Source organism: Caulobacter sp. GW821-FHT09B11, assembly GCF_059418205.1.
Genome location: NZ_JBWKPK010000010.1, coordinates 112785 through 161478 on the forward strand (window position 1 = coordinate 112785; position 48694 = coordinate 161478).

Consider the following 48694-nt stretch of genomic DNA (forward strand, 5'->3'; position numbering starts at 1 on the left):
GAGCGTCCGGGGGCCTCGCCCGGCCCGCTCCCCGGCTAGTCGATCCTCCTTCCACGAGTGAGGACGACATGCGTAGAGCCTGGTTGAGACTGACAACGAGCCTTTTCCTGACCCTGGGCGCTCTGGGCGCGGTTTCGGCGACGGCCGCGACGCCCGCACCAGAGCCGGCGCCGCTGCGCCTGTGGCGGCTGGACTGCGGCCGGATCCAGATGAACGACGCCTCGCCGCTGTCGGACACCGGCGCCTATGCCGGCCAGACCCGCCGGCTCAGCAACGGCTGCTATCTCATCCGGCACGGCGACGACTACCTGCTGTGGGACGCGGGCCTGCCGCGCGCGCTGCTGGGCAAGCCGCTGGACACCCAGCCGATCAGCGCCACCCTCGACCAGGACCTAGAAAGCCAGCTGGCCGCGATCGGCGTGCGCCCCGACCAGATCGGCCGGCTGGCGATCAGCCACTATCATTTCGACCATGTCGGACAGGCGGCCCTGTTCCCGCGCGCCACCCTGCTGATCGGCGCGGCGGATCTGGCCGCCCTGCGCGCAGGATCGCCGCCCTTCGCCGATCCCGGCCTGCTGACGCCCTGGCTGACCGGCGGCGGGGCCGTCGATCCGGTCCAGGGCGACCGCGACGTGTTCGGCGACGGATCGGTCACGATCCTGGCCGCGCCCGGCCACACGCCCGGCGAACAGGCGCTGCTGGTCCGGCTTCCCCGGACCGGGGCGGTGATCCTCAGCGGCGACGTCGCCCACCTGAAAGCCCAGCTGGCGCCGCGCCGCGTGCCGACCTGGAACACCGACCGCGCCGACTCCCTGGCGTCGATCGATCGCCTCGCCCGGCTGGCGACCACCCTGAAGGCGCGGATCACCGTCCAGCACGACCCAGGCGACGTGCGGAAGCTGGCCCGCTTTCCGGAGGCGTCCCGCTAGCTCGTAGGCGAAGCCTAGGCCAGGATATGCGCCGAGATCGCCTCGCGCGCGGCCGCATCCACGCCCAGCACCGCCTCCAGATAGGCCTCGATCGAGCCGTGGGCCGCCTCCATGGCCTCGATCGAGGCCAGGATGTATTCGGCCTCGACGCCCAGGGCCGCGCGGATCGCCGCTTCGGGCGGGACCGAGCCGGTATAGTCGGCGAAGTGGCGGCCGATCTGCTCGCCGATGCGGCCGTAGCGCTCGGGATCGTTGGTGGCCAGGTAGTCCTCGACCAGGTCGTCGCGCGACACGCCCGCCAGGCTGTGGGTCAGGGCGGCCAACAGGCCCGTGCGGTCCTTGCCGGCGGCGCAGTGGATCAGCACCGGCCCCTTCGCCTGCGCCAGGGCCGCGAAGTAGCGCCTGAAGAGATCGACGTGGCGCGGCGTGAACGGCTTCCGGCGATAGGATTCCATCATGTACGCGCGGAAGTCGCCTTCCGAGAAATCCCAGCCGCGCAGGAAGGTCAGCCAGGGATCATCGCCGTGGCCGCCCAGGTCGTTGTCGATCACCTCGGCGGCGAAGCCTGCCCAGCGCCGCGAGGGCTGGTGGCTGCGCTCCTGGCTGCGGCGCAGGTCGACGATGGTGACGATGCCCAGGGCCGCCATGGCCGAGAGGTCCTCGTCGGTGGCGTCGGCCTGGTGGGCGGCGCGGAACAGCAGGCCCTTCTTCAACCGGCCCGCCCCGGCGGCGTAGTCGCCGTAGTCGCGGAAGTTCTCGACGCCTTGCAGGGGAATTTGACGGGTCATGGCCCCGATGTAGCGATCCACGGCGACGAAATCGAGACTCTGGACTGATGGTGCAACTGCGCGGAAGCTGCCCCCATGCTTCCGGTCCAGCGATTCCAGAGCTTCGACGGCGTCTCCATCGCCTACCGCACCCTGGGCGAGGGCTGGCCGACCCTGCTGCTGCACGGTTTCCTGGCCAGCGCCGAGAGCAACTGGTTCCTGCCCGGCATCGCCGCGGCCCTGGCCCAGGCCGGCCGCAAGGTGATCGCCCCCGACCTGCGCGGCCACGGTCGCTCGGACGCCCCCACCGATCCCGCCGCCTGGCCCGCCGACGTGCTGGCCATGGACCAGGAAGCCCTGGTCTCGCACCTGCACCTCACCGACTACGATCTTGTGGGCTATTCGCTGGGCGCGCGCACGGCGGTGCGGATGCTGGTGCGCGGGGCGCGGCCCGAGCGGCTGGTGCTGGCCGGCATGGGCGCTTCGGGCCTGATGGGCGCGGGCGAGCGGGCGGCGATGTTCGAGGACGCCATCCGCAACGGCGAGCAGGCCAAGGACCCCCGCGCGGGCCGCCGCGTGCAGGCCATGATCGCCGCCGGCGGCCTCAAGCCCGAGGCCATGCTGGGGGTGCTGAACGCCTTCGTGCCGACCTCAGCCGAAGACATCGCCCGCATCGACGTGCCGACCCTGGTCATCGCCGGCCAGCGCGACGACGACAACGGCTCGGCCGAGGCCCTGGCCGGCCTGCTGCCCAACGCCCACGCCCGGCGCGTGCCCGGCGACCACATGAGCGCGGTGATGGAGCCGGCCCTGGCGGCGGGGATCGTCGGGTTCCTGGACCGGGTCTCGCGCTAAGCCGCCCCTCCCGTCGCGCGAGCGCGCTTGGCGTAACGCCTTTATGCGCGCATCAATGCGCCATGCACGATCTGCGGTTCCTCGTCTGCGTCGCGCTGCCCCTGCTGATGCTGGCCGTGTCGGTCGCGAGCGCCTTGTGAACACTCCTCGATAACGTCGGTTGACGACTACGATGACAGATGTCAACGTCACATCGTTGACGTTTGTCATCGTAACCAGCGGGGAGCGCCATGAGGATCAGTTCGGCCGAAAGCGTGGTGATGGAGGCGTTGTGGCGATCCAGCCCCTTGACCTCCGAAGCGATCATCGCCGAGGTCGGCGCGCCCAACGACTGGACCGAAGGCACGGTCAAGCAGCTGATCAGCCGCCTGCTGAAGAAGAAGGCCATCGCCGCCAGGCCCGACGGCCGCCGCTATCTCTATACGCCATTGCTGGCCCGCCGCGACTACGTCCAGGCCGAGAGCCAGGGCCTGCTCGACCGGCTGTTCGACGGCCGCCTGGCGCCGCTGGTCACCCAGTTCTCCGAGGGCGGAAAGCTGTCGGACGAGGACGTCGCCGAGTTGAAGGCCCTGGTCGACAGGATCTCCAAATGACCGGTCCCATGATTAGCGCCCTGCTCGAGGCGCTGCTACGCGCCAACCTCGCTTTGTCGGCCGCGATCCTGGCGGTGATGCTGCTGCGCCGGCCGGTGCGGACGCGGTTCGGGCCGCTGGCGGCCTACATGCTGTGGCTGGCCCCGCCGCTGTGCGCCCTGGTCAGTCTGATCCCCATCCCCGCCCCGACCACGCTGATGGCCCCAGCCGTCGAGCTGGCCGCGGCCGCCGGCAAGGCCCTCGCGCCCGTCGCGACAAAGGCCCCGGCCCTGCCGACCGTGCTGCTGGTGATCTGGGAACTGGGCGTGCTGGCGGCCTTCAGCCTGTTCGCCGTGCGCCAGCTGCGGTTCGTGCGCGCCGTCGGGCGCCTCACCCCGCTGGAGAGCCGGCCGGCCGTGCTGCGCGGCGAGCATGTCGAGGCCGGACCGCTGGTCCTGGGCTGGCTGCGCCCCCGCATCGTCGTGCCGGCCGACTTCGCCGACCGCTTCGAAGGCGAGGCCCGCACCCTGGTGCTGGCGCACGAGGACGTCCACCTGCGGCGCGGCGACGCCCGGATCAACGGCCTGGCCGTCGCCCTGCAGTGCCTGTGCTGGTTCAACCCGCTGGTCCACCTGGCGGCCCGGACCTTGCGCATCGACCAGGAGATCGCCTGCGACGCGGCGGTGATCGAGCGTCATCCGCACGCCCGCCGGCTCTACGCCGAAACCCTGCTCGGCTCGGCGCTGGGCGCCCGCCACGCCCCGCTCGGCTGCCATTGGCCGGCGACCGGCCCCCATCCCCTGAAGGAGAGACTGATCATGCTGAACACCGCCTCCGTCACCCCGCTGCGCCGCAAGGCGGGCCTCATCCTCGTGGCCCTGGTCGCCTCGACCGCCGCCGGCGCGGTCTGGGCCGCCAATCCCGCGCCCGCCCCCGAGCCGGCCGTGATCACCCGCCCCGACTGGGTCGAGAAGCCCGACGCCAACGATCTGGCCCGTTACTATCCGGCCGACGCGGCGGCGGCGAAGGCTCCGGGCCGGGCGCTCATCACCTGCCGCGTCGCCCTCGACGGCCGGCTGGAGAACTGCCGGGTCCTCCGCCAGAGCGACGGGCCCTACGCGTTCGGCGACGCGGCCCTGCAACTCAGCCAATTCTTCCGCATGCAGCCCAAGACCATCGACGGCCAGCCCATCGCCGGGGGCCAGGTGACCATCCCGATCGCCTTCAGCGTTCCGCGGTAGGGCGACAGGACTTCAAAGAAAAAGGGGCGGTGGATGACCACCGCCCCTTCGTCGTTTCTACGCGGCCAATTCTTACCGGAAAGGCGGCTCGTCGAAGGCGCGCAGCTTGCGCGAGTGCAGGTTGGGGCCTTCCGCATGCAGCAGCTGGCAGGTCAGAATGCCGATCTGCAGGTGCTGGCTGATCGCCCGCTCGTAGAAGGCGTTGGCCTGGCCCGGCAGCTTGATCTCGCCGTGCAGCGGCTTGTCCGACACGCACAGCAGCGTCCCGTACGGCACCCGGAAGCGGTAGCCCTGGGCGGCGATGGTGGCGCTTTCCATGTCGATGGCGACGGCGCGGCTCTGGTTGAAGCGCAGGGCCGACAGGCTGTGGCGCAGTTCCCAGTTGCGATCGTCGGTGGTGACCACGGTGCCGGTGCGCAGGCGCTTCTTCAGCTCCTGGCCGGTGTCGCCGCTGATCGCCTTGGCCGCGTCGTAGAGGGCGCGCTGCACCTCGGCGATCGACGGCACCGGAATCTCCGGCGGCAGCACCACGTCGAGCACGTGGTCGTCGCGCAGATAGGCATGGGCCAGCACGTAGTCGCCGATGGTCTGGGTGTCGCGCAGGCCGCCGCAGTGGCCGATCATCAGCCAGGCCTGCGGGCGCAGCACCGCCAGGTGGTCGCAGATGGTCTTGGCGTTGGAGGGGCCGACGCCGATGTTGACCAGGCTGACGCCCTGACCGTTCGGGGCGATCAGGTGGTAGGCCGGCATCTGGTGCTTGCGCCACGCCCCGTCGGCGATGGCCTGCTCGGCGTTCGGCGTGTCGGCCGTGACCACCACGCCGCCCGAGCACGACAGCGCCGTGTACGGACTATCGGGCTTCTTCAGCTGCTCGACGCCCCAGCGGACGAACTCGTCGACATAGCGGTGGTAGTTGGTGAACAGGATGAACGGCTGCACGTGCTCGGCCGGCGCGCCGGTGTAGTGGCGCAGGCGGGCCAGCGAGAAGTCGGTGCGCAGGCCGTCGAACAGCGCCAGCGGCCGGGTTTCCTCCAGCGCCGGGTTCCAGACGCCGTCGGCGATCTCATCGCCGATGAAGGCCAGGTCCGTGGTCGGGAAAAAGCGGGCGATGTCCTCGCTGCGCACGTCGGCCTGGTTCAGGTCGATGCTGGCGTCCAGCACGTAGGGATAGGGGATCTCCTGCTCGGAGCGGGCGACCTCGATCTCGACCTCGAAGTCGTCCATCAGCAGCGACAGCTGCTCGACCAGATAGTCCTGGAACTGGGCCGGCTTGGTGATCGTGGTCGAATAGACGCCCGGACGGCTGACCCGGGCGAAGGCGCGCGCCAGTTTCGGCGGCAGGGCCTCGGGATCGTAGGTCAGGCGCAGCTCGGGATAGGTGAACGAGCCGTCGAACCGCATCTGCGGGTCGGGGCGGGTTCCATGTTCGAGATAGGCCCGGAGGGCGGTGCGCAGGGCCTCGACGGCGCGCTGGTATTCGGAGTTGAGCCGCTCGACGACGGCGATCGCTTTTTCTTGGTTTGACATGGGTCTTTATAGCGACATTTCACGACATTGGCGAGACGGGCGGCCCGTCCAGGTGGAAAACTTTCTTACTTAGCGAGGTCGCTCGCCGCCGGGTCAATCCGGGAACGGGCAACGGCCTTTCGTCTCTACAGGTGCGCCTGTTTATCCGGCGTGGCGTGCAGCAAGCCGGCCAAGATCACCTCTAGGGCATGGACGAACCCAGGTTCGTCGGCCACAAGGGCGGAAATGCTCAAATAAGGAGCGAATGGCGGCGCGGACCTTCTCGCGCGTCTTTCCTCCATAATACAGAACACTTCCGTCGACGCCGACGGCGCGCCAGGGGGCCCCGATGAACAAACGCTTCGCCTATCTGATCATCGGCGCGATGGTGCTGGGGGTGCTCGTCGGCTGGGGGTGCAACCAGTTCCTCGACGCCGAAGGGGCCAAGTCGGCGGCTTCGGGCCTGTCTCTGATCACCGACATTTTCCTGCGCCTGATCAAGATGATCATCGCGCCCCTGGTGTTCACCACCCTGGTCGCCGGCATCGCCCACATGGAGGACGCCGCCGCGGTGGGCCGCATCGGGGCCAAGACCCTGGGCTGGTTCATCGGCGCCTCGGCCGTCTCCCTGCTGCTGGGCCTCCTGATGGTTCACCTGCTGCAGCCGGGCCATGGCCTGCATCTGGTGGAGGCCGCGGTTTCCTCCAAGCCCGCCGCCTCGACCGACGCCTTCACGCTGAAGGGCTTCATCACCCACCTGGTGCCGACCTCGATCTTCGACGCCATGGCCAAGAACGAGATCCTGCAGATCGTCGTCTTCTCGCTGTTCGTCGGCACCGCGGTCGCCGCGCTCGACGACAAGGCCCCGCAGGTGCTGCACCTGGTCGAGCAGTGCGCCCAGATCATGCTCAAGGTCACCGGCTTCGTCATGAAGCTGGCCCCGCTGGCGATCTTCGCGGCCCTGGCCTCGACCATCGCCACCCAGGGCCTGGCCATGCTGGGCGCCTACGCCAAGTTCGTGCTGGGCTTCTACGCGACCATGGGCACGCTGTGGGTGCTCCTCTTCGCCGCCGCCTTCGTGGTGCTGGGCAAGCGCGCCATCCCGCTGTTCGGGGTGATCCGCGAACCGGCTCTGCTGGCCTTCTCGACCGCCTCGTCGGAAGCCGCCTACCCCCGCATCCTCGACAGCCTGCCCAAGGTGGGCGTGCGCCGCCGCATCGTCTCGTTCGTCCTGCCGCTGGGCTATTCGTTCAATCTCGACGGCTCGATGCTCTACTGCACCTTCGCCACCATGTTCATCATGCAGGCCCACGGCGTGCACCTGACCATCCAGCAGCAGATCTTCATGCTGCTGCTGCTGATGGTGACCTCCAAGGGCATCGCCGGCGTGCCGCGCGCCTCGCTGGTGGTGATCATGGCCACCCTCACCTATTTCGGCCTGCCCGAGGCCTGGATCGCCCTGGTGCTGGGCGTCGACCACCTGCTCGACATGGGCCGCTCGGCGACCAACGTCGTCGGCAACTCGGTCGCCGCCGCCGTCGTGGCCAAGTGGGAGGGGGAGCTGGAGGATATGCCGGAGGCCGAGGCCGCCAAAGCCTGATCCTTTCTCCGTAAAATCCCCGCGAAAGCGGGGACCCAGGCGTTTTATCGTCGAGCGCCCCGCGTTTCAGAAAAAGCCTGGGCCCCCGCTTTCGCGGGGGTTTTACGGTTTGGGGGTGGGGGGGGTGAGCGATGCCCCCAACAACACCGCCTCCCTCGCCCTCGTGGCGAAGGCCCATGCCGGCCGCTGCTCAGACCCAGACCGCATTCAAAAGGTCTGAGCAGGCTGAACCATGGGTCCTGGGCACAAGGCCCAGGAAAGCGAAGAGGGGATGCGGTCATCGGAAAAGCGGATCGAGCGCGGGAAGCCGCAAAACCTTCCCCCTCCCCGGCCCAAAAATGGGACGCCTTGACCATTGACGGCGGCCTCGTCAGGCCCAATCTTTCGCGCGAGGGACTGTAAGGACAAACGCTATGGTCAAGCTGAAAACCATCGCCCGAGCCACGCTGGTCGGGGCCGGCCTGGCCGGCGCGCTTCTCGCGGCCCCGGCTCTGGCCGACGAAACCGCCGCGCCGCAGAAGGCCCAGCGCCAGTGCTTCCAGCTGTCGGACTGGCAGGGCTGGAGCGCCCCCGACAAGAACACCCTCTACATGAAGGTGCGCAATCGCGACGTCTACAAGGTCGACCTCGCCTGGGGCAGCAACCAGCTAACCTGGCCGGGCAACTTCCTGGTCTCGACCGTCCGCGGCATCGACACCGTCTGCAACCCGATCGACCTGGACCTCAAGGTCTCCGACAGCAGCGGCTTCGCCATGCCGATCCGCGCCAAGACCATCACCAAGCTGACGCCGGAAGAGATCGCCGCCATCCCCAAGAAGGACCGGCCGTAACCGACCGCGCATCCATCGCTGTTTCGTGAAAGGCGCGGATCGCAGGGTCCGCGCCTTTTCTCTTGGCCGCGCGCCGGGTCCGGGCTCTTAATGCCGCAACGTCGGGTCCACGACGGACTGGCGATCGAGCGGAGCGACACCATGGGTCTGCTGGACAATCTGACGGGTCTGCTGGGCGGCCAGGGCGACCTGGCCGAGGCGGTCAAGAGCCTGGGCGTGGCGGGCGGGGTCGGCGGCCTCGTCGACGCCTTCCAGAAGGGCGGCCTGGGCGAAGTCGCACAGTCGTGGGTCGCCAGCGGCCACAACCTGCCGGTCTCGGCCGAACAGATCCAGGCCGTGCTCGGCTCGGGCGCCGTCGGCCAGTTCGCCGAGAAGCTGGGCGTCGATCCGCAGACGGCGGCCGCCAAGCTGTCGGAGATTCTGCCGGGCCTCGTCGACCAGCTGACCCCAGGCGGCAAGCTGCCTGACGAGGGCATCGGCGGCGCGGTCGGCGACCTGCTGGGCGGCTTCCTGAAGAGCTAGGCCGACATCAGGGCGCGAGGCGCGCCAGCCGGCGCGCCTCGGCCAGGAACGGCGCGGAGTCATTGACAAGGAAAGCGTGGGTGATGAGCGGCGGGGGCTCGTCGCGCTCGAACGTGAAGACCAGATAGGTCGCCCGGCTGCTCATCCGTCGCGAGAAGACCACGCCGTCGCAGTTGGCCCCGGCATGGTTCTCGAGGCGTGCGCCCCAGACCGCCGGCCCATCGTTCCAATGCATCAGAGGCTCGGCCGGCGGGGCGTCGGTCACCGTGATGAAAGCGCTGGCTTCGACCCAGTCGACGGGCGCGCGCCCCTTCAACGTCTCCAGGACGTGAACCCTCGCCTCTCCGGCCTGGCAGGCCTCGCTGGCCTGTTCGACCCGCCGCAACTCGGCCTCACGCTCAGCCTTCTTGGCTTTCGAGGCGCGTCGTTCCAACGGCGGAGGACCAAGGTCGTAGAAATCGCAGAACATCGTCCACGCGCCGTCGCCGTGCTTGCCGGCGTCGCTGACCGAAACGATATGGACGCCGTTCGCCCGCGCGAACGCCTGCCCGAAGTCTTCGCGCCAGTCCTGCGTGAGGGCGATCACGCCTGGATTGTGGGCGCGACTGCAAGCCGACGCCTCCGACCAGCACTGCAGGCTCATCAGGGCGACGACGGCGGCGGCGAGAGTCCTCATGGCGCCATGACGCCGCAAACCGTTGGTCATGGCAAGGCTCGCCCCGCCCTACTCCCCCGCCGCCTCCAGCAGGGCGACCACCATGGCGTTGACCGGGGTCGCGATCCCGTGGGCCGCGCCCTTGCGGACGATGACGCCGTTGCGGGCGTCGATCTCCATGGGGCGGCCGGCCAGGCGGTCGGCGTGCAGGGAGTTGACCCCGTCCGGCGGGCTGGCGCGATAGCCCGCCACCACTTCATCCGGCAGCTCCAGCGGCAGGTCAGCGCCTTCCGCGCGGCCCACGGCGACGCACTCGGCCGCCAGGTCGCGCATGATCGCGGCGACGTCGTCGCGGCGGGCGACGCCGGCCGGCTTCAGGGTCAGGGCGCTGACGGCGCCGGCGCAGTTGAGGGCCAGCTTGCGCCAGGCGACGGTCTTGAAGTCGTCGGTGGTCGCCACCTCGATCGGCGTATGGGCCAGGAGGCCGGCGAAGGCCTCGCCCGCCGCCCCGGCCGGAACCTTGATCCAGCCCAGCCGCCGCTGGCGGATCACGCCGGGCGCAGTGCGTTCGGCCGGGATGTCGACCACCGCCGGGACGATGCGCTCGGCCGGCAGGTAGGAGCTGAAGCGCTCGACGTGCTCGACGCCGTTCTGCAGCACCGCCACCCGCGTGTCGGGGCCGACCAGCCCGGCCAGCCAGACCGCGGCGCCGGCGGCGTCATAGGTCTTGGTGGTGACCAGCACCCAGTCGTGGGGCGCAGCCTCCGCCGGATCGGTCAGCACCGTTGGCGTGGCGACCAGCGTCCGCTCCGGCGTCTCGACCTCCAGCCGCGTAAAGGCGGTGCGGGCGCACAGGGTCACCTCGTGGACCTGCGAAAGCCAGGCCGCCAGGGTTCCACCGACCGCGCCGGGACCAATCACCGCGATGCGCATGCATGCTCTCCAGAACGAAAAACGCCGCCCGGCTTAGCGGGCGGCGTCAATCTCGTCACGACGGTTCGGCGACTAGTGGTCGGCCGAAACGATGTCGGTGCGCTTCTGCAGCATGGCCTCGAAGCTCGACCACACGCCGTCGGCGCCGTGCCACTGGCCCTTGGTCGCGGCCTTGGAATATTCCGTGGCGCGGGCCTCGAAGAAGTTGGCGTGCTCGACGCCGCTGAGCAGGGCCTGCAGCCACGGCAGCGGGTTTTCCTTCACGCCGTAGACTTCCGGCAGGTCCAGCTGGCGCAGGCGCCAGTCGGCGACGAAGCGGATGTACTGCTTGATGTCGTCGGGCGTCATGCCCTGGATGTCGCCGGCCTCGAAGGCCAGGTCGATGAAGTTGTCCTCCATGCCGACCACGGTCTTGCAGCAGTCGACGATGTCGTCGGCCACGCTCTTGGTGACCGCGCCGGTCTCCTTGTTGAAGGCGTGGTACAGCTTGATGATGCCGTCGCAGTGCAGGCTCTCGTCGCGGATCGACCACGAGACGATCTGGCCCATGCCCTTCATCTTGTTGAAGCGCGGGAAGTTCATCAGCATCGCGAACGAGGCGAACAGCTGCAGGCCCTCGGTGAAGCCGCCGAACATGGCCAGCGTGCGGGCGATGTCGGCGTGGCTGTCGACGCCGAAGGTCTGCATGTAGTCATGCTTGGCCTTCATGGCCTCGTATTCCATGAACGCCGAGAACTCGGTCTCGGGCATGCCGATGGTCTCGAGGAGCAGGGCGTAGGCCGCGATATGGATCGTCTCCATGTTCGCGAACGAAGCCAGCATCATCTTCACCTCGGTCGGTTTGAACACCCGACCGTAGCGCTCCATGTAGTTGTCCTGCACCTCGACGTCGGACTGGGTGAAGAAGCGGAAGATCTGCGTCAGCAGATTGCGCTCCTTGTCGTTCAGCTTGACGGCCCAGTCCTTGAGGTCCTCGCCCAGCGGCACCTCTTCCGGCATCCAGTGGACCTGCTGCTGCTTCTTCCAGAAGTCATAGGCCCAGGGATAGCGGAAGGGCTTGTAGCCGCCTGAGGGGATCATGAGGCCGGGCGTGGTGATCAGCGAGGCGGACATGGCGGTCTCCAGAGCGGGCGGACGCGAATCGAGCGGACGAGTAGGATCTAGATAGCGCAGGGCGACGGCGCGCATCTAGTGGTCAGATTGTCTCAGCACACAAGATGTTGTGGGCAGAATGGGTAACCAATGATGAATCGAGCTTACACCATCTATGGCGCGCTTGGCTCGGGCTCGGTCCCCGTCGAAGCGACTTTGACCCTATTGGGGCATCCCTACACGGTCATCGAGGCGCCCACCTGGGAGGGCGCGGCCCAACAGGCCAAGGTCGCGGGCGTCAATCCGATGAAGCAGATCCCGGCCCTTGTCACCCCCGACGGCGAGACGATCACCGAGAGCGCGGCGATCCTGATCTGGCTGGCCGACAACCATCCGGAAGCTAGGCTGGGGCCGGCCGTCGGCGATCCGCGCCGGGGCCAGTTCCTGCGCTGGATGACCTTCATCCCGGCCTCGATCTATTCGCTGTTCTGGGTGCGCGACGATCCCTCGCGGCTGGCCGGGCCGGATCCGGAGGCCCAAGCCCGCGTCAAGGCCGCCACCGCCGACCGCATCGCCGACTGCTGGGCGATGATGGACGCCCAGGTCGAGCCCGGCGCCTACATCCTGGGCGACGAGCTGACCGTGCTCGACCTCTATGTCGCCGTCGTCAGCCGCTGGGGCTCGCGCCGGGTGCGGTTCTACGACCGCGCGCCGAAGATGGCCGACGTGGTGCGGCGGGTGGATAGCGATCCGCGGCTGGCGGGGTTCTGGGAGAAGCGCTTCCCGTTCGTGGAGGGGTGGGAGAAGAACGGCGCGCAAACCTGATCCTTCTCCCCTTGCGGGAGAAGGTGGCGGCGAAGCCGACGGATGAGGGGTCTCTCAAACGAAACCCGCCCAACCTAGCCTTGCCGCCGCCGCAGCGGATCGGTCTGAGAGACCCCTCACCCGACCTCCTTCGGAGGCCACCCTCTCCCGCAAGGGGAGAGGGATCGCGCTTTACGCGGCGCCGCTTGCCCGCTATCAACCCGCTCGATGCAATTGGCCGCGACCAAAATTATTACCCGCAAAACGACCCGCTTCGGCGGGGCGGCGGGTATGCGCGCGATCTGACGCAAGCATCCCCAGACCAGCCCCGCACTGCGCGGGGCGGCTCTCTTGATCACGAGACCTGACGGCTCCCCGCGCTCCACATCACTTGGAGACGCACGACCATGAGCCACAAGTTTTCCCTTTCGAACCCGCCGCATGTCGGCGTCGTCGGCGCCACCGGCCTGGTGGGCGGCATGATGCTGAAGCTGCTGGCCGAGCGGGACTTCCCGCTGGCCTCGCTGCGGGTCTTCGCCTCGGCCCGCTCGGCCGGTCAGGCCCTGGCCTGGAAGGACGGGTCGGTGACGGTGGAGGACGCCGCCGGCGCCGACTTCGCCGGCCTCGACATCGTGTTCTTCTCGGCCGGCGGCGACACCTCGCGCGAACTGGCCCCCAAGGCCGCCGCGGCCGGGGCGATCGTCATCGACAACTCCTCGGCCTGGCGCAGCGACCCCGACGTGCCGCTGGTGGTGTCGGAGGTGAACCCCGACGCCCTGGCCGTGATCCCCAAGGGCATCGTCGCCAATCCCAACTGCACCACCATGGCCGCCATGCCGGCCCTGAAGCCGCTGCACGACCGCGCGGGCCTCAAGCGCCTGACCGTCAGCACCTACCAGGCCGCCTCGGGCGGCGGGGTCGAGGGCATCCGGGTGCTGTCCGAGCAGGTGCAGGCCGGCGCGGCCGGCGATCTCGACGGCCTGGCCCTGTCGCCGGACGCCGCCCCCCTGCCCGAGCCGCAGAAGTGGGCCGTGCCCCTGGCCTACAACGTGGTGCCGCTGAACTACGTGCTGGGCGAGGACGGCTATACCGAGGAGGAGCTGAAGCTGCGCGACGAGAGCCGCAAGATTCTGGGCCTGCCCGACCTGCCGGTCACCGGCACCTGCGTGCGGGTGCCGGTGTTCAGCGGCCATGCCCTCTCGATCAACGCCGAGTTCGAGCGGCCGATCTCGGTGGCCGAGGCCCTGGAGCTGCTGGGCGCCGCGCCGGGCGTGGTGCTGGACGATGTGCCCAACCCCTTGGCCGCCACCGGCCAGGATCCGGTGTTCGTCGGCCGCGTGCGTCCCGACCCGACGGTCGAACACGGCCTGGCGCTCTTCGTGGTCGGCGACAACCTGCGCAAGGGCGCGGCGCTGAACGCCGTGCAGGTGGCCGAGGTGCTGGTCGGCGGCTGACGCTGATTGAGGGCGCTTGCCGCACGGCGAGCGCCCTCCCCTCTAGGCGCGACAGCATGCCGCGCAGCCCTGGGGCGAGCGTTCATCCCCTCTTCACCGCGCGGGCGCGATGGCTGTCGGCAGGATGAAGATTTCGCAGCTTTCGACCACCGACACGGGCGCTTTGGCCGCCCCCGTCGCCTATCCCGGGGGGACGGCGGCCGCGACGGCCGCGCTCAACGACACGACGGGATCGGTCGGGCTGGACCAGCAGCTGGGCGCCTATCACGCCCTGGCCGAGCGCTGGGCCGGCGCGGGCCACGGCGAGCGCGCGGGCCTCTCCCAGGCGCTCAACGAGTCGCCCTTCGCCAAGACCGTGCAGTCGGCGCTGAACACCTTCACCAAGGCCGCCTGGGCCGGCTCCGACGCCGCCCAGCCGGTTCCCCAGCAGAAGGCGCTGGACGCCTTCGACGGCCTCTCCGAGACCGACCAGACCATCGTCGCCTCGCTGCAGGTCGGCGTGCCCGGCGCCAAGGGGCCGGCCACCGTCGGCGACTACCGCGCCCGCCTGCAGTCCGACCGCGACGCCGCCCAGCCCTCGGCCACGCCGCGCGACACCGTCACCCTCTCACCCGAAGCCCAGGCCCGCCTGGCCGGCGGAGCCGCGCCCGAGACGGCCGCCGCGCCGGCCGTGGAAGCGACCCCGGAGATGGCGGCGGCGATCAGCGCCTACGGCAAGGCGGCGGGGTAGTCCTTTTATCTCCCGTCATTCCCGCCCTTGTGGCGGGAACCCCTCTGTCAGCCGCAAGGGCGAGAGGGGCGACGTGCTGAGCACGTCGCTTGCATTTCACATGCGGGCGGAAACAGGGTTTCCCGCCACAAGGGCGGGAATGACGGGCTGATTGGGGAAGTGATCGAGCGCCGCCGGTTCGCCCTTGCCCACGGTTACCTCGCCCGCCAGCCAGTCGATGAAGGCCCGCACCCGGGCCGGCAGTTGGCCGCCGTGGCCGACATAGACGGCGTGGATCAGTTCGATGTCGCCGGGATTGAAGGCCTCCAGCACCGGGACCAGGCGCCCCGCGGCGATGTCGGGGCCGACGTGCAGCACCGACAGCCGGGCGATCCCCTGCCCGGCCAGGGCCAGCACGCGGGCGCTCTCGCCGTCGCCGACCTCGGCCCGGCCGTGGACCGGGCGGAAGACGCCCTCGCCGTCGATCAGGAACGGCCAGGAGTCGCAGTGGCGGGCGAAGTTGAAGGTGATCAGTTCGTGACGAGGCAGGTCGTCGGGGTGGGCGGGCGTCCCGGCGCCCGCCAGATAGGCCGGCGAGGCGACCAGCACCATCCGGCTCTGGGCGATCTTGCGGGCCATCAGCTGCGAGGCCCGCATGGGCCCGACGCGGATCGCCACGTCGGCCCGCTCGTCCATCAGGTCGATCACCTGGTCGGTGACGGTGATGTCGAGCTGGATGTCGGGGTGGGCGGCCAGGAACCTCGGGGCCAGGGGCAGCAGGTAGTGCTGGCCGAACGGCACGCTGGAATTGACCCGCACACGGCCGCGCGGGGCGGCGCTGGCAGCCACGGCGCGCTCGGCCTCGTCGAGGTCGGCCAGCACCCGCAGCGAGTGCTCGTGGAAGGTCTGGCCCTCGGCGGTCAGGGTCAGCTTGCGGGTCGAGCGGTTGACCAGCCGCGCGCCGAGCCGCGCCTCCAGCCGGGCCACCAGCTTGCTGACCGCCGACGGCGTCATCCGCAAGCTGCGCGCCGCGGACGAGAAGCCGCCCTGCTCCACCACCCGGACGAAGACCTCCATCTCGGCGGTGCGATTGATTTCCTGCCGCGCCATAGCGCCTTCAATTCACAAGTGATGATCCTTCCGGCAATCTAATTCATCGAACGCGCCAACGCTATCTGACGGTCCGCACATTCACCGGAGCCGGCCGTCATGCCCCTCGCCCTCTATGCCCTGACCGTCGGCGCCTTCGGCATCGGCGTCACCGAGTTCGTCATCATGGGCCTGCTGTTGCAGGTCTCGGCCGATCTCGGCGTCTCGATCCCCACGGCCGGCTGGCTGACCACCGGCTACGCCCTGGGCGTCTTCGTCGGCGCGCCGATCCTGACCCTGGCCACGCGCCGCCTGCCGCCCAAGACCACGCTGCTGGCGCTGATGGCCATCTTCACCCTGGGCAACCTGGCCGCCGCCCTGGCGCCGAACTTCGCCCTGCTGATGGGCGCGCGGATCGTCACGGCCCTGGCCCACGGCACCTTCTTCGGCGTCGGCTCGCTGGTCGCCGTCAGCCTCGTGCCGCCCGAGCGCAAGGCCTCGGCCATCGCCATCATGTTCACCGGCCTGACCCTGGCCACCCTGCTGGGCGTGCCGTTCGGGGCCTGGCTGGGCCTGGCCTTCGGCTGGCGCTCGACCTTCTGGGCGGTGGCCGCCATCGGCGCCCTGGCGCTCGTGATCCTGGCCCTGCTGGTCCCCAAGGGCGACAAGGCCGTCGATCCCGCGCCCCTGAAGGAAGAGTTCGCCGTCCTGGCACGTCCGCAGGTGCAGCTGGGCCTGGTGATGACGGTGCTCGGTTTCGGCGGGGTGTTCGCGGTGTTCACCTACATCCAGCCGATCCTGACGCAGCTGGCCGGCTTCTCGGAGGCCGCCGTCTCGCCGATCCTGCTGGTGTTCGGCGCGGGCCTGGTGGCCGGCAACCTGCTGGGCGGCCGCTGGGCCGACAGGAACCTCAACGCCGCCCTGGCCGGCAGCATCGCCGTCCTGACCGTGGTCATGCTGGCCTCGGGCTGGGCGTTCCACGACAAGATCGGCGCGGTGCTGGCCGCCTTCCTGCTGGGCGCGGCCGCCTTCGCCACCGTCGCCCCGCTGCAGATGCGGGTGCTCAGCCAGGCCGGCGGCGCGGGCAAGGGCCTGGCCTCCAGCCTCAACATCGCCGCCTTCAACCTCGGCAACGCCATCGGCGCGGCCCTGGGCGGCGCGGTGATCGCCCACGGCGCGGGCCTGGCGGCCATCGCCCCGATCGCGGCCCTGGTGCCGATGGCCGCCCTCGCCCTGGCGGCGCTGAGCCTTGGCCTGGAACGCCGCGAGAAACTGGCGGCGGCCTGAGCCGATATCTCCTCCCCCGCTTGCGGGGGAGGGGGACCGCGAAGCGGTGGAGGGGGCGAGTTCAAGCTCGGCGCTCCGTCACTCGCCCCCTCCGTCACGGCGCTGATAGCGCCGCGCCACCTCCCCCGCTTCGCGAGGGAGGAGCTAGCCCCCAGGCCGAAAGTCGGATCGAGCAAGAACCGCTTCTCCGGGAGCGCTATCGCCGACCGGCCGGGATCCCTTCCCCGTCTTCCTCAGGAGACCTCCCATGGAATACCGCACGCTCGGCCGGTCCGGCCTCAAGGTCCCCGCCCTCAGCTTCGGCGCCGGCACGTTCGGCGGCCAGGGGCCGTTGTTCAGCGCCTGGGGCGACACCCGGGTCGAGGAGGCCCGGCGGCTGATCGACATCTGCCTGGAGGCCGGCGTCACCCTGTTCGACACCGCCGACGTCTATTCGAACGGCGCCTCCGAGGAGATCCTCGGCGAGGCCCTGGCCGGCCGCCGCGACGAGGCGCTGATCTCCACCAAGCTCGGCCTGCCGATGGGCGACGGGCCGCTCGAGGCCGGGGCCTCGCGCCTGCGGCTGGTGCGCGGCGTCGAGGCGGCGCTGAAGCGGCTGAAGACCGACCGCATCGACCTCTTGCAACTGCACGCCTTCGACGGGACGACACCGGTGGAGGAGACGCTGTCGGCCCTCGACGACCTCGTGCGCGCCGGCAAGGTGCTCTATGTCGGCGCCTCCAACTTCGCCGGCTGGGAGCTGATGAAGTCGCTGGCCGCCGCCGACCGCCACGGCTGGCCCCGCTATGTCGCCCACCAGGCCTATTACTCGCTGGCCGGCCGCGACTACGAGTGGGAGCTGATGCCGCTGGCCGCCGACCAGGGCGTCGGCGCCATGGTCTGGAGCCCGCTGGGCTGGGGCCGCCTGACGGGCAAGATCCGCCGGGGCCAGCCGCTGCCGGAAACCAGCCGCCTGCACCAGACCGCCGACGCCGGCCCGCCGGTCGACGACGAGCGCCTCTACCGCATCGTCGACGCCCTGGACGCCATCGCCGCCGAGACCGGCAAGACCGTGCCGCAGATCGCCATCAACTGGCTGCTGCGCCGCCCCACCGTTTCCAGCGTCATCGTCGGCGCCCGCACCGAGGAGCAGCTGCGCCAGAACCTCGGCGCCGTCGGCTGGAGCCTGAGCCCCGAACAGGTCGCCGCCCTGGACGCCGCCAGTGCGGTCACCCCGGCCTATCCCTACTACCCCTACTGGCGCGAAGGCGGCTTCCGACAGGTGAACCCGCCGCTGGTGTAGGGCGTCGGAACGCCCTCGGGAAAACTCAGGATCATCGTCCCGTAATTTGCTCGTCATCCCGGAAAGCCCGAAGGGCTTATCCGGGACCCAGGGGCCAAGCGCAGTGCGGCCGCCCCTGGGTCCCGGCTCTGCGGTCCGCTACGCGGCCCTCCGGCCGGGATGACGGCTGAAGGGGCGTCGAGTGCGAAGCCGGGAAATACGGCGGGCGGCTCCCCATGGCCCGTCCGGCCGCCGCCTGCTAAGCCCCCGCCATGCTCACCGATCCCTTCTTCTACGCCGTCGCCGTTCCCGCCGTGATCCTGGTGGGCCTGGCCAAGGGCGGGTTCGCGGGGATCGGGGTGGTGGCCACGCCCCTGCTGGCCCTGGCCGTCGGGCCGGTGAAGGCCGCGGCGATCCTGCTGCCGCTCTTGATCCTGCAGGACGTCGTCGGCGTCTGGTCCTATCGCAAGACCTGGGACAAGGGCCTGCTGATCCTGATGGTCCCGCCGGCCGCGGTCGGCATCTTCCTGGGCTGGGCCCTGGCGGCGCTGGTGTCGTCGTCGGCGGTGGAGCTGGCGGTCGGGCTGGTGTCGGTGCTGTTCGCCGCCCAGCGCCTGTGGGCCGAGCGGGCGGTCAAGGCCGCCGCCGCGATCGAGGCCACGCCCGGCCGGCCGTGGCTGGGCGCCCTGTGCGGCATGGCCTCGGGCTTCACCAGCCAGATCTCCCACGCCGGCGGCCCGCCGTTCCAGATCTACGTCCTGCCCCGCCGCCTGCCGCGCGACGTCTTCGTGGGCACCAGCGCCATCTTCTTCGCCATCGTCAACTGGATGAAGATGCCGGCCTACCTGGCGCTCGGCCAGTTCACGCCTAGCGTGCTGACCGCCGTGGCCGTGCTGACGCCCCTGGCCCTGGCCTCCACCTGGGCTGGCGTCTGGCTGGTGCGGCGCGTGCCGGCCGAGGGCTTCTACAAGGTGATCTACGTCCTGCTGATCCTGGTCGGAACCAAGCTGGCCTGGGACGGATTGATGGGCCTGGCGTGATCATCGGTCACGCTTGCCTTGCGCCCTTTCGGCGCCATGATGATCGACGTTTATACGTCACCCAATTCGACTAGGCTGGGCGGGCCATGACGATCTCAGACTTCACCAAGCATTATCCCACGTCGGGCGCGAAGCTCGCCGACCTGATCGTGCACCTGGCGGGCCTGGCCTGCGCCCTGCTCGGCGGCGGCATCCTGCTGGGCCTGGCCTTCGGCCTGGGCTCGCTGAGCCAGATGGCCGCCATCGGGGTCTATACCCTGGGCATGGTGACCATGCTGTCGCTGTCGACCGCCTACAACTTCTCCAAGGCGCGCTGGCAGCCGCTGCTGCGCCGCTTCGACCATGCCGGCATCTTCATCATGATCGCCGCCTCCTACACGCCCTTCACCACCCAGAACCTGACCGGCTGGTGGGCCATCGGCATGACCGCCGCCGTCTGGGGCATCGCCGGGCTGGGCGTGCTGGCCAAGCTGTTCCTGCCGGGCCTCGACAAGCGCTTCTGGGTCGGCCTCTACATGGCCCTGGGCTGGCTGGTGCTGGTGGCCATCAAGCCGATGATCGAGGGCCTGTCGTGGGTGGCCCTGCTGCTGCTGGCCATCGGCGGCATCGTCTATTCCACCGGCACGATCTTCTACCTGATGCGCCGGCTGAAGTTCCGCCGCGCCATCTGGCACGGCCACGTGATCGGCGGCGCAGTCCTGCACTACGCGGCCGTGCTGGTCGGGGTGGTGCTGGCCGGCGCCCGGGCCTGACGCGCATGGCGCGCGACGGGGCTCACGACCACGGACCCGGCGGCACAGAGACCCGCCTCACCATCCAGGGCCTGCTGCGCGACTGGCGCGGACCCGATCCCCTGCGCGGCAAGCGCCTGCCCGCCCCGCTGGCCGGCGCCCACGCCGAGGCGGTCGGCTTTCCCGGCGTGCGCCTGTCGATCGAACAGGCCGAGGACGCGCTGAAGACCGCCGCCGACCGCCTGACGCCGGTGCGCTCGCTGATCGGCATGGACGAGTTCAACATCCTGGCCCTGTCGGGCGGGGCGGCCGGCGGCGCCTATGGCGCGGGCGTGCTGACGGGCCTGTCCAAGGCCGGCCGGCGGCCCCACTTCGCCATCGTCACCGGCGTCTCGACCGGCGCCCTGATCGCGCCCCTGGCCTTTCTGGGCCCGGAGTGGGACGACCGCCTGACCGACGCCTATCTGGGCGGCCACGCGGCCGAGCTGCTCAGCCTGCGCCGCCTGGCCCCGGCGCTGGGCCCCAGCATCTTCAAGGGCGAAAGCCTGGACGCCCTGGTCGAGCCCTTCGTCGACGAGACCCTGATCGAGGCCGTCGCCGTCGAGCACGCCCGCGGCCGCCGCCTGCTGATCGCCACCACCAATCTCGACAACCAGCGGGCCTCGATCTGGGACATGGGGGCCATCGCCACCCACGGCGGCCCCGAGGCCGTGAAGCTGTTCCGCGAGATCCTGGTGGCCTCGGCCTCGGTGCCGGGCCTGTTTCCGCCCAAGCTGTTCGACGTCGAGTGCGACGGCGAGCGGCGGCAGGAGATGCATGTCGACGGCGGCGTGGCCGCGCCGCTGTTCCTGATGCCCGACGCCCTGCTGCACTGGCGCAACCTCGGTTCGCGCGTCCGCCGCGGCCGGGTCTACGTCATCGTCAATACAGTGCTGGATCCCTCGCCGCGCTCGACCCCGCCGGGCGTGGCCTCGATCATGGGCCGCAGCTTCGAGACCATGCTGCGGTTCTCCTACCGCCAGGCCCTGAGCCTGGCCGAAGGCTTCTGCACGCGCCACAACCTGCCGCTCAGCGTGGCCTCGATCCCGGGCGACTTCGACGGCTTCAACATGCTGCGGTTCGACACCGTGACCATGCGCAAGATCTACGACAAGGCCGAGGCCCTGGCGATGGACGACAAGGTCTGGACCAGCCCGGCGCTGGAGCCGACCGGCTGGCGCGGCCTGTTCCGCCGCCCCGGCGGCCGCCCCAAGCCCGAGCCCGGCGCGATCAGCCTGGATCCCGGAACCGAGGGCTGAGCGCCTAGCGCCGCCAACGACGGCGGCGACGGCGGCCCAGGCCCTGGGTCTCCATGGCGCCGATGGCCTGGAAGGCCTCCCAGAAGCCGACCAGGGCCACCAGGCCCGGAAACAGCAGGAACTCCGGCTCGCTCATCGTGTCGAACAGCACCCCGCGCCGGCTCCAGAACCACAGCTGGTCTTCCGGCGTGAACAGCATCACGTCGTAGAGCATCGCGCGGATCATGACGTTGCGCATCCGCCCGTCGGCCAGGCGCTCGGCCCCGTAGGACACCGTCAGCCGGTAGGGCCGGTCCAGCGGCTGGCCCAGCGTCTTCAGCGCATCCTGCACGCACGGCCGCTGGCCGGTCGCGCCCTGCGGCGCGCAGTGCAGGGTCAGGATGCGTCCGTCGTTCAGCCGCATCAGATAGGCCTCGCGCGGCTGGAAGCCGGCGGCCACCATCACCTCGCCCTCGGCCGCGCGGATGTAGTCGGGCAGGCGCACGACGGGAGGCTTGAGGAGCGTCAGCACGCCCGGCCAGGCCAGCGCCGCGGCCAGCACAAGGCAGATCGTCGCCCCGACGACCCGTCCCGTGAAGGTCACCTCGCCCGCACTTTGCCGACCATACATGGATGACGCCCCCGTCCTGCCCGCCCCGTTCCTAGGCGAGCGGCGGGGCGCGGTCGAGGCGCCTTGCGTCAGGTCGCCGGCTTCTGGGGCTTGGCGTACCAGAGCGCGTTGACGATCACCCAGCGCTCGCCGAAGCGGCCAAGATTGAGGTGGTCGACGAACCAGGGCGTCTCCACCCGCGCCACCGCCACGTTGCCGGCGACGTCCAGCACCCTCACGCTGCGGTTCCAGTCCTGGCGGGGCGTCCGCAGCGCGCCTTGCCGCGTCAGGTCGACCAGTTCGTCGCGGCTCATCCGCCGCAGGCCCAGGGTCTCGTCCGGATCCGGCCGCGAGCGCACCGCGCGCTTGGCCAGGTCCGGATGCAGGACGCGGGCGACGCGGGCCGGATCGCCCTCCAGCTGGCCGTCCACATAGTCGTAGGCCGCCGCCTCGATCGCCTTCACGGCCGCCGGGTCGAACGCCTGCGGCGCGGCGCTGCTCGTCAGGGCGGCGGGATCGGCCGGGGGCGGAACCGAGCCGTCGAGGGCGATCGCCGCGAACAGGGCTGCGAGCATGGAAGTCTCCGGGGTCGAGAGGGGGTCGCTGAACCTGAGGATGTTCCACTCGAGATTTGCCCGCAAAAAGGCGCATCGAGGCGCGCGCGAACAATCTTCGCCATGCGCAGACCCGCCTGCATTGCAGGACGGAAACCGAACGCAGTCGTCCGGCAGCACAAGGCCGCTAGGCAGGAGCCGAACTCAACCTTTCCCGTCCGGTCATGCGCAAGCTCATCCTTCCCGCCCTCGCCGTCGTCCTGCTCGCTTCGGCGGCCCACGCCCAGCCGCCCGGCGGCGGACGCGGCGGCGGCGGTCCGCCCCCAGGAGGCCCGGGGAGCGGCGGACCGGGCGGCGGCGGACCGGGCGGGGTCAAGCAGACCGACCTGGACAAGGTGGTGATCACCGGCGTGGTGACGGCCGTCGATCCGGCCGCCGATCGGGTGACGATCGCCTATGCGGCCTCGGAGCCGCTGAACTGGCCGGCGGGGACCATGCCCTTCGCCACGGTCAAGCCGGGCATGCTGGGCGGGGTGATGGTGGGCCAGAAGGTGCGCTTCACCCTCAGCAATCACCGCATCGCGGCGTTCCTGCCGGAGGGTCCGCCGCCGGAAGGCGGTCCGGGCCCCGGCGGTCCGCCCCCTGGCGGCCCTGACGGCAAGCCGGGCGGCCCGCCTCCGGGCGACGGCTCGGACCGTCCGCCGCCGCCGCGCTGACGCGCGGCAGGGGGCTTTCTTCAGCCGGCCTTCTTGAGGTGGCGGGCGCGCAGCTTTTCGACGCGCGGCGGGTCGGCGCGGAAATCGGCGGCCAGGCCCAGGCGGGCGTTGCACGACGGGCAGCGCACGTGATCCTCGTCGGCCAGTTCGGCCGGCGGGTCGAAGCGGGTGCCGCAGGGCTTGCACTTCCAGTCGCCGACCTGCGGCGGAGGCGGAGGCGCGGCCGGTTCGGGCGTCACCACCCGGGCCGTCTTCTGCAGGCGCTCGAGCGGCGGCGGGCCGCCGGGCGCGGCGACGCCGCTCTTCAGGCTCAGGATTTTGCGGCGCGGGGGCTCGCTATCGCTCATGACGCTCGACGACTTTACGGAAGGATGGTCGCTAGCTGCATGATCGCGGCCGGAAACTCAAGGGTTCGCACGCCTGAGGAGGCACGGGAAGCCGTCCTCACCACTCCGGCTTGAGGCTGAACGACAGGGCCACGACCGAATCTTCCTGCGAGGCCATGCCCATGATCTGGTCCTTGGCCTTGATCTCGCGGCGGATGTAGCCGACCGAGGCCTGCATGGCCCCGCGGCGCCAGCCGACCCCGGCCTGGGCGTCGCCGATCAGCTTGCTGGTGGTGTCGGCGGTGATGCCTGCCCGGCTCCAGTCGCCGTCCTGGCCGCGCAGCAGGTTCATGCCGACCAGCTGGCCGCTGGCCCCGGCGAACAGGTACCAGCGCCCGCGGTCGCCGAAGGCTTCGCGGCCGTCGCGCACGCCCAGGCCGTCGATGACCCGGTCCTCGACGCTCTTGTCCTTCTTGCCGATCCGCACCATGCCCCCGACCTCGGCCGAGCCGCCGGCGCCGCCGAAGCCGACGCCCGCATGGGGGGTGAAGTCGACGGCCAGCTTGCCGGCCCCGAACTTGGCCGCCGCCGGCCAGCCGCGCGAGACGCTGACGTCGACGGTGGCGGCGTCGAAATTGGCCGCGCCCGGACGCACCAGGCTGAGCGGCGCGCTCTGGGCCAGGCGCGAGGAGCTGGCCACCGAGACCCGCACCGAGTCCACGGCATGGCCGTTGTCGCCGACCACGAAGCTGCCCGAGCGCCAGCTGACCGGCCCGCGCTCTTCGTAATAGCGGTCGGCGTCCAGCAGGTTGGCGTCGCCGTAGAGGCCGGCGGGCGAAACGGCGAAGCCCTCGCCTTCCGCCTCGGCGGCGCGCTCGTCGACGGGACGGGCGACGAAGGCGGCGGCCGAAGGCTGGGCCGAGCCGCGACGCGAAAGATCCAGTTTCTGCAGGGCGGGGCTGAGGGCCTGCGCGGACGCCGGCGCAGCCGCCTTGGCGCGCTTGCCCTTGCGAACGGCAGCGTCAGCGTGCGCACCGGCGAGCGCCATTACAGCGCCGCAGCACGTCGCGATCGTTGCGTAAACGATACGCATTGCGGATTCCCCAATCCCAATCTCGCCCACCGTATCCGGCATTTCGGATACGTCCACCGGGAAAACCCGGCGTTCGGTGAACAGTTCGAGACTGTATTGGTTCCGCGCAGAAAAACAGCGGCGCGAGGTGTCGCGCCGCTGTGGTGAATCGTCGCTTAGCCAGTCTTTGTTACTGGCAGGCGAGGCACTCTTCGTAGTCGGTCTTTTCCGCGACGTCGAAGCCCTCGGAGACGCCCTCGACCTTGCCGTCGGCGCCGGCGTAGGCCGCGCGCTGAACCGACTTGGAGCGCAGGTAGTAGAGGCTCTTCACGCCGCGTTCCCAGGCCTGCCAGTGCAGCATGTGCAGGTCCCACTTGTCGACGTCGCCGGGCAGGAAGATGTTCACCGACTGGCTCTGGCAGATTTCCGGCGTGCGGTCGGCGGCCAGCTCGACCACCCAGCGCTGGTCCAGTTCGAAGGCGGTCTTGTAGACGTCCTTCTCGTCCTGGCTCAGGAACTCCAGGTGCTGGACCGAGCCTTCGTTCTCCAGGATCGAGCCCCACACCAGGTCGGTGTTCTGGCCCTTCTCCTCGAGCAGCTTCTCCAGATAGGGGTTCTTCACCGCGAACGAGCCCGACAGGGTCTTGTGGGTGTAGATGTTGGCCGGGATCGGCTCGATGCCGGCGCTGGTGCCGCCGCAGATGATCGAGATCGAGGCGGTCGGGGCGATGGCCAGCTTGTGCGAGAAGCGCTCGACCGAGCCGCGGTCGGCGGCGTCCGGGCACGGGCCCTTCTCTTCGCCCAGGGCGATCGAGGCCTTGTCGGCTTCGCGGCGCAGGTGCTTGAACATCCGCATGTTCCAGCTCTTGGCCAGGGCGCTTTCGAACGGCACGTTCTGGCTTTGCAGGAACGAGTGGAAGCCCATCAACCCGAGGCCCACCGAACGCTCGCGCATGGCGGCGTAGGCGGCCGTCGAGGCCGCGTCAGGGGCGCGGTCGATGAAGTCCTGCAGGACGTTGTCGAGGAAGCGCATGACGTCCTCGATGAAGGTCGGGTGGTCGCGCCACTCCAGGAACGTCTCGGCGTTGACGCTCGACAGGCAGCAGACCGCGGTGCGCTCCTTGCCCAGGTGGTCGGTGCCGGTGTGCAGCATGATCTCGCTGCACAGGTTCGACTGGCGCACCTTCAGGCCGAGCTCCCGCTGGAACGACGGCATGGCGCGGTTCACGGTGTCGGAGAAGATCAGGTAGGGCTCGCCGGTCTGCATGCGCAGGTCCAGGATCTTCTGCCACAGGCCGCGGGCCTCGACTTCGCGCAGCACTTCGCCGGTCTTGGGCGAGCGCAGGCCGAACTTCAGGCCGTCGCGCACGGCGTGCATGAATTCGTCGGTGATCGAGATGCCGTGGTGCAGGTTCAGGGACTTGCGGTTGAAGTCGCCCGAGGCCTTGCGGATCTCCAGGAACTCTTCGATTTCCGGGTGGTGGATGTCGAGATAGACGGCGGCCGAGCCGCGGCGCAGGCTGCCTTGCGAGATCGCCAGGGTCAGGCTGTCCATCACGCGGATGAAGGGGATGATGCCCGAGGTCTGGCCCTGGCCCTTGACCTTCTCGCCGATCGACCGGACGCCGCCCCAGTAGGTGCCGATGCCGCCGCCGTTGGCCGCCAGCCAGACGTTCTCGTTCCAGACGCCCAGGATGCCGTCGAGGCTGTCGTTGACGGCGTTGAGGAAGCAGCTGATCGGCAGGCCGCGATCGGCGCCGCCGTTGCTGAGCACCGGGGTGGCCGGCATGAACCACAGGCGGCTCATGTAGTCGTAGACACGCTGGGCGTGGTCGGCGTCGTCGGCGAAGGCCGTCGAGACGCGCGCGAACATGTCCTGGTAGGACTCGCCCGGCAGCAGGTAGCGGTCTTCAAGCGTGGTCTTGCCGAAATCGGTCAGCAGGGCGTCGCGCGAACGGTCGACCTCGACCTTGCGCACCAGCGCCAGGGCCGGACGTTCCTTGAAGGCCGACGCAGGGCGCGCGGCAGCTTGAATCTTGGTCGCTTCACCAGCGGTCATGTGCAGAACCCGTCCATTTACCATGCGCTTGCGAGAAGCCGTCCGCTTCCAGCGAAGCCGCTAGATATAGTGGGCGTTGCGCCCCCAGAGCCCATATATGGGGCCACAGACCCCGCCTCTTCGTCAACGGGTCGGAACGCTTCCGAGGCGAGTTTTTCGTTAACAAGCTGTGAACGCCTGGAGGTTCCCCGTGCGTATCAAGGGGTTGCCCACATGAGAATTTTTCGGCGCGGCGAAGCGCCGCAGCAGCGTTAACGAAGCTCCGCGACCGGAGGGGTCGGCCAACCGACGATTCCGGATTCTTCGGAAGGGTTCGGATCAAAAAAGAGCGGGGATATTTGGGAGGCCGAGGGGCGAAGGAGCCCGATATTGATGCGGCCACCGTGTCCCCAGCCATACGAGGTCCGCCGCCTACTCCTCCCTCGCTTCAGCGGGGGAGGAGGCGCGCTGCGGATACGCAGCGTGACGGAGGGGGCGACGGCCGGCAATGAGCCCAGTCTCGCCCCCTCCACCGCTTCGCGGTCCCCCTCCCCCGTTTCGCTTCGCTACTCGGGGGAGGATCAAAAAGCAAAAGGCCCCGGAGTTTCCTCCGGGGCCTTCGCATTTCGTCGGGAAGCGTGAGCTTCCGTCCGGTCTCGATCTTAGAAGTTGATCGAGATGGTCGAACGGCGGTTCAGCGGTTCCTTCACGCCGTCGCCGGTGGCGACGGCCGGAGCGGTTTCACCCTTCCAGTCGACCGCCAGGGTCGATTGGGCGACGCCCAGACCAACCAGCGCATCGGCCACGGCCTTCGCACGACGCTCCGACAGGCGGGCGTTGTACTTCGGCGAGCCCGAGGTGTCGGTGTGACCGACGACCACCAGCTTGGTGGCCTTGCCGTCGTTGGCGTACTTCGCGGCTTCCGAAACCACCGACTGGGCTTCCGGCGTCAGCACGTACTGATCGAACGGGAAGTAGACGATGAATTCGCGCGCTTCGAACGCCGGCGGAGGCGGCGGGGGAGGCGGCGGGGGCGGAGGCGGCGGAGGCGGGGGGGGAGGCGGCGGCGGGGGCGGCGGGGGCGGCGGCGGGGGCGGCGGAGCCGCGAACGAGTACCGCAGGCCGACCGTCACCGACTGGTCCTTGTACTGACCTTCGAACGTGCCCGGCTGCAGAGCGGCCGAACCCTTCGACTGCCAGCTGTGGTCGTCCGTCGCGAAGTAGCGATAGGTCAGGTCGACGTTCAGCTTGTCGGTGGCCTTCCACGACATGCCGGCGATGCCCTGCCAGGCGATGGCGATGTCATCGTCATCGACGGTCAGGTTCTGGATCGCCGGGTTGGCGGTCGTGATGGCGCCCGAGGTGCCGCTGAACTGGCCCAGGGTCTGGACGTCCAGGCGGTTCACGCCGAGACCGGCGCCCAGGAACGGGTTGAACTTGGCGCCCGGAGCGAAGTCGTACAGGACGTTGAACATCAGCGACCACGACTCGAGCGAGCCGTCCGGCGAACCGCAGGTCGGGTTCGCGGTCGTGCGGGTCACGCCCGGGGTGCAGAGGCCGCGCGGCTGTTGACGAACCGGGTTGCCGCGGACGCTTTCGAGGTCGCCCGGACGATAGCCGCCTTCGAGTTCAGCGCGCCAGTTCGGGGTGAACTGGTAGCCCAGACGCACGAAGCCGGCCCAATCGGACTCGGTTTTCCAGGTCCAGTGATAGTGAGCGCCGTCCGGAGCGTTGCCGTCCGACTCGGTGTTGGTGGGGCTCGGCCAGTGGTAGCCGAGGTCGACCGCGCCGTACCAGCCGGTCTCTTGGGCCGAAGCGCCCGACGCGGCGAACACCGCGGCCAGGGCGGCTCCCGCCAGGAGTTTGAGTTTCATATCAAGAGCCCTCTATTGCCCTGCACGGCCCAACGGCCGAGCATCGTTATACCAAGGCGCACGTTCCGCGAAAGTGTCGGCTCGGCAACACCGTCCAAAGTTTCACCGAGGCGGAAAGCCCCCCGCGACACCTCACGGTCGCCTTGTTAATCCCCTCCGCCGAATCTGACGGCAGGGGTTTCCCGAAGGCGCCCGTTCCCCCCTCGGTTCGCACGCAAAGCGCGTGCGCGCAAGGCCTTCCGTAGCGTCGCGCAGGTTCTGACGGCGGAAAAATGGCCGTAATGGCCAAGTTTTCCACATGGTGTCCGGCTACCTGCGACCTAGATGGGCGCAGGCGGGCCTCACCCGGCGTCGCGCAGCCGCTTGCGTTTGCCGCCCAGGGCGTCCGGACGATTGAGCACCTTGCGGTATTCGTCGCGGCGCTCGTGGATCGAGGCGATGACCAGGCCCATGGGCACGCCGATATCGACCAGCACCGCCTCGGACAGCTGCAGCGAGGCCTCGATGGTCTCGGGCACGGCGTCGGTGGCGCCCAGCTCGTAGAGCCGCGCGGCGTGGCGGGCGTCGCGGGCGCGGGCGACGATGGTCAGGTCCGGGCGATGCCCCCGGGCGGCGGCGACCACCGCCTCGGCGGCCTCGGGCGCGTCCATGGTCACCACCACCGCGCGAGCATGGTCGAGGCCGCAGCGCTCGAGCAGCTCCACCCGGGCCGCATCGCCGAAATAGACGCGGTGGCCGGCGCGGCGGCCCTGCTGCACCAGGCCCGGGTCGCGATCGATGGCGATCCACGGCAGGTCGTGGCGGTCGAGCATGTCGCCGACCAGCCGCCCCACCCGGCCAAAGCCCACCACCAGCACCCGGCCCTTGGGCTCTTCGGTCGACAGGTCCACCGCCTCGGGGGCGTCAGGCGCCTCGCTGGTCTCGGCCGGCGTCTTGCGCCCCAGCCGCGCGCCGATCCCGGTCAGGGCCGGGATCAGGAACATGGTCAGGGTGGCGGCCACCAGCACGGCCTGGCCGACGGCGGGGCTGACCACCTCGGCGTCCATGGCGTTGGCCAAGAGCACGAAGGCGAACTCGCCGCCGGCCGCCAGGGCAAGAGCGCTCTCGGCCGAGGCGCGGTTGGACAGGCCGAACAGCTTGCCCAGGCCGAACACCATGGCCGCCTTCACCACCACCAGGCCGACGGCCGTGCCCAGCACCAGGACCGGCGAGGCGACCAGCAGCGACAGGTCCAGGCGAATGCCCAGCGACACGAAGAACAGCGACAGCAGCAGGCCCTTGAAGGGCTCGATCTTGACCTCGACCTCGTGGCGATACTCGGTCTCGGCCAGCAGCACGCCGGCGACGAAGGCGCCCAGGGCCATCGACAGGCCCGACAGCGCGCTGACCAGGCCCGCCCCGATGATCACCAGCAGGCAGGCGGCCATGAACATCTCTTCGCTCTTGGCCTTGGCGACCGAGCGCATCATCGGCCGCAGGGCCAGGCGGCCGACCAGCACGATCGCGCCAAGACCCAGGGCAGCCGGCAGCAGGGCCAAGAGGCCGCGGGCGTCGAACTCGCCGTGGCCTCGACCCAGGATCGCCAGGGTTATCAGGATCGGCGCCACCGCCAGGTCCTGGAACAGCAGCACCGAGAAGGTCGCCCGCCCCCCTTCGGCGTGCAGCCGCTTGCGCTCGGCCAGCACCGGCACGGCGATGGCGGTCGACGACAGGGTCAGGGCCGAGCCGATGGCCAGGGCCGCCACCGGCGACTGCCCCAGCAGCATGGCCACCGCGCCCATGGCCAGCGAGCAGCCCACCACCTGGGCCGCGCCCAGGCCGAAGACGTATTTGCGCAGGAGCCGCAGGCGCTCCCACGACAGCTCCAGCCCGATCATGAACAGCAGGAAGACGACGCCGAACTCGGCCAGCTGGCCGATCTCGTCGGGATTGTCGACGGTGACGTAGTCGAGCCACGGGGCGATGCCGATCAGCCGGCCCAGGCCGAACGGCCCCAGGATCACGCCGGCCAGCAGGAAGCCCAGGATGGGGTTGATCTTCAGGCGCTTGAACAGCGGCGCGACGATCCCGGCCGTGGCCAGGAACAGGACCAGATCCTTGTAGTCAGCCGGTGAAACCTCGTGGTTCAAGCGCCCTGCCCTCCTTGGTCGATCCTAATCAGTCGCCGCCTTCAGCCGCACGCCGGGTCCCCACGCGCTCGCTTCGGGCTCGCCACCCTCGGCCGCCGCGATCAGCACGGCCCCGCCCTCTTCCAGAGCGTCGATGAGAAGCCGCTCGGTGCTATGGTGCAAGGCGTGGCGTTCGGTCTCGAAGTCCTTGACCGTGCTGCGCGACACGCCCGCCTTGTCCGCGAGCTCGCCTTGCGACCAGTTGAGCAGGCCACGGGCGCCCCGGCATTGGGCCGGAAGGAGAATTTTTGCGTGAGGCATCTGGAAACTCGCGGGCTTGTCACCCATATTGGTTGAGTACGCCCGAAAAAGATGACCGTCAAGGAGGCTTCATGCACCACACCTCGCTGATCGCAACCATCGTCGCGGGGCTGGGCCTGGCCTTCGTCTTCGGCGCGCTCGCCAATCGGTTGAAGCTTCCCGTGCTGGTCGGCTACCTGCTGGCGGGCGTCATCGTCGGCCCCTTCACCCCGGGCTATGTCGCCGACCAGGAACTGGCCCCGCAGCTGGCCGAGATCGGCGTCATCCTGCTGATGTTCGGGGTCGGGCTGCACTTCTCGGTCAAGGACCTGATGGCGGTGCGCAAGATCGCCATTCCCGGCGCCGTCGTGCAGATCCTCGCCGCCACCGTCATGGGCGTCGGCTTGGCCGTCGCGCTGGGCTGGGGCTGGGGCGCGGGCGTGGTGTTCGGCCTGGCCCTGTCGGTCGCCTCGACCGTGGTGCTGCTGCGCGCCCTGCAGGAGCGCCGGCTGATCGAGACCGACCGGGGACGCATCGCCGTCGGCTGGCTGATCGTCGAGGACCTGGCCATGGTGCTGGCCCTCGTCCTGCTGCCGGCGCTGTCGGGCGTGATGGGCGGAACCCCGCCAGCCAACGCCTCGGGCGGCCTGCTCATGGCCTTCGCCATCACCATCGGCAAGGTCGTGGCCTTCGTCGCCTTCATGCTGATCGTCGGCCGCCGGGTCATCCCCTGGATCCTGCACCGCATCGCCCACACCGGCTCGCGCGAGCTGTTCCGCCTGGCGGTGCTGGCCATCTGCCTGGGCGTGGCCTTCGGCTCGGCCGCGCTGTTCGGCGTGTCGTTCGCCCTGGGGGCTTTCTTCGCCGGCATGATCATGGCCGAGAGCGAGCTGTCGCATCAGGCCGCCAACGAGACCCTGCCCCTGCGCGACGCCTTCGCGGTGCTGTTCTTCGTGTCGATCGGCATGCTGTTCGACCCGATGGTGCTGCTGCGCGAGCCGCTGGCGGTGCTGGCCACCGTGCTGATCATCGTGGTGGGCAAGTCGCTGGTCGCCTACGCCCTGGTGCTGGCCTTCAAGCGCCCGCAGAGCGTGGCCCTGACCATTTCGGCGAGCCTGGCGCAGATCGGCGAGTTCTCGTTCATCCTGGCGGGTCTTGGCGTGTCGCTGAAGCTGCTGCCGGCCGAAGGCCGCGACCTGATCCTGGCCGGCGCCATCCTGTCGATCCTGATCAACCCGCTGCTGTTCGCCTGGCTGGACAAGGCCATGGTCAAGGTCAGCGTCAAGGAGGCGGTCGAGCCGGTGGCCGCCGCGGCCCAGCCGCACGCGGTGCTGGTCGGCTACGGCCGGGTCGGCAAGGCCGTCGCCGAAGGCCTGAAGAACCGCACGCCGCTGGTCGTCATCGAGGACGAGGGCGACCGCGCCATCGAACTGCGCGAGGCCGGCTTCGAGGTGGTGCAGGGCAACGCCGTGCGCCCCGAGGTGTTGATGCAGGCGGGCCTGGACAAGGCCACCCACGTCTTCGTGGCGGTGCCCAGCCCCTTCGAGGCGGCGCGGATCATCGAGCAGGCCCGCGCGGCCAACCCCGACGCCCGCATCGTCGCCCGCGCCTACACCGACGCCGATGTCGACCTGCTGACCCAGATGGGCGCCACCGACGCCCTGATCGGCGAGCAGGAGATCGCCCGGGGGATGCTGCAGCGGGCCCCGAGGCGCCAGCCGCCGCCGGCGACGGCGCACTGAGTTCAGCGACGACCAAAAAGAAACGCCGCGACAGCCCAGGGCCGTCGCGGCGTTTTCATTTCTCCTCCCCCGCCTGCGGGGGAGGGGGACCGCGAAGCGGTGGAGGGGGCGGCGGCGCGCGCGGCGCTTTGTCACTCGCCCCCTCCGTCACGCTGCGTATCCGCAGCGCGCCACCTCCCCCGCTAAAGCGAGGGAGGAGCAGGTCCGCTACTTCCCCTTCTTACTCGCCGACCTGCGCGAGAGCATGTTCAGGCCCTCGACGCCGGCCGAGAAGGCCATGGCGGTGTAGATGTAGCCCTTGGGCACGTGCACCCCGAAGCCCTCGGCGATCAGCACGGTGCCGATCATCAGCAGGAAGCCCAGGGCCAGCATCACCACGGTCGGGTTGTTGTTGATGAAGTTGCCCAGCGGGTCGGCGGCCAGCAGCATCACGGTCACGGCGGCCACGACGGCGATGACCATGATCGCCAGGTGCTCGGTCATGCCGACGGCGGTCAGGATCGAGTCGATCGAGAACACCAGGTCCAGCAGGATGATCTGGAAGATCGCCGCGCCGACGTTGGAGATGGCCGCGCCGGTCTTGTCGAGTACGTCGTGGCTTTGCTCCTTGGGATCGACCGTGTGGTGGATCTCCTTGGTGGCCTTCCAGATCAGGAACAGGCCGCCGGCGATCAGGATCAGGTCGCGCCAGGAGAAGGCCGTCTCGAAGGCCGGCTCGCCGTGGCTGCCGACGGGGCCGACGATGCCGAGGTCGAAGACCGGGGCGGTCAGGCCGACGATGAAGGCGATGGTCGACAGCAGCACCAGGCGCATGATCAGCGCCAGGGAGATGCCGATGCGGCGCACGCGCTGGCGATGCTCGGGCGGGAGCTTGTTCGACAGGATCGAGATGAAGACCAGGTTGTCGATGCCGAGCACGACTTCCATGACCACCAGGGTGACGAGGGCCGCCCAGGCGGCCGGGTCTGCGGCGAGGTGAAGGAGTTCGTTCATGGGTCCTGGCTAGGCTGTGGACAGGTTGATCACGCCCCAGCCCGCCGCGAGCCCCGCCGCGGCCGCCAAAAACGGCGGTCGGCGAAATGCGGCGAAACTTGGGACTTGGATAGAGCAGATATGACCGACGCCGCCCATATCAAGCCCCTGACCGCGCTTCGCTTCTTCGCCGCCTTCTGGGTGGTGATGTATCACTACTGGCCAAACCTCGCCGTCACGGGCGCGGTTCCAGGCGTGGTGGCCAAGGGCTATCTGGGCGTCGAGGCCTTCTTCGTGCTCTCGGGCTTCATCCTCTGCCACGTCTATCTGACGGCTTTCGGCGAGGGCCGGTTCGGCTATGGCGGCTTCCTGTGGAACCGGCTGGCGCGGGTCTATCCGCTGCACCTGTTCACGATGGCCGGCGTCGGGCTGATGGCGCTCGCCGCCGGGATCGCCGGCATCGCGGTCGACAAGAACATGCTGGCCTGGGACGCCCTGCCGGCCAATCTGCTGATGGTCCAGGCCTGGGGCTTCGCGCCGGTGTCGGGCTGGAACCACCCCTCGTGGTCGATCTCGGCCGAGTGGTTCGCCTATCTCAGCTTCCCCGCCTTCGCCTTCGTGGCCTGGAAGCTGCGCGAGCGGCCGCTGGTGCTGCTGGGCGCGGCCCTGGCGGTGATCGCCGCGCTCTATCCGGCCTTCGAAAAGCTGGCCGGCTTCCCGCTGACCGAGGCGACGATCCGCTGGGGCGCCCTGCGCATCGTGCCGTGCTTCTTCTACGGCTGCGCGCTCTACACCCTGTGGAAGAACCAGACGCTCAGCCTGCGCGGAGCGGGAATCGGCGCCGGCGTGGCGGGCGTGCTTCTGCTCGCTACAGTGCAGGTTCAGGCGCCAGATGCGTTGATCGTGGCCATTTTGGGCGGTTTTATTCTATCGCTGGCGCGCCTGGCCAAGGCTGGTTCGAGCTTCGCCACCCAAAGCATCTTCGTGTATCTGGGCGAGATCAGCTACTCGACCTACATGATCTGCATTCCGTGGAAGATCCTGGCGGTCAACGGAGCAGCCAAGCTCTTGAATATCGAGGGCGAAAAACTGCCGCTGGTCGTCTGGACGTTAATCGTCGCAGCCTTGATTCCGTTGTCGGCGGGCTCGTACCATCTGGTGGAAAAGCCGGCCCGGGACTTCATGAAGTCTTTGGCCAAGCGACGCAGTGGCGCCGCCACAACCGTCACTGTGGCTCAATAAACACTCTTTTCATATTTTTCCCCCAGGGTTATCGACTTACCCAGTGACGCGGGGGAGTACCCACAGCATGACGAAACGGAAGAGAGCCCTCTGGGGTTCCCTGGCCGCTGCGGCCATGGTCAGCCTCGCGCCGATCTCGAGCGCCGTGGCCGACGGGTACTGGCAGTGCGTGCCTTTCGCCCGCCTGATGTCGGGCATCCAGATCTTCGGCGACGCCCGCACCTGGTGGGGCCAGGCGGTCGGCAAGTACGACGTCGGCTTCACGCCGAAGGCCGGCGCCGTCCTCTGCTTCAAGCCCACCGCCCGCATGAACCTCGGCCACGTGGCCTTCGTTTCGCAGGTTCTGACCGACCGGGTGATCCAGGTCACCCACGCCAACTGGTCCGTCATGAACGGCGCCCGCGGCCAGGTCGAACAGGACGTCACCGTCGTCGACGTGTCGGCGGCCGGCGACTGGAGCCAGGTCAAGGTCTGGTACGACCCGATCCGCGACCTGGGCACCACGGTCTATCCGACCCACGGCTTCATCTACCAGAACCAGCAGGCGGTCACGATCGCCGCCGCCACCAGCAAGCTGGCGCTCGCCCAGAACGCCGCCGTGTCGCTGGCCAAACAGGCCGCCAACCAGGTCGCCTCGTCGGTCCGCGCCAACCCGCTGGACATGATCAACCAGGCCGCCGACTCGACCGACCGCATCGCCGCCCTGATCGCCGCCGCCCAAGGCGAAGACAAGCCCGCTCAGCAACAGCGCTGATCCCGACCAGCGTGGCGCGTTGACGCCATGCTCCGCCTGGGCCACACCCGCAGGGTGAAGGTCCGGGTCGATCCATGCTGAGAGTTCTACGACAAGGCGCCCCGGGCTTCGAGCCGGGCGGCCATACGCCCGACTGGCGTCTGCCGTCCGACGCCGTGTGGATCGAGCTCGTGGACCCCACCCGCGCCGAGGAAGTGGCCGTCGAGCAGTCGATCGGCCTGCTGCTGCCCACCCGCGAGGAGATGGCCGAGATCGAGGCCTCCTCGCGCCTCTACCAGGAGGACGGCGGCACCTTCATGACCGCCACCATCCTGGTCAACGCCGAGGGCGAGCTGCCCACGGCCGCCCCGGTGACCTTCGTGCTGACGGGCGACAAGCTGGTGACCATCCGCTACGTCGAGCCGCGCGCCTTCTCGGTGTTCACCGCCCAGGCCGAGCGCCAGCCCAGCCTGTGCCCCGGCGGCCCGCAGACCTTCCTTGGCCTGCTCGACGCCGTCATCGACCGCACCGCCGACATCCTCGAGCGCACCGCCAGCGAGGTCGAGACCCAGTCGCGGATGATCTTCGGCCGCCCGCGCGGCGCGGCCTTCGAGAAGATCCTCGAACGCCTGGGCCGGGCCCAGATCGTCAACGCCAAGGCCCGCGACAGCCTGGTGAGCCTCGCCCGCCTGCTCAGCTTCGCCAGCCTGGCCGACCAGTTCGAGGGCGACCGCGAACTGCGCGACCACCTCAAATCGCTGCAGCGCGACGTGACCTCGATCACCGACCATTCCAGCTACCTGTCGGGCAACATCACCTTCCTGCTCGACGCGGCGCTCGGCTTCATCAACATCGAGCAGAACCAGATCTTCAAGATCTTCTCGGTGTTCTCGGCCGTGTTCCTGCCGCCGACCCTGATCGCGGGGATCTACGGCATGAACTTCGAGCACATGCCCGAACTGCGCTGGATGGAAGGCTATCCCTGGGCGCTGGGCCTGATGCTGGCGGCGGCGGTGATTCCCCTGCTGTGGTTCCGTCGAAAAGGTTGGCTGTGATTTGTTTCACAGCCGAAAAACAAACCGTTCCTTAAATGGAGCGGCGTCATAAGTTGCGGGAACCCTTGATAAAAAGCCTATGTCGCCCCTTCCCGCCGCCGCTCCGCAAAGCCTGATCCGCAGGCCCCAGGCCGCCGCCGTCAAGGCCGCGGTCGAGGCGCACGGCCGCTACCTGAAGGGCCTGCCGGCCGGTCGCCGCGCGTCCCTGGCCTATATCGACCTCTCGCACTTCGAACTCGACGGCGTCGACCTGTCGGAAGCCGACCTGACCGGCGCCCTGCTGGCCGGGGCCTCGCTGCGCGGCGCCGTTCTCGACCGCGCCGTGCTCTACGGCGCCGACCTGCGCGACGCCGACCTGCGCGGCGCCCGCCTGACCCGGGTGGACATGCGCGGGGCCTATCTGCGCGGCGCCAACCTGTCGGGCGCCGACCTGTCGGGCTGCGACCTGCGCGAGGGCCTGACCGCCGTGCAGGACGGGGCCGAGGGCTTCCGCCTGCTGCGCCATTCCGAAGACGGCGCCGGCCTCGACTACGCCCTGCTGAAGGGCGCCAGCCTCAACGGGGCCCAGATGTCGGGCGCCTTCGCCCGCGCCGCCGACCTCACCGACGCCGACCTGTCGGGGGCCACCCTGTCGGGCGCCCGGCTGAACAACGCCGCCATGAACCGGGTCGACCTGACCGGGGCCGAGATCTTCGGCGCCGACCTCTCTGGCGCCCTGCTGCGGCGGGCGGTGATGACCGGGGTCGACGTCTCCGGCGCCAATCTCGAGGACGCCGACATGGCCGGGGTGCTGCGCGCCCCGCCGCCGCTGATCTATGTCGACGACCAGCCGCTGCACGACCTGCTCGACGAGCACGAGCGCTTCTGCGCCAGCGGCGGCGCCCAGGGCCGGGCGATCTCGATCCCGCAGGTCGACTTCCGCCCCCTGCGCCGGCTCAAGGGCCGCAAGCTGAGCGGCCTGGCCGCGCCCGGCGCGATCTTCTTCGGCATGGACCTGGAGGGCGTCGAGCTGCAGGGCGCCAACCTCGTCGGGGCCGACCTGCGCGGGGCCAAGCTGAAGGGCGCCGACCTGCGCGGCGCGCGACTGACCGACGCCGACCTCGCCCGCGCCGACCTGACGGGCGCCAAGCTGGGCCCGCTGGTGATCGGCGAGGGCCGCGCCCTGCGCACCGACCTGACCCGCGCCATCCTGCGCGCCGCCAACCTCACCGGCGCCGTGGCCGTCCGCGCCCGCCTGATCGACGCCGACCTCGCCCGCGCCACCCTCGCCGGCTGCGACCTGCGCGGCGCCGAACTGCCGGAAGGCTTTACGGCCAAGTGACCCTTCTCCCCTTGCGGGAGAAGGTGGCGGCCGAAGGCCGACGGATGAGGGGTCTCTCAGACACGAGACGCCTCGCCCGACCTGGCCGCCGCACGCGGTTTCAAGTTCTGAGAGACCCCTCACCCGACCTCGCTCCGCGAGGCCACCCTCTCCCGCAAGGGGAGAGGGTTCTCGAATACCTTTTCCGTCTTTCCTTATTCCTGCCGCCCGCTAAACCCGGTCTCCGCACAAGACGGGAGGGCGCGATGGGTTTTCGAGGGCTTCTGACGGCCGTGGCTCTGGCCGCCTTGGCGACCACCGCGTGGGCGACCACCGCCGCCGCGCAATCGCGCCTGGCCCTGGTCCCCGAGACCGCCGCCCTGACGCCCCTGCCCGCCCTGGCCGGCGGCCGCGTCGCGGCGGGTCCCGACGGCTGGACCTACCAGTGGCCGAGCGTCCATTTCGAAGCCGCCTTCGAGGGCCAGGCCGTGCTGATCAAGGTCGGCGCCGGCGACCAGATCCTGCACCTGTCCATCGACGGCGTTCCGGCCGGACGACTGGTCAAGCCCGCCCCCGGTCTCTATCGCCTCGACGGCCTACCTCCCGGCCGCCACCTGGTGCGCGCCGCCGTGGTCGGCGAGATGCAGGCCGGCCCCGCCCGCTTCGGCGGCTTCTTCCTTGAGAGCGGCAAGCCCCTGCCGCTGACCGCGCCCCGCCGCCAGATCGAGTTCATCGGCGACTCCCACAGCGTCGGCTACGGCGACGCCTCCGACAAGCGCGCCTGCACGAGCGACGAGGTGTGGAGCACCACCGACAATTCCATCGCCTTCGGCCCGCTGACCGCCGCCCGCTTCGGGGCCGACCATCAGGTCAACGCCATCTCGGGCCGCGGGATCGTGCGCAACTACGGCGGCATGCCGGGCGACACCCTGCCGCTGGCCTGGCCCAAGGTGCTGCTGGGCGCGGCTCCCGCCTACGCCAACGCCGACTGGGCGCCGCAGGTGGTGGTGATCAATCTCGGCACCAACGACTTCTCCACGCCCCTTAAGGCCGGCGAGCCGTGGAAGGACCGCCAGGCCCTGCGCGACGACTATGTCGTGACCTACGCCCGCTTCGCCCAGACGATCCGCGCCCGCCAGCCCCAGGCCTTCCTGATCCTGCTGGCCCCGCCCAGCGCCGAGAACGAGATCGCCGCCCAGGTCGACCGGGTGGCCGAACGCCTGAAGGCCGACGGCGAGACCCGCCTGGCCGTCATCCCCGTCGGCGAGATGGAACTGACCGCCTGCGACTGGCACCCCTCGGCCCGGGATCAACAGGGGATCTCGGCGCGCGTGTCGGGCTTCCTCGACCAGCGGCCGGAGATCTGGCTGGGGCGGTAGACCTTCTTAACGCCCGTCATTCCCGCCCTTGTGGCGGGAACCCCTGGTTCCGCTCGCAGGTGAGGCGCAAGCGGACTGCTCAGCAGTCCGCCCCTCCTGCCCTTGCGGCTGACAGAGGGGTTCCCGCCACAAGGGCGGGAATGACGGGATGGAAGGGGACGCCGCGCAGCCTCCCCATGACCAAAACTTAACTGGGCTCCCTCCCCCGCGCCTGATCCTCTGCGCCCCGCAACGCGAGGGGATCTCGACATGAGCTGGAAGCCGCTGATCTGCGCCGCCGCCCTGCTGGCGCCGGCGATCGCCGTGGCCGCTCCGGCCGCCGATCCCGCCGCCAATCCCGCCGTCAGGGCCGACGCCGTCGTCCGCCGGGCCATGGCCGAGCGGCATATCCCCGGCCTGCAGGTCGTGGTGGTCAAGGACGGCCAGATCGTCCTCTCCCGCGCCTACGGCGTCGCCGACCTGGCCGCCAAGACGCCGGTCACCGCGCAGACCACCTTCCCCATCAACTCGATCACCAAGGCCTTCACCGGCGTGGCGGCGATGCGCGAGGTCGAGGCCGGGCGGCTGGACCTGGACAAGCCGATCGGCGCCTATGTGCCCGATCTCCCCGAGACCTGGCGCGGGATCGCCGTGCGCCGGCTGCTCAGCCACACCTCGGGCCTGCCCGACTTCGTGCCCCGCCAGAAGGACGGCGCGGTTTCGGAGGCCGACGCCTGGACGGAGGCCCTGGCCGCGCCGGTGCTGTTTCCGCCCGGCGAGCGCTTCCACTACTGCCAGACGAACTACGCCCTGGTGCAGATGGCGATCGACCGCCTGCACGGACGGCCGGTCTCCGAGCCGCTGGGCGGCGAGCAGTTCGCCCTGGCCGGCATGACCCGCTCGCGCTACGGCGACAGCCTGGACCCCGGCCCGGGGCGCACCGTCTCCTACGGCTACAAGCGCGAGACCCCCGACCAGCCGGCCGTGCGGCGCGAGGTGTTCTCGCCCCTGGCCCGCGCCGCCGCTGGCCTCGACAGCACCGGCGAGGACATGGGCCGCTGGATGATCGCCCTGATGGACGGCCGCCTGCTGGGCCAGACGGCCAAGGCGACGATGTGGACGCCGGCGCCCTATACCGACGGCAAGCCGGGCCAGTGGGGCCTGGGCTGGCTGGTGCTGAAGCGCCCCGATCGCCTGGTCGTGGGCATGACCGGCGGCAGCCGCAACGCCGTCTATCTCTATCCCGACGACAAGGTCGGGGTGGCGATCCTCAGCAACCTGGCAGGCTCGACGCCGGAAGACCTGATCGACGAGATCGCCCAGGGCTTCGTCCCCGGCATGACCCTGACCGGCGTCGCCGCCCTGCGCGCCGAGCTGGCCGCCGCGCCGCCGCAGCAGGCCGACGCCGTCGTCGCCCGCCTGCGCCGCGATCCGGCCTTCAAGCCCGACGAGCACGAACTGAACGACTGGGGCTACCGCCTGCTGGCCTTCGGCAAGGCCCCGACCGCCCTGGTCGTGCTGAAGCTGACCGCCGAGCTCTACCCGCAGAGCGGCAACGCCCAGGACAGCCTGGCCGACGCCTACGAGGCCAACGGCGACAAGGCCGCCGCCATCGTTCACTACCGCCGATCGCTGGCCCTGGACCCCGGCAACACCAACGCCGTCAATCGCCTGAAGACGCTGGAAGCGGCCGGAAGCTGAACCGGGCTTGACCGGGAGGGGCGGCGGCGACACAACCTGAGATCATGAAGACCCGCACGCTCGTCGCCATCCTCGCCACGACCGCCGCCCTCGTCGGCGGCGCCACCCTGGCCGTTTCGGCCGCCCGCGCGCCGGTCGCTCCGCCGGACCTGCACAGCGAACTGGCGGCCTTCCGCGACGTCTGCATCGCGCCCGCCTCGCACGGCGAGATCCTGCGCAAGGCCCGCACCACCGGCTGGACCGCGCTGGAGGGCGAGGCGGTGCCGGCCCTGCTGCTCGGCAGGGGCGCGGCCCGCCTGCAGGAGGTCCGCCAGGGCGAGATCGCCGGCCGGCCCGCGCTGATCTACGTCGCCGACCTCGGCGGCACGTCGGAGTGCCGCGTCTATTTCCAGCCCGCCGATCCGGCCGCCACGGTCGAGCGGCTGAAAGGCGAGGTCGTGCTCGGCTCGCCCCTGGGCGCGCCCGACTTCGACGACACGCTGAACTATCCGGAAGGCTGGAAGGCGATCGGCTGGCACCGCAGCGTCGCCGACGGCTGGCGCGCCGTGCACTACAGCTTCGACCCCGACGGCCAGGGCCCCAACGCCGGCTGGCAGGCGATCGAGATCACCCGGAAGATTTAGGGCGACCTACCTCTCGCGCCGAACGGCCACGGCGTCGAGAGCATCGCCGCTCCAACTGTAAGGGCTTGTCGGCGACATGCTCCTCCCCCGCAAAGCGGGGGAGGTGGCGCGCTGCGGATACGCAGCGTGACGGAGGGGGCGACCGCCGGCGCAGCGCCCAGTCTCGCCCCCTCCACCGGCTTCGCCGGTCCCCCTCCCCCGTTTCACGGGGGAGGAGAAAGCGGCCCTAAATCCCCGCCTTGATCGGCGCGAGGTCGGGATAGACCGGCTCGCGCTTGCCGGCCTTGGCGGCGAAGGCCTCGGCCATATGCGGACCGGCCAGCATGCCCGACTGCCAGACGGCGAGGTAATCCAGCGTGTCCGACACCGAGTGGTCGCGGGCGTAGTTGATGATCACCTTGCTGCCGGTCACCGCCAGCGGAGTCTTCGACGCGATCTCGCGGGCCGTCTCCAGGGCGTGGGCGACCACCGCCTCGTGGCTGTCGAACACGGCGTTGACGAGGCCCAGCTCGAGGGCCTTGGCCGCCGGCAGCTTGCGGCCGGTATAGGCCAGCTCCTTGACCCAGCCCTCGGGGATCAGCTTGCACAGGCGCGGGAAGGTGCCGACGTCGGCGGTCATGCCGATGTTGATCTCCTGGATCACGAAATAGGCGTCGCTCGTGGCGTAGCGGATGTCGCAGGCGGTGGCGAAGTCGACCGCGCCGCCGATGCAACCGCCCTGGATGGCCATGATCACCGGCATCCGCGCCCGCTCCAGGCACGAGAAGGTCTCCTGCAGACCCTTCACCTTGTGGCGGAAGGCCTCGGCCGCGACGTGGCGATCGACGGGCTCGCCGCCGGTGACGCCTTCGTCGGCGAACACCGACAGGTCCATGCCGGCGCTGAAGTGCTTGCCGGTCGAGGAGATGACGATCGCCCGCACCCCGCCTCGCCGGTCCAGGTCGTTCACGATCGAGGGCAGTTCGCGCCAGAACGAACGCGTCATGGAGTTGAAGCTTTCCGCCCTTATCAGCTTCAGGTGGGCGACGCCGGCCTCGATCTCTACTGTGAAGCAGCTATAGTCGGACGGTGTTTCATTACCCATCGTCGCCTCCCTTATCATTGTTCACCTGAACGATAGCACGGGCGACGGCGGCGACGTCAAATCCGGCGGACCGGTCCCCCGAAGCGTCCGCCTCGCAAGGAGCAGAAATCATGCGCAAGCCTTTCGCCGCCGCATTGTCGATCGGCGCCGTCCTGGCCTCGGGTCTGGCGGCCCCGCTGCCCGCCCTGGCTCAGAGCAAGCCGCTGGGCGGCCTGTTCTCGTGCGAGGGCACCGGCGGCAAGCAGGAAGGCGGCGCCCTGATCGGGGCCGGGGTCGGCGCCCTGGTCGGCAGCAAGATCTCCAAGAACGAGAAGACCCTCGGCGCCCTGGTCGGCGCGGCCGCCGGCGCGGCGGCGGGCTCCTATATCGGCTGCCGCATGCAGTCGACCGACACCGCCCGCGCCCAGGCCGCCACCAAGAAGGCGCTGGAGACCGGCCAAACCCAGGTGTGGAACAACCCGCGCACCGGCGCCTCGGGCCGCATCGACGTGGTCTCGTCCAGCTACGGCCCGCCCGTCGCCGGCGACTCGCTGCGCTTCGAGCGCAACATCCAGCAGCTGGCCAGCTACGACGCCGTCGGCGCCGACTACACCGCCCGCTCGAACGCCAACCTGCGCAGCGGTCCGTCGACCAGCGGAACCGTGGTCGGCAAGCTGTCGGCCGGCGAGCGGGTCGAGATCCTGGGCGCCGTCCCGGGCTCCAACTGGCTGCTGGTGGGCCGCAACGGCTACGGCACGGGCTATGTCTCGGCCTCTCTGCTGACCACCGGCAACTACGGCCCGCCGCCCTCGTGCCGCACCATCGCCGCCTCGGTCGCCACCAGCGGCCAGCGCCCGACCACCGAGCGCTACAGCGCCTGCAAGGACGGCCGCGGCGAGTGGCAACTGACGCAGGTCTGATGAACTAGCTCCTCCCCCGCAAAGCGGGGGAGGGGGACCGGCGAAGCCGGTGGAGGGGGCGGCGGCGCGCACAGCGCTCTGTCCCGCGCCCCCTCCGTCACGGCGCTGATAGCGCCGCGCCACCTCCCCCGTTTCACGGGGGAGGAGCAGGCGCCTCGAAACACACCCACGTCCAGGTCACGCCCGCCGCCTGGTTGCCGGCCTGCACCGACGCCGCCTCGGCGCGGTGGACCAGCCGCAGGCCCGCGCCCTCCGCCAGCGCGATCGTCTGCGCCACGTCGATCGGCCACACCGGCCGCGACGGCGCGCCGGGGCCGTGGCGCAGCGACATCACCAGCACCCCGCCAGCCGTCAGCAGGCCCGCCAGCCGCGGCATGGCGACCGCCCGCGCGGCCTCGTCCAGGTGCTGCCAGACCCCGCTCAGCAGCAGGCGATCGAACGGCCCAGCAAGTCGCGCCAGCTCCGGCAACCGATCGTCGATCCACGCCAAGTCGGGCCGCAGCAGCCTTCCCGCCTCGCTCAGAGCGGCCACGGGCTCGACCGCGACCACCGCGTGGCCCAGCCCCGCCAGCCAGGCCGCGTCGCGCCCGGTGCCCGCCCCGATGTCGGCGATCCGCGCGGGCGTCGTCGGAATGAAGCCGGCCACCGGGGCGTAGAGCCCCGCCGGGTCGATGGTCTCGAACCGCTCGACCAGGTCCGCCCCGTCGGCCTCGTAGCCGGCCAGCACCGCCTCGGTCACAGGTCGACGACCTCGCACTTCAGGCTGGCGCGGATACGGTCGGCGACCAGGCGGCGGTGGCAGCAGGCCGGGTCGTCCTCGTAGCACAGCAGGGCGATGCGCCTTTCGCCGGCCAGCTGCGTGGCCTGGGCCAGGGCCACCTGGGCCTTGGGCTCCTCCAGGTGGGCCAGGAAGATCTCGTGCATCTCGCCCACTCGCCCGGCGCGGGCGGCGTCGCGGCCGGCCTTGGGCGTGCCCAGCGGCTGCAGGTGCAGGTAGCCGATGCCCTCGGCCGACAGGCTGTTTCCCAGCAGGGTCTTGGAGAAGCCGGCCTTGCGCGACGAGGCCACGGCCCGCACGTCGACCACCAGCTCGACCTGGGCGGCTTTCAGGCGCCCGATCATCCCGGCCTGGGTGTCGGTCTCGTAGCCGATCGTGGCGAGCGGATTCATCGCGGCTCCATTGGACGGCGAGACTGCCCGTCCCTACCTTAAGGCCCAAGTCGACGAAGAAGGAACCTCGGGCCTATGGACGCCGCCGTCTTTCGCGAACCCAAGCGGCGCCTGATCGCCATCGACAGCCCGGCCGGCGGCGGCGAGATGGCGGCGCTGGACTTCGGCCCGCCCAGCCGCGCCGTCGACGTCGTCTTCGTGCACGCCAACGGCTTCAACGCCCAGACCTACCGCACGCTGCTGGCTCCGCTGTCGGCGGGCCTGCGGGTGCTGGCGGTCGACCAGCGCGGCCACGGCGACAGCCGGCTGAAGGCCGATCCGGAGGGCCGCCGCTCGTGGCTCGACCTGCGCGATGACCTGCTGGCCCTGCTCCAGGCCCTGGACCAGGCGCCTGTGGTGCTGGCCGGCCATTCGATGGGCGCGACCGTCAGCCTGCTGGCCGCCGCCCAGGCCCCGGGCAAGGTCTCCAGCCTCGTCCTGCTCGATCCCGTCGTCATGCCGCGCATGCTGGCCCTCTACGCCCAGGCCCCGTGGACCTCGGGACGGCTGTGGAAGCGCCTGCCGATCGCCCAGGCCGCCACCCGCCGGCGCGAGGTGTTCGACAGCCGCGAGGCCGCCTTTAACGCCTATCGCGGCCGCGGCGCCTTCAAGTCCTGGCCCGAGGCGATGCTGGCCGACTATGTCGGCGGCGGGTTCAGGGACCGGCCCGACGGCAAGGTCGAACTGGCCTGCACGCCGGCCTGGGAAGCCTCCAACTACGCCGCCCAGGGCCACGATCCCTGGCGCGCGGTGGCCGGTTTCCGCGGCCCGGTGCGGATCCTGAAGGCCGAGCGCGGCTCGACCTGCGCCACCGGCGACGGCGTCGCCTTTTCCCGGCGCGGCAAGGCCGTGCGCATCGAGACCATCCCCGGCGCCAGCCACTTCCTGCCGATGGAGCGCCCCGACCTGGTGCGCGAGGCGATCTTCGAGGCGGCGACTTAAGCCCAAAGAAAAACCCCGAGCGGTGAGGCCCGGGGTCGTTCTTCAAGATCCTCCCCCTCTGGGGGAGGTGGCGCGAAGCGCCGGAGGGGGGACGTTTTCAGCTGCCGCCGGATTGGCCGATTTCCCAGCCACTCCCCTCTCCGTCCGCTTCGCGGACACCTCTCCCACAGGGAGAGGGTCTCTTTCACATCACCAGATCTTCACGCGCTCTTCCGGCGCGATGTAGAGCTTGTCGCCCGGCTGGACGTCGTAGGCCTTGTACCAGCCCGGCTGGTTCCGGATCGTGCCGTTGACGCGGTAGTAGGCCGGCGAGTGCGGGTCGCTGGCGATCTGCTGCTTGAGCGCGTCGTCGCGGCTCTTCTGGCGCCACACCTGGGCCCAGCCGAGATAGACCCGCTGGTCGCCGGTGAAGCCGTCCAGAACCGGGGCGTCCTTGCCGTGCAGCGAGGCGTGGTAGGCGTCCAGGCCGAAGGACAGGCCGCCCATGTCGCCGATGTTCTCGCCCATGGTCAGGTCGCCGTTGACGTGCACGCCCGGGAAGGGCTCGAACGCCGAGTACTGCTTGCCCAGCTTGGTCTTCTGGATCTCGAACTTGGCGGCGTCTTCCGCCGTCCACCAGTCGCGCAGCACGCCGTCGCCGTCGGACTTGCGGCCCTGGTCGTCGAAGCCGTGGCCGATCTCGTGGCCGATCACCCCGCCGATGCCGCCGTAGTTGACGGCCGGGTCGGCGTCCGGATGGAAGAACGGCGCCTGCAGGATGGCGGCCGGGAACACGATCTCGTTGTTGACCGAGTTGTAGTAGGCGTTGACCGTCTGCGGGGTCATGCCCCACTCGGTCTTGTCGACCGGCTGGTTCAGGCGCTCGACGTCATGGCGCCATTCGAAGGCGTTGGCGCGCAGGCTGTTGCCGTAGGCGTCGCCCTCGCGGATCTCCAGCTTGGAATAGTCGCGCCACTTGTCGGGATAGCCGATCTTGACGGTGAACTTGGCCAGCTTGTCCAGCGCCCGTTCCTTGGTCTCCGGGCCCATCCAGTCGAGGTTCTCGATCCGGGCCTTCAGGGCCGTGCGCAGGTTGCCGACCAGATCGACCATCTTGGCCTTGGAGTCCGGCGGGAAGTATTCGGCCACATAGACCTTGCCGACGCTCTCGCCGAGCATGTCGTTGACCTGGGCGACGCCGCGCTTCCAGCGGGGCTTCTGCTCGGGCTGGCCGGCCAGGGTCTTGTTGCGGAACGCGAAGCTGGCGTCGACGAAGCGCTTGGACAGCAGCGGCGCGGCGCCGTCGACGACCTTGAACGTCTGCCAGGCCTTCAGGGTCTCCAGCGGGGTTTCGGCATAGATCTTGGCGAACTTCGGGAAGGCCGTGTCGGTGGTCACCACCACGCGATTGATCTTCGGCAGTTCGGTGCCGACCAGGAAGCGGTTCCAGTCGTAGCCGGGGGTCAGGGCCTGCAGCTCGCCCCAGGTCTTGGGATTGTAGGTCTTGTCGCGGTTGCGGCGTTCGACGCGCGTCCAGCTGGCCTCGGCCAGCCGCGTCTCGAAGGCGACCACGGCCTTGGCGCTCTCGGTCGCGTTTCCCCAGCCGACGGAGGTCAGCATCTTGGCGACATAGAGCTCGTAGGCGGCCTTCTTGTCGGCGAACTTGGCGTCGAGATAGTAGTCGCGGTCGGGCAGCGACAAGCCGCCCGGGCCGGCGTAGACCGCGTAGCGGGTCGGGTTCTTGGCGTCGGTCGAGACATAGAGGCCCAGGATCGACGAGAAGCCCGTGGTCGCGCTCTTGCCCATCAGGGCGGTGAAGTCGGCCTTGGTCCTGATCTCCCGGACCTGCTTCAGCTCGCCGGCGATCGGCGCGACGTCCAGGGCGTTGATGCGGGCCTCGTCCATGAAGGCCTTGTAGGCGGCGCCGACCTTGACGCTGTCGGCGTCGGTGGTCTTGCCGGCGGCGGCGCCCTCGATGATGGCGCGGGTGCGGGCTTCAGACAGCTCGGCCAGCTTGTCGAAATTGCCGTAGCGGGTGCGGTCCGACGGGATGGTCGTGACCTCGTCCCACTTGCCGTTGGCGTACTTGTAGAAGTCGTCGCCCGGCTTCACCGCGGTGTCCATGCCCGAGAGGTCGAAGCCCCACTGGCCGTAGCGCGGCGACTCCAGCGAGACCTCGCCGCCGCCGGCGTCGGAGCCCTGAGCGAACAGCGACTGCACGGTGCAGGCGTCGTCGATGCAGGCGTGCTCCTCATGGGCCTGGGCGGCGTAGGCGGACATCGAAAGGGCGACCGCCGCGGCGGCGCCGAACCAAGCTTTTTTCATCGAAAGGCAGATCCGTTGGAAAACCCGCGGCAATCTGCGCCGGACGCTGAAATTTCCTGCCTTAAAATTCTGTCATGTTTGCCGGAAACCGGGCCGGCGCCCTTTGCCTGGTCAGTGACGGTGCGGCGGGGCGGGCGGGGCCGCAACCATCGGTCGCGGCGCGTTGCGCTGGATCGCCAGACGGGCTTCGACGCGGCGACCGTCGTCGAAGATCAGGGTCAGCGGCAGGCGCCCGCCGGGGGTCAGTTCCGCCCGCAGCCCCATCAGCATGAAGTGCCGGCCGCCGGGACCGAAGACGAGCTTGCCGCCGGCCGGGATCACCACGCCTTCGCCCATGCCCTGCATCGAGGCGACGCCGCCCTGCATCCGGGTCTGGTGGATCATCACCTCGCGGGCCGACGGGCTCTCGGCGCGGACCAGAGTCACCGGCTGCTCGCCGGTGTTGACCAGGACCATGTAGCCGGCCCCGTTCATCCCGGCCGGCGCCGGCCGCGCCCAGGCCTCGCGCACCGACACCGGCGCGCCGCGCGGGGCGGCGGTCGCGACGACGGGGGCGATGGCCAGGAGGGCGAGGAACGGGGCGAAGCGGCGCATGGGCGGGGTTTCCATGAAGGGCGGCAGACGCTTACGCCGCCCCGGCGCGCGGGGCGAGCAACCGAAAGTTGGATCTTGAAGCGCCGCCTCGTGCTCCTCCCCCGAGAAACGGGGGAGGTGGCGCGCTGCGGATACGCAGCGTGACGGAGGGGGCGAGTTCAAGCTCGGCGCCCAGTCTCGGGGG

General features: G+C 69.9%; 46 protein-coding genes and 2 pseudogenes. 26 read left to right on the top strand and 22 right to left on the bottom strand.

Going from position 1 to position 48694, the window contains the following annotated elements:
• Positions 1 to 68: 68 nt before the first annotated feature.
• Complete coding sequence (locus AC07N1_RS09865) at positions 69 to 929, top strand: N-acyl homoserine lactonase family protein (protein WP_494671634.1); 861 nt, start codon at positions 69 to 71, stop codon at positions 927 to 929.
• A 14-nt stretch (positions 930 to 943) separates the two neighbouring features.
• Here the strand turns inward: AC07N1_RS09865 and AC07N1_RS09870 are convergent, their stop codons facing one another.
• Positions 944 to 1717 (bottom strand): tyrosine-protein phosphatase, encoded by a 774-nt coding sequence (locus tag AC07N1_RS09870; RefSeq protein WP_494671677.1) that lies wholly within the window; start codon positions 1715 to 1717, stop codon positions 944 to 946.
• 75 nt (positions 1718 to 1792) lie between these two features.
• Between AC07N1_RS09870 and AC07N1_RS09875 the strand changes: the two genes are divergently transcribed.
• From AC07N1_RS09875 to AC07N1_RS09885, 3 genes are all read left to right on the top strand, one after another.
• Complete coding sequence (locus tag AC07N1_RS09875) at positions 1793 to 2551, top strand: alpha/beta fold hydrolase (RefSeq protein WP_494671635.1); 759 nt, start codon at positions 1793 to 1795, stop codon at positions 2549 to 2551.
• Positions 2552 to 2781: 230 nt separating this feature from the next.
• On the top strand, positions 2782 to 3144 hold the full coding sequence (locus AC07N1_RS09880; RefSeq protein WP_494671636.1) for a BlaI/MecI/CopY family transcriptional regulator: 363 nt from the start codon (positions 2782 to 2784) through the stop codon (positions 3142 to 3144).
• On the top strand, positions 3141 to 4364 hold the full coding sequence (locus AC07N1_RS09885; RefSeq protein WP_494671637.1) for a TonB family protein: 1224 nt from the start codon (positions 3141 to 3143) through the stop codon (positions 4362 to 4364). The genes AC07N1_RS09880 and AC07N1_RS09885 overlap by 4 nt, the downstream gene beginning before the upstream one ends.
• A gap of 72 nt (positions 4365 to 4436) precedes the next feature.
• Here AC07N1_RS09885 and AC07N1_RS09890 read toward each other — a convergent pair whose 3' ends face one another.
• Positions 4437 to 5891, bottom strand: coding sequence for an AMP nucleosidase (locus tag AC07N1_RS09890; protein WP_494671638.1), 1455 nt, complete (start codon positions 5889 to 5891; stop codon positions 4437 to 4439).
• Positions 5892 to 6219: 328 nt separating this feature from the next.
• On the opposite strand from AC07N1_RS09890, the gene AC07N1_RS09895 reads away from it, so the two are divergent.
• The 3 genes from AC07N1_RS09895 to AC07N1_RS09905 all read left to right on the top strand — a co-directional run bounded on the left by AC07N1_RS09895 (position 6220) and on the right by AC07N1_RS09905 (position 8822).
• Positions 6220 to 7470, top strand: a complete 1251-nt coding sequence (locus tag AC07N1_RS09895) for a dicarboxylate/amino acid:cation symporter (RefSeq protein ID WP_494671639.1) — start codon at positions 6220 to 6222, stop codon at positions 7468 to 7470.
• 413 nt (positions 7471 to 7883) lie between these two features.
• Positions 7884 to 8300, top strand: coding sequence for a DUF6491 family protein (locus tag AC07N1_RS09900; protein WP_494671640.1), 417 nt, complete (start codon positions 7884 to 7886; stop codon positions 8298 to 8300).
• Between the two features lie 90 nt (positions 8301 to 8390).
• The gene (locus tag AC07N1_RS09905) at positions 8391 to 8822 is read left to right on the top strand and encodes a YidB family protein (protein ID WP_494671641.1); all 432 of its coding nucleotides are present in this window, start codon (positions 8391 to 8393) and stop codon (positions 8820 to 8822) included.
• Between the two features lie 7 nt (positions 8823 to 8829).
• On the opposite strand, the gene AC07N1_RS09910 is transcribed toward AC07N1_RS09905, so the two are convergent.
• The 3 genes from AC07N1_RS09910 to AC07N1_RS09920 all read right to left on the bottom strand — a co-directional run bounded on the left by AC07N1_RS09910 (position 8830) and on the right by AC07N1_RS09920 (position 11523).
• The gene (locus tag AC07N1_RS09910) at positions 8830 to 9528 is read right to left on the bottom strand and encodes a hypothetical protein (protein ID WP_494671642.1); all 699 of its coding nucleotides are present in this window, start codon (positions 9526 to 9528) and stop codon (positions 8830 to 8832) included.
• A gap of 18 nt (positions 9529 to 9546) precedes the next feature.
• Complete coding sequence (locus AC07N1_RS09915; protein WP_494671643.1) at positions 9547 to 10410, bottom strand: 2-dehydropantoate 2-reductase; 864 nt, start codon at positions 10408 to 10410, stop codon at positions 9547 to 9549.
• A 72-nt stretch (positions 10411 to 10482) separates the two neighbouring features.
• Positions 10483 to 11523, bottom strand: coding sequence for a ribonucleotide-diphosphate reductase subunit beta (locus tag AC07N1_RS09920; RefSeq protein ID WP_110121697.1), 1041 nt, complete (start codon positions 11521 to 11523; stop codon positions 10483 to 10485).
• Positions 11524 to 11655: 132 nt separating this feature from the next.
• On the opposite strand from AC07N1_RS09920, the gene AC07N1_RS09925 reads away from it, so the two are divergent.
• The 3 genes from AC07N1_RS09925 to AC07N1_RS09935 all read left to right on the top strand — a co-directional run bounded on the left by AC07N1_RS09925 (position 11656) and on the right by AC07N1_RS09935 (position 14490).
• Complete coding sequence (locus tag AC07N1_RS09925; protein ID WP_494671678.1) at positions 11656 to 12327, top strand: glutathione S-transferase family protein; 672 nt, start codon at positions 11656 to 11658, stop codon at positions 12325 to 12327.
• 386 nt (positions 12328 to 12713) lie between these two features.
• A complete protein-coding gene (locus AC07N1_RS09930; protein WP_494671644.1) occupies positions 12714 to 13760 on the top strand; it encodes an aspartate-semialdehyde dehydrogenase in 1047 nt (348 codons plus the stop codon).
• A 124-nt stretch (positions 13761 to 13884) separates the two neighbouring features.
• Positions 13885 to 14490 (top strand): hypothetical protein, encoded by a 606-nt coding sequence (locus AC07N1_RS09935; protein WP_494671645.1) that lies wholly within the window; start codon positions 13885 to 13887, stop codon positions 14488 to 14490.
• Between the two features lie 96 nt (positions 14491 to 14586).
• On the opposite strand, the gene AC07N1_RS09940 is transcribed toward AC07N1_RS09935, so the two are convergent.
• Positions 14587 to 15579 (bottom strand): LysR family transcriptional regulator, encoded by a 993-nt coding sequence (locus AC07N1_RS09940; RefSeq protein ID WP_494671646.1) that lies wholly within the window; start codon positions 15577 to 15579, stop codon positions 14587 to 14589.
• Between the two features lie 99 nt (positions 15580 to 15678).
• On the opposite strand from AC07N1_RS09940, the gene AC07N1_RS09945 reads away from it, so the two are divergent.
• The 5 genes from AC07N1_RS09945 (at position 15679) to AC07N1_RS09965 (ending at position 21175) form a co-directional block, all read left to right on the top strand.
• On the top strand, positions 15679 to 16845 hold the full coding sequence (locus AC07N1_RS09945; protein WP_494671647.1) for an MFS transporter: 1167 nt from the start codon (positions 15679 to 15681) through the stop codon (positions 16843 to 16845).
• A gap of 247 nt (positions 16846 to 17092) precedes the next feature.
• The gene (locus AC07N1_RS09950; RefSeq protein ID WP_494671648.1) at positions 17093 to 18127 is read left to right on the top strand and encodes an aldo/keto reductase; all 1035 of its coding nucleotides are present in this window, start codon (positions 17093 to 17095) and stop codon (positions 18125 to 18127) included.
• A 251-nt stretch (positions 18128 to 18378) separates the two neighbouring features.
• Positions 18379 to 19146: a sulfite exporter TauE/SafE family protein gene (locus tag AC07N1_RS09955; protein ID WP_494671649.1), complete on the top strand. Its 768-nt coding sequence runs from the start codon at positions 18379 to 18381 to the stop codon at positions 19144 to 19146.
• An 86-nt stretch (positions 19147 to 19232) separates the two neighbouring features.
• On the top strand, positions 19233 to 19898 hold the full coding sequence (trhA, locus tag AC07N1_RS09960; protein ID WP_494671650.1) for a PAQR family membrane homeostasis protein TrhA: 666 nt from the start codon (positions 19233 to 19235) through the stop codon (positions 19896 to 19898).
• Between the two features lie 5 nt (positions 19899 to 19903).
• Complete coding sequence (locus tag AC07N1_RS09965) at positions 19904 to 21175, top strand: patatin-like phospholipase family protein (RefSeq protein ID WP_494671651.1); 1272 nt, start codon at positions 19904 to 19906, stop codon at positions 21173 to 21175.
• A gap of 4 nt (positions 21176 to 21179) precedes the next feature.
• Here AC07N1_RS09965 and AC07N1_RS09970 read toward each other — a convergent pair whose 3' ends face one another.
• Both AC07N1_RS09970 and AC07N1_RS09975 read right to left on the bottom strand, forming a co-directional pair.
• Complete coding sequence (locus AC07N1_RS09970; protein WP_494671652.1) at positions 21180 to 21785, bottom strand: hypothetical protein; 606 nt, start codon at positions 21783 to 21785, stop codon at positions 21180 to 21182.
• Positions 21786 to 21853: 68 nt separating this feature from the next.
• Entirely contained in the window at positions 21854 to 22339 is a 486-nt protein-coding gene (locus AC07N1_RS09975) for a nuclear transport factor 2 family protein (RefSeq protein ID WP_494671653.1), read from the bottom strand.
• Positions 22340 to 22542: 203 nt separating this feature from the next.
• On the opposite strand from AC07N1_RS09975, the gene AC07N1_RS09980 reads away from it, so the two are divergent.
• Entirely contained in the window at positions 22543 to 23034 is a 492-nt protein-coding gene (locus AC07N1_RS09980; RefSeq protein ID WP_494671654.1) for a copper-binding protein, read from the top strand.
• A gap of 20 nt (positions 23035 to 23054) precedes the next feature.
• Here AC07N1_RS09980 and AC07N1_RS09985 read toward each other — a convergent pair whose 3' ends face one another.
• From AC07N1_RS09985 to AC07N1_RS10015, 7 genes and pseudogenes are all read right to left on the bottom strand, one after another.
• Positions 23055 to 23381 (bottom strand): hypothetical protein, encoded by a 327-nt coding sequence (locus AC07N1_RS09985; RefSeq protein WP_494671655.1) that lies wholly within the window; start codon positions 23379 to 23381, stop codon positions 23055 to 23057.
• Positions 23382 to 23478: 97 nt separating this feature from the next.
• Positions 23479 to 24408, bottom strand: a complete 930-nt coding sequence (locus AC07N1_RS09990; RefSeq protein ID WP_494671656.1) for a lipid A-modifier LpxR family protein — start codon at positions 24406 to 24408, stop codon at positions 23479 to 23481.
• 214 nt (positions 24409 to 24622) lie between these two features.
• A complete protein-coding gene (locus tag AC07N1_RS09995) occupies positions 24623 to 26491 on the bottom strand; it encodes a ribonucleoside-diphosphate reductase subunit alpha (protein WP_494671657.1) in 1869 nt (622 codons plus the stop codon).
• Positions 26492 to 26918: 427 nt separating this feature from the next.
• Positions 26919 to 27030, bottom strand: a pseudogene (locus AC07N1_RS10000) (hypothetical protein); the annotation flags it as partial.
• A gap of 102 nt (positions 27031 to 27132) precedes the next feature.
• Entirely contained in the window at positions 27133 to 28344 is a 1212-nt protein-coding gene (locus AC07N1_RS10005) for an OmpA family protein (protein ID WP_494671658.1), read from the bottom strand.
• A 341-nt stretch (positions 28345 to 28685) separates the two neighbouring features.
• Entirely contained in the window at positions 28686 to 30473 is a 1788-nt protein-coding gene (locus tag AC07N1_RS10010; RefSeq protein WP_494671659.1) for a cation:proton antiporter domain-containing protein, read from the bottom strand.
• 24 nt (positions 30474 to 30497) lie between these two features.
• A complete protein-coding gene (locus tag AC07N1_RS10015; protein ID WP_494671679.1) occupies positions 30498 to 30773 on the bottom strand; it encodes a helix-turn-helix transcriptional regulator in 276 nt (91 codons plus the stop codon).
• A gap of 71 nt (positions 30774 to 30844) precedes the next feature.
• On the opposite strand from AC07N1_RS10015, the gene ybaL reads away from it, so the two are divergent.
• A complete protein-coding gene (ybaL, locus tag AC07N1_RS10020) occupies positions 30845 to 32494 on the top strand; it encodes a YbaL family putative K(+) efflux transporter (protein WP_494671660.1) in 1650 nt (549 codons plus the stop codon).
• A gap of 207 nt (positions 32495 to 32701) precedes the next feature.
• Here the strand turns inward: ybaL and AC07N1_RS10025 are convergent, their stop codons facing one another.
• Positions 32702 to 33487, bottom strand: a complete 786-nt coding sequence (locus tag AC07N1_RS10025; protein ID WP_494671661.1) for a TerC family protein — start codon at positions 33485 to 33487, stop codon at positions 32702 to 32704.
• 120 nt (positions 33488 to 33607) lie between these two features.
• Here AC07N1_RS10025 and AC07N1_RS10030 point away from each other — a divergent pair, with 120 nt between their 5' ends.
• From AC07N1_RS10030 to AC07N1_RS10050, 5 genes are all read left to right on the top strand, one after another.
• Positions 33608 to 34708, top strand: a complete 1101-nt coding sequence (locus AC07N1_RS10030) for an acyltransferase family protein (RefSeq protein ID WP_494671662.1) — start codon at positions 33608 to 33610, stop codon at positions 34706 to 34708.
• A 67-nt stretch (positions 34709 to 34775) separates the two neighbouring features.
• Positions 34776 to 35462, top strand: a complete 687-nt coding sequence (locus AC07N1_RS10035) for a CHAP domain-containing protein (protein ID WP_494671663.1) — start codon at positions 34776 to 34778, stop codon at positions 35460 to 35462.
• Positions 35463 to 35536: 74 nt separating this feature from the next.
• Positions 35537 to 36496 (top strand): magnesium transporter CorA family protein, encoded by a 960-nt coding sequence (locus AC07N1_RS10040; RefSeq protein ID WP_494671664.1) that lies wholly within the window; start codon positions 35537 to 35539, stop codon positions 36494 to 36496.
• 79 nt (positions 36497 to 36575) lie between these two features.
• A complete protein-coding gene (locus tag AC07N1_RS10045; protein ID WP_494671665.1) occupies positions 36576 to 37817 on the top strand; it encodes a pentapeptide repeat-containing protein in 1242 nt (413 codons plus the stop codon).
• A gap of 245 nt (positions 37818 to 38062) precedes the next feature.
• Positions 38063 to 39175, top strand: coding sequence for an SGNH/GDSL hydrolase family protein (locus tag AC07N1_RS10050; protein ID WP_494671666.1), 1113 nt, complete (start codon positions 38063 to 38065; stop codon positions 39173 to 39175).
• An 11-nt stretch (positions 39176 to 39186) separates the two neighbouring features.
• Here AC07N1_RS10050 and AC07N1_RS10055 read toward each other — a convergent pair.
• Positions 39187 to 39325 (bottom strand): annotated as a pseudogene (locus AC07N1_RS10055) (hypothetical protein); the annotation flags it as partial.
• A 99-nt stretch (positions 39326 to 39424) separates the two neighbouring features.
• On the opposite strand from AC07N1_RS10055, the gene AC07N1_RS10060 reads away from it, so the two are divergent.
• Both AC07N1_RS10060 and AC07N1_RS10065 read left to right on the top strand, forming a co-directional pair.
• Entirely contained in the window at positions 39425 to 40855 is a 1431-nt protein-coding gene (locus tag AC07N1_RS10060) for a serine hydrolase (protein ID WP_494671667.1), read from the top strand.
• A gap of 44 nt (positions 40856 to 40899) precedes the next feature.
• On the top strand, positions 40900 to 41478 hold the full coding sequence (locus tag AC07N1_RS10065; protein WP_494671668.1) for a hypothetical protein: 579 nt from the start codon (positions 40900 to 40902) through the stop codon (positions 41476 to 41478).
• Positions 41479 to 41704: 226 nt separating this feature from the next.
• On the opposite strand, the gene AC07N1_RS10070 is transcribed toward AC07N1_RS10065, so the two are convergent.
• Positions 41705 to 42562, bottom strand: coding sequence for a crotonase/enoyl-CoA hydratase family protein (locus AC07N1_RS10070; RefSeq protein ID WP_494671669.1), 858 nt, complete (start codon positions 42560 to 42562; stop codon positions 41705 to 41707).
• A 110-nt stretch (positions 42563 to 42672) separates the two neighbouring features.
• On the opposite strand from AC07N1_RS10070, the gene AC07N1_RS10075 reads away from it, so the two are divergent.
• Entirely contained in the window at positions 42673 to 43461 is a 789-nt protein-coding gene (locus AC07N1_RS10075; protein ID WP_494671670.1) for an SH3 domain-containing protein, read from the top strand.
• 133 nt (positions 43462 to 43594) lie between these two features.
• On the opposite strand, the gene AC07N1_RS10080 is transcribed toward AC07N1_RS10075, so the two are convergent.
• Together AC07N1_RS10080 and AC07N1_RS10085 are read right to left on the bottom strand one after the other, a co-directional pair.
• Positions 43595 to 44200 (bottom strand): class I SAM-dependent methyltransferase, encoded by a 606-nt coding sequence (locus tag AC07N1_RS10080; RefSeq protein ID WP_494671671.1) that lies wholly within the window; start codon positions 44198 to 44200, stop codon positions 43595 to 43597.
• Positions 44197 to 44631 (bottom strand): DUF488 domain-containing protein, encoded by a 435-nt coding sequence (locus AC07N1_RS10085; RefSeq protein ID WP_494671672.1) that lies wholly within the window; start codon positions 44629 to 44631, stop codon positions 44197 to 44199. Before AC07N1_RS10085 ends, AC07N1_RS10080 begins: the two co-directional genes overlap by 4 nt.
• 75 nt (positions 44632 to 44706) lie before the next feature.
• Here AC07N1_RS10085 and AC07N1_RS10090 point away from each other — a divergent pair, with 75 nt between their 5' ends.
• Positions 44707 to 45612, top strand: coding sequence for an alpha/beta fold hydrolase (locus tag AC07N1_RS10090; protein ID WP_494671673.1), 906 nt, complete (start codon positions 44707 to 44709; stop codon positions 45610 to 45612).
• A 189-nt stretch (positions 45613 to 45801) separates the two neighbouring features.
• On the opposite strand, the gene AC07N1_RS10095 is transcribed toward AC07N1_RS10090, so the two are convergent.
• A complete protein-coding gene (locus tag AC07N1_RS10095) occupies positions 45802 to 47916 on the bottom strand; it encodes a M13 family metallopeptidase (protein WP_494671674.1) in 2115 nt (704 codons plus the stop codon).
• 111 nt (positions 47917 to 48027) lie between these two features.
• The gene (locus tag AC07N1_RS10100; RefSeq protein WP_494671675.1) at positions 48028 to 48510 is read right to left on the bottom strand and encodes a copper chaperone PCu(A)C; all 483 of its coding nucleotides are present in this window, start codon (positions 48508 to 48510) and stop codon (positions 48028 to 48030) included.
• Positions 48511 to 48694: the final 184 nt, after the last annotated feature.

Excerpts from the sequence above, each read along its gene's own strand:
- AC07N1_RS09985 (WP_494671655.1), bottom strand. The coding sequence starts at position 23,381 with ATGAGCGATAGCGAGCCCCCGCGCCGCAAAATCCTGAGCCTGAAGAGC.
- AC07N1_RS10075 (WP_494671670.1), top strand. The coding sequence starts at position 42,673 with ATGCGCAAGCCTTTCGCCGCCGCATTGTCGATCGGCGCCGTCCTGGCC.
- AC07N1_RS09885 (WP_494671637.1), top strand. The coding sequence starts at position 3,141 with ATGACCGGTCCCATGATTAGCGCCCTGCTCGAGGCGCTGCTACGCGCC.
- AC07N1_RS09865 (WP_494671634.1), top strand. The coding sequence starts at position 69 with ATGCGTAGAGCCTGGTTGAGACTGACAACGAGCCTTTTCCTGACCCTG.
- AC07N1_RS09980 (WP_494671654.1), top strand. The coding sequence starts at position 22,543 with ATGCGCAAGCTCATCCTTCCCGCCCTCGCCGTCGTCCTGCTCGCTTCG.
- AC07N1_RS09890 (WP_494671638.1), bottom strand. The coding sequence starts at position 5,891 with ATGTCAAACCAAGAAAAAGCGATCGCCGTCGTCGAGCGGCTCAACTCC.
- AC07N1_RS10035 (WP_494671663.1), top strand. The coding sequence starts at position 34,776 with ATGACGAAACGGAAGAGAGCCCTCTGGGGTTCCCTGGCCGCTGCGGCC.
- AC07N1_RS10095 (WP_494671674.1), bottom strand. The coding sequence starts at position 47,916 with ATGAAAAAAGCTTGGTTCGGCGCCGCCGCGGCGGTCGCCCTTTCGATG.
- AC07N1_RS10050 (WP_494671666.1), top strand. The coding sequence starts at position 38,063 with ATGGGTTTTCGAGGGCTTCTGACGGCCGTGGCTCTGGCCGCCTTGGCG.
- AC07N1_RS09930 (WP_494671644.1), top strand. The coding sequence starts at position 12,714 with ATGAGCCACAAGTTTTCCCTTTCGAACCCGCCGCATGTCGGCGTCGTC.
- AC07N1_RS10040 (WP_494671664.1), top strand. The coding sequence starts at position 35,537 with ATGCTGAGAGTTCTACGACAAGGCGCCCCGGGCTTCGAGCCGGGCGGC.
- AC07N1_RS09925 (WP_494671678.1), top strand. The coding sequence starts at position 11,656 with ATGAATCGAGCTTACACCATCTATGGCGCGCTTGGCTCGGGCTCGGTC.
- ybaL (WP_494671660.1), top strand. The coding sequence starts at position 30,845 with ATGCACCACACCTCGCTGATCGCAACCATCGTCGCGGGGCTGGGCCTG.
- AC07N1_RS09945 (WP_494671647.1), top strand. The coding sequence starts at position 15,679 with ATGCCCCTCGCCCTCTATGCCCTGACCGTCGGCGCCTTCGGCATCGGC.
- AC07N1_RS09970 (WP_494671652.1), bottom strand. The coding sequence starts at position 21,785 with ATGTATGGTCGGCAAAGTGCGGGCGAGGTGACCTTCACGGGACGGGTC.
- AC07N1_RS10015 (WP_494671679.1), bottom strand. The coding sequence starts at position 30,773 with ATGCCTCACGCAAAAATTCTCCTTCCGGCCCAATGCCGGGGCGCCCGT.
- AC07N1_RS09950 (WP_494671648.1), top strand. The coding sequence starts at position 17,093 with ATGGAATACCGCACGCTCGGCCGGTCCGGCCTCAAGGTCCCCGCCCTC.
- AC07N1_RS09880 (WP_494671636.1), top strand. The coding sequence starts at position 2,782 with ATGAGGATCAGTTCGGCCGAAAGCGTGGTGATGGAGGCGTTGTGGCGA.
- AC07N1_RS09990 (WP_494671656.1), bottom strand. The coding sequence starts at position 24,408 with ATGGCGCTCGCCGGTGCGCACGCTGACGCTGCCGTTCGCAAGGGCAAG.
- AC07N1_RS10090 (WP_494671673.1), top strand. The coding sequence starts at position 44,707 with ATGGACGCCGCCGTCTTTCGCGAACCCAAGCGGCGCCTGATCGCCATC.
- AC07N1_RS10070 (WP_494671669.1), bottom strand. The coding sequence starts at position 42,562 with ATGGGTAATGAAACACCGTCCGACTATAGCTGCTTCACAGTAGAGATC.
- AC07N1_RS09915 (WP_494671643.1), bottom strand. The coding sequence starts at position 10,410 with ATGCGCATCGCGGTGATTGGTCCCGGCGCGGTCGGTGGAACCCTGGCG.
- AC07N1_RS10030 (WP_494671662.1), top strand. The coding sequence starts at position 33,608 with ATGACCGACGCCGCCCATATCAAGCCCCTGACCGCGCTTCGCTTCTTC.
- AC07N1_RS09910 (WP_494671642.1), bottom strand. The coding sequence starts at position 9,528 with ATGACCAACGGTTTGCGGCGTCATGGCGCCATGAGGACTCTCGCCGCC.
- AC07N1_RS09920 (WP_110121697.1), bottom strand. The coding sequence starts at position 11,523 with ATGTCCGCCTCGCTGATCACCACGCCCGGCCTCATGATCCCCTCAGGC.
- AC07N1_RS09900 (WP_494671640.1), top strand. The coding sequence starts at position 7,884 with ATGGTCAAGCTGAAAACCATCGCCCGAGCCACGCTGGTCGGGGCCGGC.
- AC07N1_RS09955 (WP_494671649.1), top strand. The coding sequence starts at position 18,379 with ATGCTCACCGATCCCTTCTTCTACGCCGTCGCCGTTCCCGCCGTGATC.
- AC07N1_RS09935 (WP_494671645.1), top strand. The coding sequence starts at position 13,885 with ATGAAGATTTCGCAGCTTTCGACCACCGACACGGGCGCTTTGGCCGCC.
- trhA (WP_494671650.1), top strand. The coding sequence starts at position 19,233 with ATGACGATCTCAGACTTCACCAAGCATTATCCCACGTCGGGCGCGAAG.
- AC07N1_RS10100 (WP_494671675.1), bottom strand. The coding sequence starts at position 48,510 with ATGCGCCGCTTCGCCCCGTTCCTCGCCCTCCTGGCCATCGCCCCCGTC.
- AC07N1_RS09905 (WP_494671641.1), top strand. The coding sequence starts at position 8,391 with ATGCCGCAACGTCGGGTCCACGACGGACTGGCGATCGAGCGGAGCGAC.
- AC07N1_RS09895 (WP_494671639.1), top strand. The coding sequence starts at position 6,220 with ATGAACAAACGCTTCGCCTATCTGATCATCGGCGCGATGGTGCTGGGG.
- AC07N1_RS09965 (WP_494671651.1), top strand. The coding sequence starts at position 19,904 with ATGGCGCGCGACGGGGCTCACGACCACGGACCCGGCGGCACAGAGACC.
- AC07N1_RS10005 (WP_494671658.1), bottom strand. The coding sequence starts at position 28,344 with ATGAAACTCAAACTCCTGGCGGGAGCCGCCCTGGCCGCGGTGTTCGCC.
- AC07N1_RS10060 (WP_494671667.1), top strand. The coding sequence starts at position 39,425 with ATGAGCTGGAAGCCGCTGATCTGCGCCGCCGCCCTGCTGGCGCCGGCG.
- AC07N1_RS10085 (WP_494671672.1), bottom strand. The coding sequence starts at position 44,631 with ATGAATCCGCTCGCCACGATCGGCTACGAGACCGACACCCAGGCCGGG.
- AC07N1_RS09870 (WP_494671677.1), bottom strand. The coding sequence starts at position 1,717 with ATGACCCGTCAAATTCCCCTGCAAGGCGTCGAGAACTTCCGCGACTAC.
- AC07N1_RS10065 (WP_494671668.1), top strand. The coding sequence starts at position 40,900 with ATGAAGACCCGCACGCTCGTCGCCATCCTCGCCACGACCGCCGCCCTC.
- AC07N1_RS10045 (WP_494671665.1), top strand. The coding sequence starts at position 36,576 with ATGTCGCCCCTTCCCGCCGCCGCTCCGCAAAGCCTGATCCGCAGGCCC.
- AC07N1_RS10025 (WP_494671661.1), bottom strand. The coding sequence starts at position 33,487 with ATGAACGAACTCCTTCACCTCGCCGCAGACCCGGCCGCCTGGGCGGCC.
- AC07N1_RS09875 (WP_494671635.1), top strand. The coding sequence starts at position 1,793 with ATGCTTCCGGTCCAGCGATTCCAGAGCTTCGACGGCGTCTCCATCGCC.
- AC07N1_RS09940 (WP_494671646.1), bottom strand. The coding sequence starts at position 15,579 with ATGGCGCGGCAGGAAATCAATCGCACCGCCGAGATGGAGGTCTTCGTC.
- AC07N1_RS09995 (WP_494671657.1), bottom strand. The coding sequence starts at position 26,491 with ATGACCGCTGGTGAAGCGACCAAGATTCAAGCTGCCGCGCGCCCTGCG.
- AC07N1_RS09975 (WP_494671653.1), bottom strand. The coding sequence starts at position 22,339 with ATGCTCGCAGCCCTGTTCGCGGCGATCGCCCTCGACGGCTCGGTTCCG.